This window comes from Sulfurospirillum tamanense (genome assembly GCF_016937535.1).
In the GTDB taxonomy this organism is placed as follows: domain Bacteria; phylum Campylobacterota; class Campylobacteria; order Campylobacterales; family Campylobacteraceae; genus Sulfurospirillum_B; species Sulfurospirillum_B tamanense.
Map to the genome: position 1 here is coordinate 1 of NZ_JAFHKK010000012.1, position 57671 is coordinate 57671.

Here is a 57671-nt window from a genome sequence, read left to right on the forward strand (position 1 = left end):
TATTGATGGGTTTAAAAACATAAACGACAGTTTTGAACACAGTGTTGGAGACAAACTGCTCATCGCTTTTGTCAAAAGGGTGCAATATCTTTTGGGCTATCGCTCCTCAATAGGCAGATTAAGCGCGGATCAATTTGTTGTATTTAAAAAAGTGGACTCTTTTGAAAGCAGCGGACATAAGATTAAAACCATGCTAGATGAGCTACAAAAACCCTTTGAAATAGAAGATAAACAAATCAGTATCACTGTAAGTATTGGGGCGAGTTTGGCGCCAACGGATGGACGCAGTGGGGCATTGTTGATTAAAAATGCGGATACGGCAAGGCACAAAGTAAAGCAAGAGGGCAGGAGTGGCTACACGTTTTTTAAAGACGAAATGACGCGACTCTCTTATGAGCGTGTTTTGATGATAAACGCCCTTCGTGAGGCGATAGAAAAAGAAGATTTTACGCTTTTTTATCAGCCTCTTCAGGAGCTAAATTCGGGCAAGATTGTGGGTGTTGAGGGGTTGTTGCGCTGGGAGAGCGAAGCTTTTGGGTCGGTTGCTCCTGCTAAGTTTATCCCTCTTGTGGAAGAGACAAAACTCATTGTTCCGTTGGGTGCTTGGGTCATTAACGAAGCATGCCGGCAACTTGCATTGTGGAAAGAAAACCCCTTAACCAAGACGCTCACGCTTGCTATTAATATTTCAGGAGTACAACTTTACCACTGTGATCTTTTCAAAATACTCCAACACGCTGTGCATACGTTTAAGATAGACCCGCATCTTTTGAAACTTGAAATCACCGAATCGACCATGATGAACGCTTCCAATGAGACGGTGGGGCTCTTGCAAAAAATCAAAAACATGGGCATAGCGCTTAGTATTGATGATTTTGGGACGGGGTACTCTTCTCTTGCAAGGCTCAAAAAACTCCCCGTGGATGTGCTCAAAGTCGACAGGAGTTTTACGGTGGATATTCCCCAAGACCAAGATGCGTGCATGTTGGCAAAATCCATTTTGTCCATCGCAAAGCAGATGCGACTTGGCGTGATTGTTGAAGGAGTTGAGACCAAAGAGCAACGCGCGTTTTATGAAAAAGAGAAGGGCTGTGTCCTTCAGGGGTACTTCCTTGCTAAACCCATGCCCATAGAGGCGCTAGAAGAGTGGCTAAAAAACCACGTATAATCCCTTACATGTAAAGGAACTTTATGCGGTGTGATACGTTAACCTCGTTTATGGTGATGGATATTGTGCGCGAAGCCTCACAGTACGACGACGCGATTCATTTTGAGATAGGACAACCCGACCTTGCACCCTCGCCAAAGGTGCTAAGTGCTTTGCAAGAGGCAATAGGAAAAACGGCGTACACGGAGAGCTTGGGATTGTTGGCGCTGAGGCAAAAAATCGCACGTTATTATGCTGTGACTCATGGCGTGGACGTGCCCAGTGAACGCATCGTGCTCACTCCTGGCACGAGTGGGGCTTTTGTGATTGCTTATGCGCTAGCGCTTTCTAAGGGAGAGCGGCTTGGCCTGAGCGACCCTTCGTATCCGTGCTATAAAAACGTGGCGCAGGTGCTGGACATAGAGCCTTATTTTATGCCCATTTCCAAAGAAGACAGCTACCAGCTAACGCCTTTACATGTAAAGGGAAAAGGGCTGCATGCCTTGCAAATTTCTTCCCCCGCAAACCCTACAGGCAATCTTTATGACCCGAACACTTTAAGCGCACTAATCGCTACATGTAAAGAAGAAAAAATAGCCTTTATTTCTGATGAACTGTATCATGGATTGACCTATGGAACAAAAGCACATACGGCGTTGGAGTTTGACAAGGACGCGTATGTGATTAATGGATTTTCCAAGTACTACTGTTTGCCGGGATTTCGCTTGGGGTGGGTGATTGTTCCTCAAAACAAGGTTAGAGAGGCGGAGAAGTTGGCGCAAAATCTCTTTATTTGCCCTGCAACATTAAGCCAATATGCTGCCCTTGAAGCGTTTGACGCGGCGCATTTGGAGAACGTACGCAGGGTATTTGAGGAACGACGTGATTATCTCTATGGCGCTCTTTCCCCTCTTTTTTCTATCGACGCAGCACCCGAGGGGGCTTTTTATCTGTGGGCAGATGTCTCCAAATACACAGACGACAGTACTGCTTTTGCCAAAAAAATGTTAGAAGAAATTCACGTGGCAGTAACGCCTGGAGCGGATTTTGGCACAAATCAAACGCATTTATACGTGCGTTTTGCCTACACGCGAGACATTGCACATATGAAAGAAGGGGTGGCACGCATCAAAAAATGGCTTGGGAGGCACCTGCCTCCCAAGCACTAAGTTCTAAACTGAGAAAGTTTGGTGTTGAGGGTTTCACTCATGGTGCTGAGGTGGTTGGCGGCACTGCTCATCTCTTCCACACTGCGCGCATTTTCGCCCGAAAGGGTGTTGATTTGGCCAATGGTTTCGATAACCTCTTTTACCTTCTCGCCACTTTGGACGTAATCATTGACCGTGGATTCGCTCATAGTGATAGCTTTTTTCATCACTTGGGCCATTTGAGAGATTTTTGCCTCTACGGTTTGAGAGACAGAAGCTAACTCTTCCACTTTTTTAGCGTTTGTGTTCATGCCTTCGCTAGATTCGGTGATGGATTGGACGATGACATTGATGGTAGCGTTAATCTCGGTGAGGGATTTTTGAGTGCGTTCTGCCAGTTTCCGTACTTCATCGGCCACAACAGCAAAGCCACGTCCGTGCTCTCCTGCGCGCGCCGCTTCGATGGCAGCATTGAGGGCGAGTAAGTTGGTTTGTTCAGCGATGTCAGAGATGACGGTGAGAATGTCTTTGACTTGACTCGCTTCACTGCTTAAATGTTCAATGCGGCGTGCCATTTCAATTTCATTATGGGCGCTGTGTTGGATTTCGCTATTGAGGTGCAAGATAGACTCATTGGCTTCGCCAACATACCCAAGGGCCTTGGAGAGCTCCTCTTTGTTGGTTTTGGCTTTTTCAATGGAGGTTTGCATCTCGTTGCGAATGTGCTTGGATTGTTCGGTGGTGGTGCTGACAAGGTGGGTTGTCTCTTCGACGCGCTTGCCTGTTTGCATGGTGGTGGAAGAAAATTCATTGGCAATGGAAGAGTTTTCACTAGAGACAGATTTAATTTCTGTAATAGTGGTGCGTACTTTTTCAATGAAATGGTTAATCTGCTCGCTCACAAGGGCCACTTCATCATCTCCTTTGACGGCCATTTTGCGGGTCAAGTCGCCTTCACCCGAAGCGATGTCTTTAACATTGTCGCGCAAAGCATTAAGAGGCTTGGCAATCATGCGTTGGGCCAAAAAGGTGTTAATGGCAACCAGTAAAAGGGTGAGGATAATAATGCCAATGATTAGGGTTTTTTCAATCTCATAAACCACGGCCATAAATTCATCCATATTTGCACTTGCCACAATAACCCAGTTGAGTTTTTCAAAAGCAGAAGTAATATAAAACTTATGAGTCCCTTGGTAGGTGTCTTCAAAGCTCCCTCCAATGTTGGCCATGATTTTGCTATAGGTTTGGAGACTATCGGCAGGTTTTCCCTCAAGAGTTGGGTGAATTTCTACGACATTGGTGCGGGTGTTTAGGATGTAGTAGTAGCCATTTTCGCCAATCTTAATCTCTTTGAGGCTTTGCTTAACGCCTTGAAATGCATCGGTGAAATTGTACCCAATAAACAAGATACCAATAAGCTCTTTTTCAGGATTGTAGATAGGGGAGTAGCGGGTCATGTAGTCTTTGCCAAATAAGCGGGCAATGCCGATGTAGGTTTCTCCTTTTATGATGGGCGCGTAAGCGGGAGAGTTTTTGCCCAGAAACGTTCCCATGGCACGGTCACCGTTTTCTTTGCGCAAAGAAGTGGTGATGCGTAAAAAATCATCCCCTACTTTGGCAAACACTGTTGCTACAGCGCCACTGCCTGCGGTAAAGTCATCTACAACCGTAAAATCGTTGTTTAAAATGGTGGGCCCACTGATCATCGCAGGTACATCGATGCCTGCAACGGGAACATTCATGCTTTGGACTTGGTTGAAAGTGTTATAGCGCCCAAAGGATTGCTCTAAAACAGAGTAAAGGACATTGGTACTGCTAAGGCTTTCGTTGTAAAACACGTCAAGCATTTTATTGGCCATGACAAGATTTTCACTGATGCCATTTTTAGCATCTTCTGCAATTTGGCTCTTAAGGACATAGTCTAGATAAAGTACGTTGCCGCCCATGGCAAGCACAAGAATAAAGGCAAGAAAAGTAGAGATTTTCCCCCCGATAGTTTTAAAATAATTCACAACAACCCTCCTACGGAACAATGATGATAATTTTAAAAAGTATATCCTAAATGACAAGCATATGACAAGAAATTTTACGTGTAAGGCGTATTACCGCGAAAGAGCGAAGCCTATGCTAACCCGATTGGTCAGTTTGTCGTAATCAATTAAGCTTTCACCATAACCATAGTAATACTGAATAAACCCAAAAACACCAGATTCTAGAAGTGGGAAGCTCCACTCTAGGGCTACGCCACTACGGTTGTTGGAGGTGTGGAGGTTGTTGGTGAGTGTGGCTTTAAAGAGATTTTTCCCCTTGGGGTAGAGCAAGGTAAGGTCGCCGTAGCCGAGGTAATCATGAATGTCAGGATTGTCATCTTTGTCTGATTCGCGCAAGCGGTACCATACTCTTGGGGTTACAAAAACGGTACCAATTTGTAAAATCGTGCTGGCATACAAGCGGTCCCAGGAGCGGGATTTTTGGCCATCTTGGCCGTTGGATTGGTGAAGATAACCAAATTTAAAGGCTTTAAAGGTGCTTCCATCGCCCTTGTAAGGAACGGTTACAAAAAACTCAGGCTGGTAGTTGGTTTCCCGAAAAGGGGAGGACTCTTGGAGGATTTGCCACCACGCAGTTTGGGTGTAGCCAAAAGAGTAGCTCTCGTCTAGCCCAAGCCAATCATGCCCTAGCTCTTTTTGAAAACTAAACTGAAATTTTGTCTCGGTTTTCTTACGGCCACTGCTTGCGCGCCCGTCATAGCTAAAGGGGGCAAGGTAATTGGTGTGGTAGGGGATGAGTCCAAATGTTCCAGAGATCATTTGAAGGATGGTCTCTTGGGCGTCCCCGTCTTCAATAGGGTCAAGGTGCGCACTGTAGGCCTTGGCGCGCTCGTATTGGCGCACATAAGGCGGTATGGCTTGAAGCCTCTTTTCAAGGGCTGCAGGAGTTTCCTTGGGTTGAGGCGAGGCTGGATTTGTTGAAGCTAGGGCGGCTTTTTTGTACCACTCCATGGCATTTTGAATGTCGCCTTTGGCTTCGTACTCGCGCGCTATTTCGATCATATCAGACTGGGCAAACGCAACACAAGCTCCCGCAAAGAGTGCTAAAAATAGTATAAGCTTGGGCATTAGTACTCGTAATCTACTACTTTGGTTTGGGTGTTGATGGATTTTAAAAACGTTACGACCTCTACATGTACAGGGTCGACAGCGTAGCGTGCTAAATCCTCTTTGGTGTAAAAATCTGTGATGAGTGCCAAATCAAACGCGCGCTCTTGGTCGCAAAAATTCACGCCTACTTCGATGTGGCTTAAGTAAGGAATCTTGCCCTGCATGCTCATGATGCGCGCTTTTACAGCCTCTTTGTTGGCCTCAGAGTTGTCTTCGAGTTTAAAAAAAACGATGTGTTTAATCATGGGTTACTCCTTTTTTCAAGTAGGATAGCACAAGAAAGGTTAAAGGTCGCATGTAATCTACAGCGCCGCTTCGTATTCGTGCGGGTGGTTGAGGTTGGTAAAGGGCGCGGTTTCATCAAATTCCACATACACCGCGTTGGCGCGTTCTAGTAAGATACCCAGTTTATGGTCTCCTTGGCAGGCCAAAGTGTTGGCAAGAGGAGCAAGGGAGCTGTGGTAGAGGCCACACAAAGGGTGGCGGGTGTGCGGGTCGCGGGGGATGAGTGCGTTGGCGTGGGTGGCTTGGGCGGCCTTCCATAGGGCCTCAATGTGTTTTTTTTCCACAAACGGGGCGTCCACACTCAGGCAAAAAACATAGGTGTCAGTAAAGTGTTCTAACACCGAAGAAAGCGCGACCATGGGTGAAAAGCTCTCTTGTTCGGTGTCTAAAATGAGCGAAAATTCTCCGTTAAATTTGTCGGTTTTGGTGCTTACATGTAAGGAGCTAAACAGCGGCAAAAGGCGGGAGGCTTGGTAGTGGGTGAGGGTGGCGTGTCCGTGAAAAGGGAGCAAGGATTTGTCTTGCCCCATGCGCGAACTTTTTCCCCCGGCGATGATGACACAGGGGAAGGGAAACATTATAAATCCCTTGGGTCGGCGATTTTCCCAGCAATGGCAGAAGCGGCTGCTACTGCGGAGTTGGCCAAATAAATCTCACTGGTGCGGTCTCCCATGCGGCCCACAAAGTTGCGGTTGGTGGTGGCCACACAACGCTCTCCTTTGCCTAAAATCCCCATGTAGCCACCAAGACATGCGCCGCAGGTGGGGTTGGAAAACACGCCGCCTGCTTCGATGAAGATGTCTACGAGCCCTTCTTTTTGGGCTTGTTGGGCGATTTTTTGGGTCGCTGGGGTGATGATGAGGCGGGTTTTGCGCGCCACACGTTTACCCTTTAAAATCTCCGCGGCGATGCGTAGGTCGCTGATGCGTCCGTTGGTGCAACTGCCGATGAAAACTTGGTCGATGGCCAAATCGTCTTTGACTGCTTGGCGCACGCTTTTGCCATTACTGGGCAAGAACGGATACGCGATAACAGGGTCAAGGTTGCTCACGTCCACTTCGAGGGTTTGCACATACGTCGCGTCGGCGTCAGAATAAAAATACTTGGGCTGACGGGGTAAAGTTTTGTCCGCTAAAAAGGCTTTGGTGATCTCATCTGCAGCGATGATGCCGTTTTTGGCACCCGCTTCGATGGCCATGTTGCACAAACTAAAGCGGTCGTCCATCTTTAAATGTGCAATAGCATCGCCCATGAATTCGAGGCTTTTGTACAGGGCGCCGTCCACCCCGATTTGGCGGATGATTTCAAGGATGAGGTCTTTGCCGTAAATGTGCTGACCAGGTTTTCCTGTAAAGACCACGCGGATGGCTTCGGGTACTTTAAACCAGTTGCGCCCTGTAATCATCGCATAGGCCAAATCCGTCGAACCCATGCCCGTAGCAAAGGTGCCAAGGGCGCCGTGGGTACAGGTATGGCTGTCTGCGCCGATGATGACGTCGCCTGGGACGATGAGTCCTTTTTCAGGCAAAAGGGCGTGTTCGATACCCATGTCTTTTTCGTCAAAATAGTGCTTCAAGTCGTGCTTGTAGGCAAACTCACGGCTGATTTTAGCTTGGTTGGCACTAGCGATGTCTTTGGCGGGAATGTAGTGGTCCATGACGATGGAAAAACCGTCGGGATTGGCCAGTGTGGTCGCGCCACTTTCTTCAAAGGCACGGATGGAAATGGGCGTGGTGATGTCGTTGCCGATGACCATGTCGATGGGGCTTTGGACGATTTGGCCAGCTTTTGCTTCAAGGGCACAGTGGTCGGAGAAGATTTTTTCGGTGATGGTTTGTTGCATGGGAACCTCGTTAATGGCGATGCGCGTGCCTAGTGTCTCTCATTTGGGAAAGTTGCGTTTTTTCCTGCGGAGCGCTAAAGCGGTCTCTTTGGATGGCAAAACTCGGCTACGCCTCAAACAGTTGCCATCCATCCCAAGGGACCAGACACCCCTTTAGCTAAAAACGCAAATCCCTGCTTCGTGCCACTAGGCACACGTTTAAAAATTGGGTCGATTCTAGCAAAGTTTGGTTTAAAAGCGGGTATAATCGCGTTATAAACCCTCAATAATAGTTTAGCGCCTCGCCCAAAAGAAGGATGTATAGAAGTGAAACAGTATCAACTCCAAGAACTTGCCCAGTATTTATCCCACTTTCGTAAAATCCACGTTATCGAACGGGTGGATGATATGGTGCTTAAAATCGTGTTTGACCGACACGAGCCGCTTTTTTTTGACCTGCGCCGTGGGGATGCCCATGTGTTTATGTGTGAAGATTTTAAACGTGCCAAAGTCTATGGTGCGCCTTTTGATGTGTTGCTACGCAAGTATTTTGCCAAGGCGACACTCTTACATGTAGAGGTGCCCGAGGGCAATCGCATTATGCGTTTACATGTAAGTGCTAGCAACCAGTACAAGGCGAGCGAATACGTGTTGCAGTTGGAGTTTACGGGGCGCAATACCAATGTCATTATGTTAGACACCCAAGAGATCGTCCAAGAAGCGTTGCGGCACATTGACGCGAGTGTTTCGTTTCGTTCGGTCAAGGTTGGGGAGCCTTTGTTAGCGCTTCCACCGCGGGAATTTTCAGAAACCAAAGCCCCTTTTGTGTTGCCCGAAGCACTTTTTGAAGCGTATGAAGAGCGCAACAGCGCCAGACTTACCCAGGCGATTTCCCTTAAAAAAGCGCAATTGGCGAAAAAACTGGAGCGTTTTCGTGCACACTTGGGAAAACTTGAAAGCGAAGAAGAGTTAGAAGCAAAAGCCCAAGTGTTGTACTACGAGGGTTCTTTGGTGTTGGCTAATTTACACCGCATTCCGCCGTATGCACCGCAGGTTGAAGTGGAAGATTTTGAGCAAAAGCCGTACACATTGAACCTTCCTCCAAACGCCAGAACGCCCCAAGAAGCGGCCAATCTACTCTTTTCTCAGGCAAAAAAACTGCGCCAAAAAGCCAGTTCGCTGCACATCGAACGGGAAAATCTAGAAGGAAAGATTGCCTTTTGGGAGCGCCTTGATGGGGTGCTTGGGCGCGCTAAGAGTGTAGAAGAGTTGAACATTTTATTGCCCAAGCAAACCCACGCCAAAAAGACCCAGCGGGAAAATCTTTCGTATGAGAGTTTTTACATCGAAGGCCACAAGGTCATGGTGGGAAAAAACGAAAAAGGAAACATTGCCCTGCTTAAGGAGGCGAAAAAAAGTGATGTATGGTTACATGTAAAGGATATGCCCTCTTCTCATGTCATTATCCGTACCGATAAGCAAAGTGTGCCCTCTCAAGTGCTCTCTTTTGCAGCAAAGTTATGCGTAGAATTTAGCCAGACTCAAGGGGGAAATTATTTGGTCGATTATACACCCAGACGAAATGTCAAAATGGTGCAAGGTGCCCTTGTGCATTATGTGGAGTATCAGACGCTAAGCGTCACAAAGGAGTAGTCCATGGCTGTTAGTCCCATCGGTGGAATGGTGTACGCGAACCAAAGCCTTCCTATGGCTGCTTCAAAGCAAATGGATTTTCAAACGCGCATGGAAGCACAAAACCTCGCCGCTGGCGTAGCCGCCAACGAAAAAGACAAAGAAGTGCAAGCGGTGCGTCCCACCGAAGAAACCCATAAAATCGACCCCGAAAGAGAGCACGAGCAAAAGAAAAAAGACCAAGAAGCTGGTGCTGATGAGAGCCAAGTGTTTCGCAAAAAACATGAAGAGGACGAAGAGGATTTGCCTCCTCCGCCCCGTCTTTTAGACATTACCATTTAGCCATGCTTTTAGCAAATCCTCACCTTAGCTTTGGTAAGATGCCGTAAACTTCCCCTCTCCAAAGGACGTCCCATGAATGAAAACACCCTTGAGCGCATTGTGACAGGCGTTGTTATGCTTGTTGTTGCCGTTCTTTTGGCACTTGTAGATAGCTTTTTGGTAACGTGGTTTATGTTGGGACTAATCTACTTGATTGCCTTTCGCGAAGCGTGCAAACTGTTCCAAACAGAAAATACGACGATTTATGTCCTTGCTCTTGGTTTGTGGATTGTGGCAGGTTTTAGTGCCGCCCCAGAATACCTAGGCGTGCTTGTGGTGCTTGGTCTTGTGGCAATGATGGCACACCAAAAAGAGATGGATACGTCCATTTTAAAGCCTTTTTTGTACCCCACAATGTCTATGCTCTTTTTACTCTCATTGTACGTGAGTGCAGGAATGCCAGCACTTATTTGGCTTGTACTTATTGTGGCACTGACCGATACAGGTGCATTTATTGTAGGTAAAAACTTTGGCAAAACCTCTTTTTCGCCCACTTCTCCCAATAAAACATGGGAAGGAGTTGTGGGGGGTATTGCTGTGGCGACATTGGCAGGAGCATTTTTTGGGATGGCTTCGGTAGGTTTTTTAAGTGCTTTGATGATTGCTTTTTTAACCAGTGCTGCTTCTGTATGGGGAGATTTGTTTGAGAGTTACCTCAAGCGTGAAGCGGACGTGAAAGATAGTGGGACGATTTTCCCAGGACATGGGGGGATGCTTGACCGGCTTGATGGTTACCTTTTTGGAGGGATTGTGTTGTTTGTGTTGCTCAAAAGTTTTGCATAACCGATGGTTGTATTAGGCAGCACAGGGTCTATTGGGGTTAATGCCCTGCACATTGCCAAGGCGCACGGTTTACATGTAGAAGGGCTGTGTGCGGGCCGTAATGTCGCGCTGTTAAACGAACAAATCAACGCCTTTAATCCTAAGTTTGTCGTCATTGGCGAGGCCGCGCTAGCCCATCAGGTTGCTCATCCTAATGTTTGGGTGGGGGAAGAGGGCATCATGCGGATGCTTGAAGAGGCTAAAAGCCCCCTCGTGGTCAATGCCTTGGTGGGCTTTTTGGGTTTAAAGCCCACCCTAAAAGCCCAAAGCCTAGGCAAAAAAGTCGCCTTGGCCAACAAAGAGTCCTTAGTGGCCGCGGGGGCATTTTTAGACACAAGCGCCATCGTGCCCATTGACAGCGAACATTTTGGCCTGTGGTATTTGCTCTCGCACCGCCCCATGAAACGCCTGTGTATCACCGCAAGCGGGGGTGCTTTTCGGGACACACCCTTGGACCAACTTCCTCACATGCGCCCCCAAGATGCCCTCAAGCACCCCAACTGGTCCATGGGGCAAAAAATCACCATCGACAGCGCCACCATGGTTAATAAGCTTTTTGAACTCTTAGAAGCGCAGTGGCTCTTTACATGTAAGGCTTACGACGCTTTCATTGAAACCAAATCCATCATCCACGCACTCATCGACTTTGAAGATGGCAGTTCCACAGCCCACATTGCGGGGACAAGCATGCAACTGCCCATCGCCTTTGCCCTCTTGGGTGAAGTGAAAGAAGCAGTATTGCCAAGCGTGGATTTGACCCAAGTGGGAAGCTTGGAGTTTCGCTCCATTGACCCTGCGCGTTATCCTGTGTGGGAGCTTAAAAATGCGCTTTTGGAAAACCCAAAACTGGGTGCGGTGGTGAATGCCGCCAACGAAGCCATGATGACCCATTTTTTAGAAGGACGGTGTGGGGTAGTGCAAATGGCCAGAGGCATTGTGCAAGCCTATGAAGCCTATGAAACACAAGAGCCCCAAGCTTTAGAGGATGTGTTTGCGTTAGACAAAGAAGTGCGTGCATTTTGTAAAAATCCAATTTTTTAAGAGGTGTTGATGAGCAAGATTGCCTACCGTTTTACGCTCAAGGAGAGCATTGTTGGCTTGCAGTTTTTATTTGTTGCCTTTGGGGCCTTGGTGTTGGTGCCACTTCTGACGGGACTTGACCCAAATGTAGCACTGTTTACTGCGGGGATTGGGACACTGATTTTTCAGTTTGTTAACCGCCAAAACGTACCGCCGATTTTCTTGGCTTCCTCTTTTGCGTTTATCGCACCCATTATTTATGGGGTGCAAACATGGGGCATCGCAGGGACAATGTCGGGCCTAATTGCAGCGGGTGTATTTTACATTTTGCTAAGCTTCCTCGTGCGGGTGCGCGGGTCGGAGTTTTTGCACCGCTTGTTGCCAGCGGTGGTCGTGGGGCCAGTGATTATGACCATTGGGCTTATTCTTTCGCCTGTGGCTGTGAACATGGCTCTTGGAAAAACAGGTGATGGTGCTGTTCAGCTTGTGCCCCAAACACCCTCGATGATTATCGCCTTTATCACCTTAGCGGTGACAATCATGGTTACGCTCAAAGGGACAGGGATTTTTCGCTTGCTTCCTATCTTTTTTGGGATCATTACAGGGTATGTGGTGGCGTTGGCGTTGGGTGTTGTGAGTTTTGATTCTTTTTACAATGCACCGTTGTTTGCCATGCCCGCTTTTGTATTTCCTGAGTTTAACCTTGAAGCCATTATCTTCATCTTGCCTATTGCTATTGCCCCTGCGGTGGAGCACGTGGGCGATATGTTGGCCATTAGTAATGTTACCAAGGAAGATTACCTTAAAAAACCAGGCCTTCAAAATACCCTTTTGGGTGATGGTTTAGCCACTTCTGCGGCGTCGCTTTTGGGTGGCCCACCTAATACAACCTATTCCGAAGTCACGGGTGCGGTGACCATCACCAAAGCCTTCAATCCTGCCATCATGACATGGGCGGCGATTTTTGCCATTGTCCTTGCGTTTGTGGGGAAACTTGGTGGTTTGTTGGCGACTATTCCTGTGCCAGTAATGGGCGGCATTTTGCTCTTGTTGTTTGGGATTATCACGGCTGTGGGCATGGAAACGCTCATTAAAGAGAAGGTTGATTTAGCCGATCCGCGTAACATGATTATCGTTTCCATCATTCTTGTGTTTGCCATTGGCGGGATGACCTTTAATTTTGGCGGTGTGGGGTTTAGTGGGATTGGACTTGGGGCAATTGTGGGGATTTTACTTAACCTCGTGTTGCCAAAAACAAAGCATTTTGACGGCTACTAGCACGTAAAAGAGGGGGCATGTGCCCCCTTAGTGTTTTTGTATCACCATCCGAATGAGGTAGCGCTCTTCTTTTAAACCCTTTCCATGAGTGATCAAGGAGAGCTCTTTACCTAATTTAAGAAGACGGCAAGGTAAGCTTTCAAAAAGCGTATACAGAGCAATGAGCCCGTAAGGCTCTATGGCGGGATCTGCATGAGCTGAGGGTTTGCCATCCCCTATGACCTCTCCTATTAAAATACCTTTTGGCGCCAATGAAGAGAGGATTTTTTCAAATAAAAACGTGTGCTTGGAGCTAGAGAGTTCAAGCTCTCCTAAAACAATCGCATCATAAGTGTGGGGAAGTTGCCAGTATTCGATGCGTGTATGGCGAGTGATAATAAACAATCCTTCTTTACTGGCCTCTTCTTGCAGGTGAACAAGCTCTGCATTGTTCGCATCCAAGACCTCTACATGTAAGCCCATTTTTGCAACCAAAAGAGCATTTTTGGTATGGTTTTTCCCCAAAAAAAGAACCCTACTTCCTGCTGGTATAGCGCTGAGGTTTGCCATGGCAAAATTGTACGGTTCGGTACGCCTGTCTAGGGTCATGGTTTAGCCCATCGGATATAAAATAGCTTGCTGCACTTCATGCAAGGCACGCAAGAGCTCTGGGTTAAGGCTTACATGTAAAGCCGCCAAAGTTTCATCCAACTGCCCTGCGTGGGTCGCTCCGATGATGGAAGAAGCTACAAAGGGGTGTTGCATACTCCAAGCGGTTGCCATGGTGGTGAGGTTTAGTCCGTATTCAGTGGCGATGGTTTGGTAGCGCGCCGTGGCTTCGAGGGTTTTAGTGTTGACAAAGCGTCCAGCTTGGGCTTGAAGGCGTGGGTTTTGGTGGTTCACATACTTGGCAAAGCGCGCGGTTGGCGGGAAAAATCCACCATTGTATTTGCCCGTAAGCACCCCGCCAGCCAAGGGCGAATAGGGTAACAAGGAAATGGACTCTTTTTCACACACGGTGCTAAGTTCATCTAAAAAGCGCGGGTTGAGCAGGGAAAAATTGTTTTGAATGGATTCAAAGCGCGTTAAACCTTTGAATCTAGCGGTTTCGTTGGCTTTAGTGAGTCCGTATGCGGAGTCGTTGGAAGTCCCAATGACACGGATTTTCCCTGCTTTGACCAGTTCATCCAATACAGATAAGCTCTCTTCAATGGGCACGGTTTGGTCGGGCCAGTGGATTTGGTAGAGATCGATATAATCGGTTTTTAGGCGTTTTAGGCTTCCCTCAAGGGCGCGGGTGATGTGAAAGCGGTCGATGGCGGTAAGGCCGTGGCGAATGGGCGGAACAAACCACCCGTTCGCAGCACCTGCGACCTTGGTGGCAAGGATGATGGAGTCGCGCGGTTTGGTTTTAAGCCATTCGCCCACAATCTCTTCCGTGCGCCCCGCAAGTTCACCACTTGGAGGTACAGGGTAAAGCTCGGCGGTGTCAAAAAAGTTAATGCCCGCGTCGTAGGCTTTGTCTAAAATTTTAAAGGCTTCTTTTTTATCGCATTGGGTTCCAAAGGTCATGGTGCCCATGCACAGCGGGCTGACTCTTAATCCACTTTTGCCAACATAACGGTAATTCATGGTGCTCCTTAATTCTGGCGGTATAATTGTAACAAAAAACTCAGCATCTGCGTGGTATACTAAGCCTTTTTACTCAAATACCACTACAAATGAGTTTAACCCAATGCACCGACGCACCTTTTTGGGACTGGTAGCCGCTAGCGCTGCCTCCATGGCTTTTGCCCAAGAGTCTTCCCCTGCTTCTGTCTTTTTGCATGTTGATGAGTTGGCTGATTTTGAATCAGCAAGACAACGTTTGGACCGTGTAAGTCGATACGTAGGGTTTGGCAATTTCAATATCATTAGCTTCGACTTAGTGTTGCATTATGCCCGTAATGTGAGCAAAATCGGTGCTTTTACGCCCAGCGAGCTCGTACTTTTTGAAAGACTTTTTTACGATGCAACGGAGCCTTATGGGTTTTTTGGACAGCGTACGTGTGAAGCACTTACTGCTGTTATTTCAGAAAAAGAGGTCTATAAGGTGCCTCGGTCTGGACATTATTTGTTTCAAGGCGAAGCACTGCATGCCTTTGAGCGTTTGCAAAAAGACGTAGGCCCCACGCTGGTGTTGACTTCTGGTGTACGCAGTGTTGCTAAGCAAATGAGCCTCTTTTTGGACAAAATCAGTGCGTGCGAGGGCAATATTTCCCTTGCTGCTAAATCCATCGCTCCTCCAGGACATTCGTACCATAGCATTGGCGATTTTGATGTGGGAAAAAAAGGGTTTGGGTATTTGAACTTTACTGAAGAGTTTGCCAAGACAGATGAGTTTTTGACACTCCAGCAGTTGCCTTACGTGCGCACCCGCTATCTTCCTAGAAACCCTGATGGGGTCTGGTTTGAGCCGTGGCACATTCAGATTATTAAGACGGTGTAGGCGTGATTTTAAGCATTGAAAGCAGTTGTGATGATAGCTCTATTGCGTTAACGCGCCTTGAAGATTGCCAGTTAGTCTTTCACAAAAAAATCTCTCAAGAACTCGACCATGCTAAGTACGGCGGCGTGGTGCCCGAACTTGCCGCAAGGCTTCACGCGGAAGCGCTTCCAAAGATTCTCGAAGAAACCACGCCTTATTTGCAAGAAGTCAAAGCCGTTGCGGTAACGACAGAGCCTGGTCTTTCGGTGACCTTGGTGGAGGGTTTGGTGATGGCAAAGGCACTGTGTATTGCTCTAGATGTGCCGTTGCTTCCCATTAACCACCTGCATGGGCACATTTATTCGCTTTTTTTAGAACAACCTGCTGTGTTTCCCTTGGGGGTATTGCTAGTCTCAGGGGGCCATACGCAGCTCTTACATGTAAAGGCGCATGGGAACATAACCTGTTTGGCCACCACCATGGACGATAGTTTTGGTGAAAGTTTTGATAAGGTTTCTAAAATGCTTGGCCTTGGGTATCCAGGTGGGCCTGTAGTAGAAAAAATGGCAAAACAAGGTGATGCGAAGCGGTTTAATTTTACCGTGCCGTTGTTGCGTACTCCCAAGTTGGCATTTAGCTATTCGGGCCTAAAAAACCAAGTGCGTTTGGCTATTGAGGAGTTGGGAGAAAAAAGAGACGAGCAAGACACCTGTGATGTTTGCGCCAGTTTTCAAGCTACCGCCACAGCCCATTTACTTAACAAACTTGAACGGGCGTTTAAAGCCCACCCTTTTGAGTGTTTTGCAGTAGTGGGAGGGGCAAGTGCCAATCTTTATCTGCGCACTCACTTGGAAAAACTGGTAGAAAAGTACCGCATGCCGCCTTTGATGGTCGCACCGTTGGTCTATTGTTCGGACAATGCCGCAATGATTGGACGGTGTGGGGTGGAGGCGTACAAACGTGGGGAGTTTGTGGGATTGGATGATGTGCGCGTAAACCCTAAAGTGGCTTTTTAAAAGGGTGCAGGGAGATTGATAATTTTGATTTCAAGCTCTAGTAAGATGCCTGTTTCGGCTAAAACCGTCGCTTTGGCCTCTTGGATGAGTGCAATCGCTTCTTCATAAGTACCTCCGCCAAGGTTGACAAGAAAATTGGCGTGTTGTGGGCTAAAAGCCATGCCTCCGCGTTGTTTTCCTCGAAAGCCCACCGCCTCTAAAAGCCTGCCCGCGCTCTCGTTTGGTGGGTTTTTAAAACAACTTCCAGCACTTGGGTCTTTGGGCTGATTGGCACGCATCTGGCGAAACTGTTCTGCTAAATCCCTATCAAACCCCTCTTTACATGTAAAGGTTGCCTCAAAGACATTATCAGGGAGATAGGCGTAGCGGTAGCCGTGTTTAATTGTTGCCTTTTTCACCCATCCTTTGTGGGTGCGCACCGCTACAAGGGGATTGAAAATCTCCCATCCTTTTAATCCCGCATTCATGGCAAGCATCCCGCCAAGAGTGCCAGGGAGTTGTTGCATAAACTCAAACCCGCCAAGGTCATGTTTTTTGGCAAAAGAAAAGAGCTTGCCGCTGGGGGTTGCAGCCCCTACATGTAAAACTCCATTGTCTAGGCGAATAAAATCAAACGTTTTGCTAAGCATTGCAAGGGGAGGGGGCGTGGGGCCAATGAGAAGGTTATTGGCCCCACCAATGATAAAACGCTCTAAAGGGCCAGCTTCTTCCACAACAAGCACGTCAACCTTTGGTCCAATCCGCAGGTTAGAAAAGGTCGAAAAATCGACAGTTTTAACCATCAGTGTACAAAAGTGGGAATCATGTTAAACACCCGAGTGGTAAATTCAATCATCATGTTCATCATCCATGGCATGGCAAAGATGATGACGGTAACCACGAGCAAGATTTTAGGCACAAAGCTTAGGGTCATTTCGTTGATTTGGGTGGTGGCTTGGAAAATACTAATGGCAAGACCCGCTAAAAGCCCCGCCATGAGCATGGGTAGGGCTAACGAGAGGGCGATTTTAAAGGTTTGAACGCCTAGGCCAATGAGTGTAGATTCCACTAGCTAAACCTCGCTGTTTCGTAGTGGGAAGGGATGAGGTAATCGTGCACATCCAAAGGCACGTCGTAAACACCGTGGTCAAAACCCAGTTTAAAAAGATGGTTAATGGCGCTTAGTTGGGTTTCGTTCATGGAAACAGAGGCGTCATTGGCATACATGGAAAGGTAAGTTTCAAGCTTTGAAGCGTCAACTCGAAAAAGCCCCCGTTCTAGTAGCATACGTGAAAGCAGCGGCTTAGAGACATTGCCAAGGCGCACAGCATCTGTTAGGGATTTTTCGTAAGCAATGGCCTTAACCAAAGGAAGTGAGCGGCGCAAGGCCATGCCTCCAAGGGGCAAAGGCATGCCCTCGCCTCCAAGGTCACACCATATGTCCCACAACTCTTTTTCGACTTCCAAACTCTCATCAAAGGTTAAAATACTCTCGTGAATCAACACGCCCGCATCTACTTCACCGCACAAAACGGCGGGCTCTATGTCTAAAAAGTTTTTATACACAACGCGTGCATCAGGATAAGCTAAGCGAAACAAAAGGGCATTGGTGGTGTATTTGCCACTGAGGGCCACTTTGAAATTGCGTTTGAGTTTAGCACCCTTTCGCTTAATGAGTTTTGGCCCATACCCCTCTCCAAAACTCACGGCTGTACGCAAAAGTGCGTAGTCGTTACGGATGTGTGGGTAAAGCCCAAAACTGATGGCAGTAATGTCGTAGGTCCCCTTCAGTGCCTCTTGGTTAAGGGTTTCGATGTCAAGAGCGATATTTTCAAAAGAGACTCCCTCAACACTCACCCAGCCAAGCTTGATGGCATAGTACATAAAAATATCGTCTGCATCGGGAGAATGAGCCACTGTAATCACGAACATCCTTTGAGAAAATTGGACCGATTGTAACACAGGTGGGCTAAAAATTACATTTCAAATTGCCATCTTTTTGAGGGCTATGGCCGTGCATGGGGTATAATCAGAAGTTTTTTAAAGCAAAGATGTTACAATCCCAACTACTCTCATAAAGGAATCTTATGGCTATGGATGAGAACAAACGCAAAGCACTTGAATTAACAATGAAGCAGATTGATAAGGCTTTTGGTAAGGGGGCGATTGTTCGTTTAGGCGACAAAGAAATCGAACCCATTGCCTCTATTGGAACAGGCTCGCTCGGGCTTGATATTGCCCTTGGAATCGGTGGAGTGCCCCGAGGTAGGGTTATTGAAATCTACGGTCCTGAGAGCTCAGGCAAAACAACCCTTGCTCTTCAAATTACGGCACAAGCCCAAAAAGCAGGCGGTATTTGTGCCTTTGTAGACGCAGAGCATGCACTGGATGTAAAGTATGCCCATAACTTAGGAGTCGATACGGAAAACTTGCTTGTTTCACAGCCAGATTTTGGCGAACAAGCCTTGGATATCGTCGAAACCCTTGCTCGCAGTGGCGCGGTGGATGTGATTGTCATTGACTCGGTGGCCGCTCTTACTCCCAAAAGCGAAATTGATGGCGACATGGGCGATGCCCACGTGGGGCTTCAAGCTAGGCTCATGAGCCAAGCTCTGCGTAAGCTCACAGGCGTGGTGCATAAGATGAACGTGACGATTATTTTTATCAACCAAATCCGCATGAAGATTGGGATGATGGGGTACGGCTCACCTGAGACCACCACGGGTGGCAATGCCTTGAAATTTTATGCCTCTGTACGTATCGATGTGCGTAAAATCGCAACCCTTAAACAAGGGGAAGACCAGATTGGTAACCGCGTTAAGGCTAAGGTCATTAAAAACAAAGTTGCCCCTCCTTTTCGCATCGCTGAGTTTGACATCATGTTTGGTGAGGGTATTTCGCGCGAGGGCGAGTTAGTGGATTATGGTGTAAAACTTGACGTGATTGACAAAAGCGGTGCGTGGTTTAGCTACAAAGACAAAAAATTAGGGCAAGGGCGTGAAAATGCCAAAGCACTTTTGAAAGAAAACAAAGAATTAGCAGAAGAGATTGAAGAAGCAGTTAAGCAGGCCATGGGGCTTAATCCTAGTGTCATGGTGGTTGGAGATGATGAACTTACGGAGGATGAGGCATGATTTTTATTGATGAAGTACGCGCAGATGAGGTATTGGATAGTCGAGGCAACCCTACGGTGCGAGCAACGGTGGTCTTGAGTGATGGCACGGTAGCCAATGCCATTGTGCCTAGTGGCGCAAGCACTGGCAAACGTGAGGCGCTAGAGCTTCGCGATCAAGATGAGCGCTACATGGGCAAAGGTGTACGCAAAGCAGTGGAAAATGTGAATGTGCAAATTGCTGATGAGATTACAGGAATGAGCCCTTTTAACCAAGCTGAAATTGATAGCACAATGAAAGCACTTGATGGTACAGAAAACTACTCTAATTTGGGCGCTAATGCGGTGCTGGGTGTCTCTATGGCTGTAGCGCGTGCGGCAGCTTCGAGCCTTGGGATGCCTCTTTACCGTTATTTGGGCGGATCAAATGCGAGGGTAGTGCCCACGCCGATGTTTAATATCATCAACGGTGGAAGCCATGCCGATAACAGCGTGGATTTTCAAGAATACATGATTATGCCTTTAGGATTTGCTTGTTTTGAAGAGGCACTGCGCGCCGCAGCTGAGGTGTACCAACATCTCAAAAAAGCGTTACATGGTAAGGGACACAGCACAGCTTTGGGTGACGAGGGTGGTTTTGCGCCCAATCTTGCCAACAACGAAGAGCCTATTGGGGTGATTTTGGAAGCTATTAAAGCAGCAGGATACACTCCTGGTGTGGAGATTGCCATCGCACTCGATGTGGCTAGTAGTGAACTTGTGTGTGAAGGCGGGTACCGTTTGGCATCCGAAAACCGCACCCTAAGCAGTAAAGAACTTGTCGAATACTACGCCTCGATGTGTGAAAAATACCCTATTGTTTCTATCGAAGATGGACTAAGTGAAGACGATTGGGAGGGATGGCAGTATTTGACCCAGCGCCTTGGTGAAAAAGTGCAATTGGTAGGCGATGATTTGTTTGTCACTAACGCAACTATCTTGCGTGAGGGCATTGAGAAAAAAATCGCTAATTCGATTTTAATCAAGCCCAATCAAATCGGTTCTGTAAGCGAAACCATGGAAACCGTTAGGCTTGCCCAACGCAACAACTATACGTGTGTTATGAGCCATCGAAGTGGCGAGAGCGAAGATGCATTTATTGCCGATTTTGCCGTAGCGCTTAACACAGGACAAATTAAAACAGGCGCAACCGCAAGAGGGGAGCGCAATGCTAAATACAACCGTTTGCTAGAGATTGATAAAGAACTTGGTGGCGGCGAGTATTTGGGTGGCGAATTGTTTTAGTAATGCGTGAAATTTTAGAGGAGTATAAGACAAGCGAGATACGGCAGTTTTACCGTAGCCGTTTTGCACTCAAACTCCTCTTTGCTTCTTTGGTGGTCGTTGGATTTGGAATTTATATGGGCGATCTTTTTTTTGGAAGAAGCTCTCTTGATGTGCTTTTAGGGCTTCAGTCAGGCAAAGAACAATTGCAAAAAAGGGTCATTGAGTTAAAGCATGAAAATGCCGCACTTCAAAAAGAGTATTTTGAGTTGCGTCAACTTGATCCGGATATGCGCTAATGCAAGGAGTGACATGAGAGCCATCATTATCTTAGGAATAGGCCTTGTTGCCAGTTGTTTTGCAAGAGAAAACCCTTTTTTACCCACCTCTGAAACAGTCACTACACCCACCAATATTCAAGAGCAACGGGGAGATTTTGAACAACAAGCCACGACGTTGCCTAGCCGTGCGCGGGTGCTTCAGTATGTTGTTTTTGGGTATCAAGGCGTTGATGGCGGAACAGAAGAGTTGCGCATGGAGGTGGATAAGAACGTTGATTGGCACGATCCTTTAGTAGTAACCACAGAAAGTCTTTTGCTTCGTCCAGCTCCTGTTAGTGTGCCTTCCGAGCCAGTACCTGAACCTCTTAGGCAAGAAACTGTTGAGCTTAAACAACCTCTTGTAAAAGAGGTGGGCTTTGGAGGATTTATTGTTTTTGAAGCAACCCAAATGCGACTAAAGGTCTTGACGAATGATGTGCTTGTGCGGCATTTTATGGTCGCAGACCCCTATAAGGTTGTTTTGGATTTTGAGCGCGATACTGCTTTTTATACTAAAGTCCTTGAAGTTAAAAATGGGGCGTTTAAGACAATTACTATGGGAAACCACAACGGACGCTACCGCGCGGCCATTTTGCTTGACGGACACTACCTGTATGAGCTCAAAAAGATCGAAGATGGCTACGAGGTTTTGCTAAAGTAGTATTGGCCCCCTCGGCAGGGAGCCAACAAGGGCTTAGTGCTTGGGGGTAATGTCGACTGGCCCAAGGTAAAGCTGACGTGGGCGAGCGATTTTGATTGTAGGCTGTTCTTTGAGTTCTATCCACTGAGAAATCCATCCAGGCGTGCGACCAATCACAAAAATAACGGCAAACATCTCTTTTGGGATTTTTAGTGCTTGCAGAATGAGGCCTGAGTAGAAATCAATGTTAGGGTACAGCTTGCGGCTGATAAAATAATCATCTGTAAGAGCAATTTCTTCGATTCTGTTTGCTACCTCTACTAGCTTGCTATCAATTTCAATCTCTTTCATGAGTTCGGTGCGAATTTTTTTCAAAATGTTGGCACGCGGGTCAAAGTTTTTGTACACGCGGTGGCCAAAGCCCATGAGTCTAAAAGGATCATCCTTATCTTTGGCGCGCTTGATGAATTCATCCACGCGGTCCACAGAGCCAATCATTTCTAATTGACGAATCACCGATTCATTAGCTCCGCCATGGGCTCTTCCCCATAACGCACCAATACCTGCACTAATGGCAGCATAAGGGTGGGCGTGCGTGGAAGCTACGTTACGCACAGTGGTGGTTGATGCGTTTTGTTCATGGTCGGCATGAAGGGTAAAGATGGTGTCGAGAGCTTTGATTTCGATAGGTTTTAAGTCGATGTGTTTGTGGGGATAGCCACGCAACATATACAAAAAGTTTTCCGTAAAACCACGGTCAAGGTCAGGATAGATGATGGGTAGACCCAAGCTACTGCGGTAAGAAAAAGCAGCAATGGTAGGGATTTTTGCCACAATACGTTTGGCCATTTCCATGTATTCATCAGGATTGTCAATGTCAATATGCTCAAAATAAAAGGTTGAAAGGGCCGAAACACCTGCAGAAAGAATAGCCATAGGGTGGGCGTTGTCAGGGAAAGCATCAAAGAGTTTTTTCATTCCTTCATGAATAAAAGAGCGTTTTTTCATCTCAAGACAAAAATCTACGCGTTGTTCAATAGTAGGAAGCTCTTTATTTAAAAGCAAGTAAGCAACATCTAGAAAAGTACGCTCTTGGGCCAAATAAGAGATGTCGTACCCACGGTACATGAGCTGTCCTTTGTCGCCATCGATGAACGTGATGCGTGAGCGGCAAGAGGCAGTAGACGTGTATCCGCGGTCAAAGGTAAACATGCCTGTGTCTTGGTAAAACGTAGAAATGTCAACCACCGAGGGCCCCATGGTGCCATCAAGAATGGGAAATTCGAAGCTCTCTCCTGTGCGGTTATTGGTAAACGTAACAGTGTCTTTACTCATAGGCATCCTTTTTATAATTTTTCACAGATTATACCACAGTGGGGGTATCTTAACAGAAATTTTGTTAAGCCTACGAAAGCCAAAAAAAGGTACTCCTATTTTTTTATTTTCCCAACAACATGCAGTAACTTAATGCCTAACATTGCAATAATAACTTCGGCAAGGCTTGTTAAAATAAGCGCATAGTAGAGTGTCTCAGAAATAGTGCGAGATTTAAAAGCAATGGTGGCCACTGCAATTAAAAGGGTAAGGGGCATGGAGTGGGAAAGGGCCAGCAAGCAGGACTTTTTTGCCCCCAAGTGCTTCCAAAAAGCGATGCTTGAAAGTTGCCGAACCACCAACATGGCAAGGGTGATTGTTGCCGCAGTTGTTACTACACCTTCCATTTGGAGAGCATTTAACGGAAAGGTGGAACCAATGTAAATAAAAAAAGTGGGCACCAAAAAACCAAACCCAAAGGAAGAAAGCTTATGGGGAAGCTCTTTTTTGTGTTCAAAAAAGGTGGCGATAAATGCTCCCGCGATAAACGCTCCAAAGGCAATCTCTAAGCGCAAAAAAATCATAATGGCAATCATAACGATAAACACAGACATGGAAAGGCGAATATCTTTTTCATCTTTGTCATAATGGGGCATAAGGAATATTTTAAGTTGAGGAAACCACCAAAATAAAACTTGCAATCCTTGAAAAAGAATAATAATAAGTGCAAGAAATCCCACTAAATAAACCAAAGACATATACAGTTGTGCGCCTATTCCAAACTCTAAAATAGCGCCGGTAAAGGTTAGTAAGGCAATGCTCACAAGTTCGCCCATAATACCCACAAACATAGCAAGGTTAAGCCAAGGTTGGTCTTTGCCGTACTCTTTGTAAAGGGTTAAAATAAGCCCAATGGAGAGCAAGGGCAAAATGACCATCATGAGCATGCTATAGCCCATGTAGAGAGTAAAACAAAAGGAGAAAAAGTAAAGCAAACACACGTAAACCAACCCCTTTTTAATCAGGGCTTTGTCGGTGCGCACAAAGACGCGCAGGTTTACTTCCACGCCGGCGAGAAACATAAGGTAAAAAAAGCCAATCTCTGCCACAAGCTCAAATAGATAATAATCACTTATAAACCCATAATACCCAGCTAGCATTCCAAGGATGATTTCCACAGAAGGAATGGGCATTTTAAACATTTTTGAAAGATACGGCGAAGTGAAAATAATCACGGCAACGGTGATGAGAATGGAGAGTTCGTTCATGAACTAAAGGCCCAGTACTCTTTTTTCCAGACCCGCTTGTCGGGTTTACATGTAAAGCGTGTTACGTCCCATCGCGGAGTGTTTACATGTAAAAGAGCGCATTCGCACGCCTCTTTTTTTCTAGCACACACTTCCCCAGGGTTGAGAAAAAATGTGCCATTGTTTAGCGAGGCTTCAAAAAAATGCGTATGCCCATACACGACCAAATCTGCCCCCTCTGGTGTGAGGTAAAAAGGGTGGTGCATAAGCTTTACATGTAAGCCTTTGTGGGTGAAACTGTGGGGCTCTTGCACGAGGGCGTAAGTGTCTGCAAGATTGTATAAATGCATGTCGTTGTTACCCAGAACTGCCTTGTAGGGAACGCCGCATTTTTCCAAGAGTTTCAACGTTTTCTCCTCTACGATGTCGCCCGCGTGCAACAAAAACTCCGCTCCATTTTCAATGAGTGTGTCGATGCAAAACTTCGCTAAATCACTTCGGCGGTGCGAATCAGATAAAACCCCTAGCGTCACTCTGGAATTACCTTATGTTTGCACTTAATACATTCAAGCAAGGCTTTGCCCCGAAGGGTTTTGGCTGCCATGAGGTACCCGCACTCAGGGCACGGTGTAGCGGTGGGTTCATAGGTGGAGATGAAGGTGCACTTGGGGTAGTTGGCGCACCCGTAAAATTTCCCACGTCTGGAGCTTCGTTGTAAGATGTCGCCGCCGCATTCTGGGCAAGGGACGTCTAGCTTGGCGGGTGCGGCTTTGGGCGAAGCGGCGAGGTTTTTGGAGTATTTGCATTTAGGAAAAGCGCTGCACGCGATGAACTCGCCATAGCGCCCTTTGCGTTGCAATAAAGGCGCACCGCACTCTGGGCAGTCTTCGCCAGTAGGAATGGCGACTTTTTGGCTAGCGATATTTTTCTTTCCTTCTTCAATTTGAGCAATGAAAGGCCCGTAGAATTCGCTGAGCACGTGTTGCCAATCGCGGCTGTTTTCTGCAATCTCATCGAGCTTTTCTTCCATGGACGAGGTAAAGTTGCTATCGACAATCTCAGCAAAGTTTTTTTCCAAAAGTTCAATCACCACAAAGGCAGTGTCGGTGGGGACGAGTTGTTTTTTTTCTACATTAATGTAATCGCGTGCCGTGAGCAAGGAGACCGTGGGTGCGTAAGTAGAAGGTCGCCCGATGCCAAGGCTTTCGAGTTTTTTAATCAAACTCGCTTCTGAGTAACGTGCGGGTGGCTCGGTAAAGTGTTGGTTGGCCACAAGCGAGTCCAAAAAGGCACGGTCTCCTGTGGTGAGCGTGGGCAGGAGCTTGTCTTTGTCGCTGTTGCCGTAGACTTTGTAAAAGCCATCAAAGACCAGTTTGCGTCCGCTGGCTTTGAACACTCCTTTATTACATGTAAAGAAAACTGTTTGAGACTCAAACTGAGCGTCAGTCATCTGGCACGCAAGAAATCGGGTGTAGATGAGGGTGTAGAGTCTGAGTTCGTCTTTGTCTAAAAACTTGGCGGCGACTTCGGGAGTGAAGTCAATGACCGTAGGGCGGATGGCCTCGTGGGCTTCTTGGGCGCCTTTGGATTTGGTGCTGTAAAAAGCGGGCTTGGCAGGCAAATAGGCCGTGCCGTAGGTACTTTTGATGTGTTCTCTGGCTTTGTCTACCGCTTCTTTGGCAAGGCTCAACGAGTCTGTCCGCATGTAGGTGATGACCCCTTGGGTACCTTGGTGGGTCTTGACCCCTTCGTACAAGCTTTGGGCGAGCATCATGGTTTTCTTAGGTGAAAAGCCCAGCATAGACGAAGCGGTTTGTTGTAAGGTGGAGGTCATAAACGGTGGTGGCGAAGAGGTTTTGCGTGCTTTGGTTTCGATGGTACCAACAGTGTAGGTTTCCTCTTTGAGGTTCGTCTCAATGTAGCGCGCGCGGTCTCCTTGAGAGATGGTCATCTTGTCGATTTTTTGGCCCTCAAACTCTACCAATTGCGCTTCGACGTTGCCGTTAAAGAGCGCATCTAAGCTCCAGTACTCTTCAGGTTTAAAGGCGCGGATTTCACGCTCGCGGTCGACGACGATTTTGAGGGCGGAGGATTGCACGCGGCCAGCACTGAGGCCTTTTTGGATCTTGGAAGCTAGAAGTGGGGAGAGTTTGTACCCCACGATGCGGTCGAGCAAGCGTCTGGTTTGTTGGGCGTTGATGCTTTGGATGTCGAGCTTTCTAGGGTTTTCAAGGGCGTGGATGATAGCGGTTTTGGTGATTTCGTGAAAGACAATGCGGGGTAATTCTTCAGGCTCCTTGCCAATGGCCATGGCAATGTGGTAGCCGATGGCTTCTCCTTCGCGGTCCTCATCCGTCGCGATAAAAACGGTGTCGCTTGCTTTGGCTTTGGCTTTGATTTCGCTGACGATTTTGGCATTTTCTTTGGCGACGCGGTATTCGGGCTTGAAAGTGCCCTCTTCGATTTTGATGCCAAAACTGCTTTTGGGAAGGTCACGCACATGACCTTTGGAGGCGATAACTTCGTACTCTTTGCCCAAAAAGTTTTTGATGGTTTTGGCTTTTGTGGGGGATTCGACGATGATTAAGTGTTTCAAAATACTGTCCTGCTTTCCATTTAATGGTGCAATTCTAGCAGAAAAAGGAAAATTTGTAAGGCAGGGGTATAAAGTTTTTTGCTAAGGGAGCGATATGGTTTCTAACAGCAAGGATGCTGAATACACTTAAAAGGATTTAAGATGAGTTTCCGTATTAACACCAACGTATCGGCGATGAACGCCCACACGTCTAGCGTTGCCAACAACCGTAACCTTTCGGGTTCTTTGGCGAAACTTTCCTCAGGTTTGAGAATCAACACTGCCGCTGATGATGCATCAGGTATGGCTATTGCTGACTCTCTTCGTTCACAAGCAAGTGCACTTGGTCAGGCTATCAACAACGCAAATGACGCGATTTCGATGGCACAAACTGCCGACAAGGCGATGGACGAGCAATTAAAAATCCTCGACACCATCAAAGTCAAAGCAACCCAAGCGGCACAAGATGGCCAAAATGCTAACTCACGTAAAGCCCTTCAAGCGGACATCAAACGTCTTACTGAGCAACTTGACAACATTGCAGGTCAAACAACCTTTAACGGCAAAAGCTTGCTTTCAGGTTCGTTTACCAATGCTCAGTTTCAAGTGGGTGCTTACAGCGGCCAAACGGTTAGTATGTCTATTGGTGCAACTAGCTCCGATAAAATCGGCCAAACCCGTTTTGAAACTAGTGATATGGGTGGAACCCTAACGAGTTCTGCTGTTGTAACATTTACCGATGTACGCGGCAACACAACTGACTTTGAAGGTGTTGTTATTTCTACAAGTGCAGGTACAGGTATCGGTGCTTTGGCAGAAGTCATTAACAAAAACTCTGACCTTACAGGTGTAACAGCAAGTTGGAGCTTGACACAAACCAGTTCAGCAGCCGTCACTTCAGGCTCAGTGTCCACCTTGACTATTAACGGCATTATTGTTGCTGAGAGCCTTGATGTCGAGGCCAATGACCGCAGTGGGGTGCTTGTAGATGCGATTAACCAGTATAAGGAAACAACAGGCGTTACAGCAAGCGTAGATGCTCGCGGTAATCTTGAACTAACCTCTACTGATGGTCGCGCTATCGAGGCTTCTGGTTTTGGTGGTGTTGAGGGTGGTGATATTGAAGGTACCTTTACAGGACGTTTAACACTCATGAGCGCAGGTGCGGCGGATATTCAAATGACTATCGCGGGCGCAGCTGACCTTGACACATCAGGCGCGAACGAGAAAAGTGTAAGTCTTCGCGATATGATGAGCGAGATTGACAATGACACTGCCGAAGCAATGGGCGCTTTTGCTAACGACAATGTAATGGGTGCAACTGATGAGCTAGGTGCAGGTGTTACTACCTTTACAGGCGCACAAGCGATGATGAAAGTAGCGCAATCTGCTCAAGAAAAACTTGACAGCATCCGTGCGGACATCGGTTCTGCTCAAAACCAATTGGTAGCAACCGTGAACAACATCTCTGTAACACAAGTAAACGTGAAAGCGGCTGAATCTCAGATTCGCGACGTTGACTTTGCTGCTGAGTCTGCGAGCTTCTCTAAGTTTAACATCCTTGCACAATCAGGAAGTTATGCCATGAGCCAAGCTAACGCGGTACAGCAAAACGTACTCAGACTACTTCAGTAGTCTCGGGTTGATTTTTAAGCCGATGGGAGGAGACTCTCATCGGCTTTTTTGGTTTAAGGGGCATGGTTTTTGCTTTACATGTAAGACCTTAATCTAAAAGGCGGATGATGGAATTTTTTGAAACTAATCTTTCTGTGCTTGATACACACAACCCTCCTCTTGCACGTCGCCTTCGTGTTGTAGGGGAATTAAAACATTTTGAGATTTTTATGGACGAGGGCAATGTCGCCTCGCTCAATGCAGTGCACACAACCCATTTTACCCCTCTTTATGAAGGCTCTCCTGCGCAAAGTGTAGAGGAAGATACTGCGCGTTACGTAGCTTTTGATGAACATCCCTTTCTTTACATGTATGGACTAGGCAATGGGATGCTCATCAAAACGCTACTGGCAAACCCAAAACATGAGCGCATCGTAGTGGTGGAGCCTGAAGATGAGCTGGCGTTTGTAGTGCTGCATATGGTGGATTTTTCTGCTGAGCTTCAAAGCGGAAGGTTGGCACTTTTTGGGCAAGAGGAGGTGAATTTCCCTAATGCTTTGGCCCTCTTTGGGCATTTGAAAGAACAGCGCTACGCAAGGGTGTACGACTTACATGTAACGACAGAGTATTATTTAAAGTGCCATGAACTTGCGCTGAGGACGACCAATCAGGTATTTTTAGAAGCTCTGTATCATGGAATCAATGCGGCTGGAAATGACCCAACCGATAGTCTTATTGGGCTTAAACACCATCTTGTCAATCTTCCCAAGGTGCTCAAAACCCCTCCCGCACTAGAGCTTTTTAAGAAGCTTGGCACGACAGAAATCGCCGTGCTTGTCTCTACGGGCCCTTCGCTTACTAAACAACTTCCTCTTTTAAAACGCATTGCGCCTTATGTGCGCATCGTGGCAGCGGATGCTAGCTTTCCTGTGCTTTACCGTGCGGGCATCAAGCCTGATGTGGTGGTTTCCATAGAGCGGGTGGTGGAAAGTGCGAAGTTTTTCACAGAGCTTCCCAAGGAGGCCTTTGAGGGCGTGGTGTTTGCGCTCACTTCTTTGCAACACAAAGAAGTGCTAGAGAGCATCAAGGGGGGTACTTTACAGGTGAGTTTGCGCCCTCTTGGGTACATGATGCTCACAGGACCCGATGAGTGGGGATACATTGGCCTAGGAATGAGCGCCGCGAATATGGCGTACGAGCTTATCTACCACAGCAAATTTAAAACATGTATGTTGATAGGGCAGGATTTGGCCTACGGGGAAGATGGCACTTCACACGCAGAAGGCCATGTGTTTGGAAGCACTAATGTTAAAGAAAAAGAAGCCGACGCATGGGTTGAAGGCTGGGGTGGGGTAGGGCGTGTACGTACCAACCATACGTGGGACATGTTTCGTAAGTTTTTTGAAAAAGACATAGCAGAGACAAAGGCGCGGATGCTCACCATTAATGCAACAGAAGGCGGAGCGAGCATTTACGGGGCGGTTGAAATCCCTTTTGCTGAGGCTGTGGCTTTACATGTAAAGCAAGAGAAAGTAAAAATACCGCTTGAGTTGCGCTACGCAAGCCAAAAGGATGCAGTGCGCATTGGCGCTGAGGTGGAGCGCAAAGTGGAAGAGATGGCTACGTACACCCAAGCGCTTTTAGAAGAAACCAAGGCGCTTTTTTTGGATGTGGCGGCTGCGAGTGAAGATGAGGCAACAAGTGCGACTGTTTTTGAAGAGTTGATGGTGCGCATAGAAAAAGTCAAAGAGCGCTTTGAAGAGCCGCTTTTTGAAAAAGTGGTGTGGCACATAGCTCAGTCGATGATGCTTTCTCAGGAAATTTCTCTTGCATCCCTTGAAGTGCAAAAGGTCGAAACGGCAGCACAACAAGAGGAGAAAACCCGCGCGCTTGTGGAGGCGTACAAGTCGTGGTTGTTCGCTTTTGCGGGGATTATGGATGCGATTTTAAAGACCATTACCTTTGCTAAAACACGAAGGCTCATCGATGAGGTGGAGCGCATTGACGTCGAAGTGGAAGGCAAGGTGATAGATAGCTTTACATGTAAAGAACTCAAACCCACGTTTGGGCGGGTGTTTGACGTGGATATGCGCGGGATTTTGTACGACATGCCAGACATGCATGTGGGCAAAGCCGCGGTTTTTAAAGACGCCAAAACGGGCAAGGTGCTGCCAGAAGCGTTCGTGAGCGTCATCACACGAGAGGATGAGAAATACAATGAACTCAGCTTCATGAAAAGCCTCGAAGAGCCCATCGACGAAGAGAAGATAAAAGACCTCTACTGTCCCAACGCCATCGGGTTCTTGGCCACGGAAGAAAATCTGGCGGATGAGGAGTTTGTGGGGTATATTAAAGAGTTGATGGAGCGATTTCCTGATGTGGAGTTTAAGGGGTTTTGTTTTGGTGGAAATATAAAAGAGTTTTACGAAATTTTTGTCGACACTAAAAAATGCAAGGCTTTAGTTGTTGGCCACATAGAGAGTATTGCAACAACAATAGGTTTTTGGATTCACAATAGTAAAGATGTGAAAACCAATGCTATCATAAAAGTTTTGCCTGATAATTATGGTGTTTTATTTTGTTACTTTGATGGTAATTTTGAAAAAACAATCATCGACTTAGAAAATACATACCATCAAAGCAATCAGCTTGCTTTAAAAAAATACAGGTTACTTTTTGGGGATACAAAACCATGGATTACGAATTTTTATATAGAAACGCTCTATAATGGCCTTTTTGAGGAGTTTGGCTACAAGGAGTGCAAAATAGACATACATTCAACTTTTAAAGAGTTTAATATATTAAGAATCTCTTTATGTCTCTCAAATTTTCAGTTTTATAAACAACTTGTTAAATTGAGAAAATTACTCAAATAAAAACGAGAAAGGCAGCTTAGCTTGAATTTAAATAAACTTATTATTAAGCCAACATTACAGTGCACGGCCGATTGTTTTGGGTGTGTTTCTAGACGTTCTTTGCATAAAGAAAAGCGAAAACTAGAACAAGTAACCCTATGGCGGTGGAAAGAAATTTTAGAAGAAGCGGTTGCTCTGGGTTGCAGGAATCTTGAAATCAGTGGGGGAGAGCCCACTCTATATAAAAATTTATTAGAAATAATTGAGCTAGGAAAAAGGCTTGGTTTACATGTGCATATGAATACAAATGGGAGCATGATTAATGATGCTTATGCTGAAAAATTAATGGAATCAGGACTTGATAGCATTATGCTGTCTCTATATAGCCACGATGCAAATACTCTAGATTCCATGAGGAGAAGCAAGGGTCTGTGGAAAAAAGCTACAGCTACAGCAGCAGCAATAAATAAGGCAAGAATAAGGTTCCCAAACTTTAACTTTTACACTCAAACCATATTGTGTCGAGAAAATTTTAAAGATTTTAATCATCTGATAGCGTTGCATTATAGTATCGGTTCAGACAGAATGGCAATCTCTTATCTGGAGGGGGATTTCCAAAAAAAATTTTTACTTAAAAAGGATGAAATTAAGTATTTTCGAGAAACAGTTATTCCCAAAAGCATTAGTTTAGTTAGTGAGCTTGGGATTTATAATAAAAGAGAGGCTGTTGGTGCTTTAAAAATGTTATATGCTGAAGAGATTAGTACTCTTGATGATTTCTCTCAAGGCATTTACTGGAAAAATAAAAAGTGTTCTGTTCCGTCCAGCTCGGCATTAATTCTTTCAAATGGCGATATTCACCCATGCAATATTGTGGAATACGCCCATAAACCTATTATGGGAAATATCATAAAAAATAACTTAACCGATTTATGGAATTCGGACTTGTGGAATCAGTATCGAATTCATTTGCATGAAAAATGTGAACTTTGTCCAATGAATATTCACACCTCGCTTGGGCTTAATGAATTTAAATTTACTAGAATGACCCAAGAAGAGCTTGATAAATTAAATATTTTGGCAGGTTCTCTCCCTAGCTCAAGTAATATTGTTGAGATTGGTTCTTATTACGGCGCATCATCCTTGGCTATTGCAAAAGGAATTAGCCTAAAAGAAAATGCAATACTTTTTTGTATTGACACGTGGAAAAACACATCAATGTCGGAAAGTGATAAAGATATTTATGAGGAATTTTTAGTAAACATAGATACACATAAGCACTTGATTAGGCCAATTAGGGGGTATAGTCACAATGTGCACAATCAGATAAAACATCTTGCAAAAAGTGGAATCGATATGCTTTTTATTGATGGTGATCACTCGTATGAAGGCGTTAAGAGGGATTGGGACTTGTACTCTCCCATGCTAAAAAGTGGTTCTGTGGTTATTTTTCATGATGTTGGATGGGCCGAAGGGGTAAAAAAAGTTATAAGAGAAAATGTGAAACCCGTTGTATTTAAGGAGTCAAATTTTGAACTACCAAATATGTATTGGGCCTGGATAAAGTGATCTTAAGTGTTATAATACCCACCAAAGACAGATCAAGCCTATTGGCAAAAGCCCTAGGAAGTATTGAAAGACAAACACTTCCTGAAAAATTATTTGAAATACTTGTGATTGATAACGGTTCTGCTGACAATACCAGAGAAATCGTCAAACAATATGAAGCCAAAATTGAAAATTTAAGATATTTTTATGATGCTACTGCTGGCCTGCACACGGGAAGACATGTAGGATTGAGAGAATCTAGAGCCGATCTACTGGTATATCTTGATGATGATGTTGAGTTATTCCCTAATCACTTATGCAGCGTTTTGGAATCATTTGAAGACAAGTGTGTGGCCTTGGTTGGAGGAAAAAACCTGCCTGTTTTTGAAGAAAATCCTCCAGCATGGCTTTTGTCAATGTGGAGAAAGGAAGGCATGGTAGGACAGTTGAGTGTTCTTGATTTGGGTGATAAAATGAAAGAAATAGACTCCTCTTTTGTTTGGGGCTGCAACTTCTCTGTTAGAAAATCAGTGCTATATTTGGCAAACGGCTTCCATCCTGATGCTTTTCCCCAGGAGTTTATTAGGCTTCGAGGGGACGGGGAAAGCCATGTGTCGGACTATGTGAAGGAAAATGGCTATAAAACAATATATAACCCAGGCGCAAGTGTTTATCATTTTGTATCAAAAGAGCGAATGACGGAAGAGTATTTTTGCAAAAGAATGTTTAATCAGGGCATTTCAAATTCGTACTCAAAGCTAAGAAAGTATCAAAAGTTTAGTGATTTGAAAAATAGGTTTGAAAAAAAAATTATCCCCCCAATGACCTTAGAAGATAAAATGAATAATGCCTATCTTGATGGATATATTTTTCATCAAATTGAATGTTTGAAGGATGCTGAATTATTAAAATGGGTTTTGAAGGAAAGGTATTTTGAATAAATATAAAAAAGTTTTATTAAATGGTATGTAGATGGTTTAGGCAACTAATTAACTTGCTAATGCTTAAAGCTCGGTTGATGGTGGTGGTTAAAAGAAAAGGAAATATTCAGATTGAAACACCTCGGACCATAAGTTTGAAATCACTATTTTATTGTGATGGCAAATATATTAAAATTGGAAAAAACACCATCGTTAGGGAATATGCTTATATCCGCCTGTATGGGGGAAGTGTTGAGATAGGGGAAGATTGTTCAATAAATCCATTTTGTGTTATTTATGGACACGGTGGACTTTTTATTGGAAATAATGTCAGAATAGCAGCACATTGTACAATAATACCAGCAAACCATATCTATAAAGATCCCAATAAGCCGATTTCTCAACAAGGAGAGACACGTTTGGGAATTAAAATCCATGATGATGTATGGATTGGCACAGGGGTTAGAATACTGGATGGAGTTGAAATTGGAGAGGGCAGTGTTGTGGCAGCGGGTAGCGTCGTTGTTAAAAGTATCCCGCCATATTCTGTTGTTGCTGGGGTTCCTGCAAAAATAATAAAAAAAAGAAAAATTAATGATATGGCGGGAGAGAGTATTGACAACTATTAAAATAATATGGTTTACTGTGTTTATATAAAATGATTTTTACCATACAAAAAAGTGAGCCGGTTAGTTATTGATGACAGGAAGGGCTATTTATGACCAAAAAAATATATCAATCAGAAGTTGATTTTTCTAAAAATCCACTAGAAAACTATAGTTATTTTACCTCTATGGCGGACGAACTTGAAGCGCGTGGAGCTAACGTTGTTGTTGAAAACATCGACATTGATGACTTTAAGTGTTGGTTATCCATGTTTTCAAATATAGATAACCAGTATAGAGGCTGTGGAGATGTTTATATTGAAAAGTGTTTAGAGCACTATCTAAGCTATAAATTACTTGATTTTTTACCCACTGATGTATTTATGGATGTAGCGGCAAGTGGAAGCCAATACGCAAATGAACTGTATTATGCTAAAAAAGTAAAGCAAACATATTTGCTGGATTTGGCTTATGCAGAAGGAATCAATGGAATTAAAATCGGTGCAAATGCTGGTGATATGAGATTGCCGAAGAATTTTGTGGATAAAATGAGCATGCATTGTGCCTATGAGTGCTTTGAGGGAAATGCTGATATTGGGTTTTTAAAAGAGGCATCAACTGTCCTGAATAAAAATGGTAAATTTGTTATAACTCCTTTATACTTGGATAAAACGTACTACAATTGTACAAGTGAAAAATGTGATCAAAGTGAAATACAGTTTGACAGCAAAGCGTTGAAAGTGTGGAGAGATGATGAGTATAGTGTTCCTTTTTCAAGACATTATTCTCCTGAAAGTTTGTGCCAGCGAGTTATTCATAATATGCCAAGTAACATTCAATACAAGCTTTATTTCTTTGAAAATTTACCGGAGCTAATGAGGGAGTTTGTGGGACAGAGAATTTATTGTTATTTTTTGCTATATGGTGAAAAAAATGATTAAGACAATTATCCACAACACCCAGCAACTTGCAATTATTATAAAGAATAGATATCAAAAAGATGGCGTTGAATTTTTTACCCCAAGTGACTATTCTCAACAATTGGCATATATGTCTCATAAAAAAGGTAAAAAAATTGATGCACATATACACAATAGGGTCTCTCGGGACGTTTATTTAACTCAAGAAGTTCTTGTAATAAGAAAAGGAAAACTTAGAGTAGATTTTTATTCTCAAGAGAAAGCTTATTTGGAAAGTGTAGTTTTGGAAAGCGGAGATGTAATTTTGCTCGCAAGCGGTGGGCATGGGTTTGAGGTGTTGGAGGATTTGGAAATGATTGAAATTAAGCAAGGTCCGTATTTGGGGGATGAAGACAAAACACGATTTGAGCATGTTTCAAGCGACAAATTGGATATAAAACAATGATACCAGTAAATACGCCTTTGCTGAATGGGAATGAAAAGAAATATCTTAATGAGTGCATAGATACAGGCTGGGTAAGTAGTGAAGGCCCCTTTGTGGCGCGTTTTGAAAAGGAGATGGCTAGCTATACAGGAAGAGAGTTTGCAATAGCATGCGCAAATGGGAGTGCAGCGCTGGACATTGCGGTTAAGGCCCTAGGATTTCAGAAAGGAGATGAGGTCATTATGCCTTCCTTCACAATCATATCTTGCGCTCAGGCATTGATAGGCCAGGGGATAACCCCCGTTCTCGTTGATAACGATTTTTATACATTCAATATGAGTGCTGATGCGATTGAGGGTAAAATTACACAAAAAACAAAAGCTATCATGATTGTTCATATTTACGGATTGTCTGTAGACATAGATCCAATTATCGCCTTAGCTAAAAAACATAACTTGAAAATAATTGAAGATGCTGCTCAAATGCATGGTCAAGAGTACAAAGGTAAAAAGTGCGGTAGTTTTGGGGATATAAGCATTTTTAGTTTTTATCCAAATAAGCTTATTACTACCGGCGAAGGTGGTATGATTCTTACAGATAACGAAAACCTTTATGAAAGATCAAAAAGCTTGCGAAATCTCTGTTTTGGAAAAGAGCGATTTATTCATGAAGAGCTTGGATGGAATTATCGTATGACAAATATGCAGGCAGCATTAGGGGTTGCCCAGTTGGAACAAATAAATAAGTTTGTCAAAAAAAAGCGCAATATGGGCAAAAAATATAATGAACTTTTAAATGGGATTAAAGCTATAAATTTACCAATAGCAAAAACTTCATATTGTGAAAATATTTACTGGGTCTATGCTATTACATTAAAAAATAATTATAAAAAAAATGTAAAAGATGTTGTAAATGAACTTGGGGCGCTTGGTGTGGGAACAAGGCCATTTTTTTATCCCATTCACCTCCAGCCTGTGTTGAAAAAAATGGGTTTTTTTGCAAATGAAAAGCTCCCAAATAGTGAAAAACTTTACGCTAGAGGTTTTTATATCCCAAGCGGTTTGGGTTTGACTGAAGAGGAGATTGAAAAAGTGTCTGATGTTCTCCATAAGGTCTTAATATGAGCTCTTTTGGCGATATATATTCAAAATATTACGATTTACTTTACGGCGATAAAGACTATGTTGGTGAAGTAGACTATGTGATTGGATTGTTGAACTCCTTTGGGGCTAAAGAGGCCAAGACAGTTTTAGATTTAGGTTGCGGCACGGGAAAGCATGCTGAATTGTTTTGCGAAAAGGGCTATGTTGTTCACGGCGTAGATTCAAGTAAAGATATGCTTAAAATAGCACAAAGCAGGAGAAGTGGAAGAGAGGATGGACTTAGTTTTAGTTGTTCAAAAATTCAGCACTTAAATCTTAAAAAAAAGTTTGATGTAGTAACCTCCTTGTTTCATGTGATGGGTTATCAAAATTCGAACGAGGATTTGGTTCAGGCGTTTAGGGTGGCGAAAGAGCACTTGCAATGTGGAGGACTCTTTATTTTTGATTTTTGGTACGGACCAGCAGTCTTGACCGACCTGCCTAAGGTTAAAGTAAAAAGATTTGAAAATAAATTCATCAAGATAACACGCATTGCAGAACCAGCTTTAAGGGCTCAAGAAAATGTTGTTGATATAGAGTTTGATGTTTTTATTGAAGATAAATTTTCCAATAATATTACACAAAAAAAAGAGATACACTCAATGCGTTATTTTTTTGACACAGAATTGGAGCTTATTTGTCATTTAGTTGACTTTGAGATTCTTGAAAAATATGCATGGATGAGACAGAAGAGTTTGGGTTTTGATAGTTGGAATGCAGTTTGGATTTTAAAAGCTAAATAAAAGAGGGAAAAATGCCAACATTAGAATGGTTAAAAAAAGAATTCCACTATGGATATACTAGTGGTAATATGGTGAAAAATAGCGATGAGATACGCGAAAGAGAAGAGAGAAAAATAGGTGGAAATTATATTGAAATAGTGCAAAAACTTTTAGTGAGTCATATCCAGCCAAATTTTAGCGTATTGGAGCTTGGCCCAGGAAGGGGCTCGTGGAGTCAAGTGATTTTAAGTCTATTGAATCGAGATGGAAAATTTACAACGCTTGATTTTCAGGATGTTTCAAAATGGATAAATAGTGTAGAAGATGGTCCAAAAGTTGAGCATTTTCAAATTGATTCTTTTGACTATTCTTTTTTAAAAAATGATGAGTTTAATTTTTTCTGGTCTTTTGGTGTATTGTGCCATAATAATATAGACTCTATTTATCAAATATTTCACAATATTTATCCAAAGATGAAAAAAGGTGCCATTTTAATCCACCAGTACGCAGACTGGGAAAAGCTAGAGAATTTTGGATGGGAGAAAGGGGGTGTGCCTCCTGCATTCAAAGAGAAAATGGATAATGAAATTTGGTGGCCAAGGAACAATCAAAAAGCAATGCGAGCAATCTTGGAGGGCAATGGGTATGAAGTTTTAGCCATTGATTGTAATTTGGTTCAACGAGACTCGATTTTCATATGTAAAAAAATATAGCAAGAGCAAAACACAACCAATGAAAAATATTCAAGAGAAGAATATACTAGTTGTCGGATATGAAAAAAAAGACAAGATTCGCTATCCCCATCTTTCATATTTTCTTTTAGAATTAAGAAAATATGCCAATGTCGAATATTGCCATTACAGGGAAAGAGGATATTTTTTAGATTCAGACAATGATAAAGCATTTTTTGACCTACTTGACGAATTTAAAGATGCTGTTGCCGACCATGTTGGTCAAGATGTCTATGTTATAGCAATTGATAATTTGGCTTATGTGTTTTGCTGTTTGCTTTTTGAAAATGTCATATTATTGAGCTTTGATTTTGTAACCGAAAAAGAAAAAAATTTTCATTCTGTAGTCCAGCATCAGATAAGAAAGAATGTTAAAAAATATCTAAATAAAAAAAAGAAAATTATTATTCAGGATACTTTGAGGTATGAGCTTTTTTTAAGAACCCATTCTTTTGAAGTGACGGAACTGGATGTTTTTTATCTTCCTGTGTCTCTACCTGCAGTAAAAGAGCACGATTTTTGCATGCTAAAAAGAAAAAAAACCAAGCCCCTGGTTCTTCAAATAGGAGGAATTAGCGAAGATAGATCAGCCTCTCAGAGTATAATAGATGAATATCAAAAAGGTTTATGCTATACATTGAAACTTCATGGTTTTATCACTGAATCTGTGCGATTGTATAGTGAAAACGTTAGAAAGAAACCAGTATTGTCGGAGTTATTGGATGATGAGCAAAGTGTTCATAGTGTGGTTGAAACATGTGATATAGGGATTGTGTGCTACAATGTTTCAAATGAAAATTTTTATTTAACTGCATTTGCCTCTGGTCAAGCTGTCGAATTTCTGAGATGTGGCAAGCCTCTTATAGTTTACGGCCATACAAATTTAAAGAAACATATAGAAAACCACAGGGCTGGTATCGGTATTGAGTCTTTGGATGATTTGGAAAAGTGTGTTGAAGATATAACTAAAGAGTATGAGAAATTTTCTTCGAACGCCTTGAAATTATTTAAAAAATATTATGATTTAGCATTGTACTCAGATAGTATTTTTCCATGGGTGCTAAAAAAAGAGGAAGCATGAAGTGTAAAATGTGCAAATCGACTCGTATTGTGCGTCTTGAAGTGGTAGAGTCGATACATATAAAAGAAAAATATAAATTTGATGTAGCTAGATTTTTTCAACAAGAAAAATTCGATTTATTAAAATGTTTAGACTGTGATTTGAAATTTTTTAATAAAGTTGTTTCGGGAGACTCGCTTTTTTACGACTTATTGCAAGAAAATGAATTTTATTATGAAAAAGAGAAGGCAGAATTCGATTTTGCATTATCAAAAATCGCTCATCTAAATCCAAAAAAAATATTGGAAATAGGAGCAGGAAAAGGGTGTTTTGTAGAAAAAATTAAAGACTATTACGATGTTAGGGTTAGTGAATTTAGCAAAAAAAGTATTGATTTTTTGGAAAAAAATAATGTGACATTTGATTCAAGTAACGATACATATGATTTTATTTGTGCTTTTCAAGTCTTGGAACATGTGGAAAGACTGGATATTTTTTTAGAATTTATTGACAGTAAGTTGGAAGACAATGGTTACTTATTGCTTTCTGTCCCAAATAATGATTCGGAATATTTTAAAAACGTATTTGATGCGCTGGATTATCCTCCGCATCATATGTATCAGTTTAGCCGCAAAGCACTTCATAGCATAGGTGTTAAGTTGCATTATTCGGTGGAGGACTATTGGACTGAACCTCTGAGGATAGAGCATTATTTTTCTATTATTAAATCAAAAAGGCTTAAACTTATGAAAGCACATCCAATAAAGAGAAATTTTTTTTCATTATTTGACTATCTTTTGGCCCCATACTTTTACGATAAAAGTCAAATTGGACACACCCACGCGATTTTATTTCAAAAAATTACTAAAAAATGAAAATGGCAAACCTAGGCTGTGGGGGCCGCTATCATAAAGATTGGGTAAATCTAGATTTTAAATCGAACAACAAAGATGTTATTGAGCACGATTTAAATACCCCTTTACCATTTGCAAATGAAGGTTTTGATGTGGTTTACAGCTCTCATGTGTTGGAGCATTTATCAAAAACATTTGCTCCAAAATTTCTAAAAGAATGTTACAGGGTGTTAAAGCCCAGTGGAATTATTCGAGTTGTTGTGCCTGATTTGGAGCAGCTTGCTAGAAATTATTTACTTTTTTTAGAAGAAGCCAAAAGGGGAAATAGGGATGCTCAGGAAAAATATGAATGGACAATGATCGAGCTTTTTGACCAGATGGTCCGAAACTTTAGTGGCGGAGAGATGCTTGAGTATTGGCGACAAAATCCCATGCCACAAGAAGGTTTTATTGCAGAAAGAGTGGGCTCAGAACTTAAAAATGCAATTGACAAACTACGTCAAAGCCCGATCGGAAAACAAGTTGGTGAACGTGCCAAAAAGTCTGCGGAAGAAATAGGAAAATTTAGACTTTCAGGAGAAGTGCATCAGTGGATGTATGACGAGTATTCTCTTGGAAGGCTTTTGCAAGGGGCCGGTTTTGGAAATATTAGAAGATGCAAAGCCAGCGAGTCACTTATTCCTAACTTTAACAAATATATGCTTGACATTGAGGATAATGGAGACACAAGAAAGCCTGACTCTTTGTTTATGGAGGCTATTAAATAGAGATGAGAGTTCTGACGGTAAGCTCTTTTGACATACATGGTGGGGCTGCGAAGGCTGCATATAGGCTGCATGAGGGTTTGCAAAAATTTGGCGTTGAATCAAAGATGGTGGTGCAAAAAAAAAGTAGTAAAGATTCTAGCGTGTTTGAATTTTCAAATAGGGAGAGTGCGCTTTATGACAAATCTTTTTTGGAAGCGTATTCAAAAAAAACGCAAACACTTTTTTCAACATCTGCTATCAATCACCAAAGATTAATTGAGTATATTAACAATAGTAATGCGGATATTGTTCATCTGCACTGGATAGCTAATGGTTTTATTTCCATAGAAAATCTACTGGAGATTAAAAAACCTCTTGTTTGGACTTTGCATGACATGTGGGCATTTACGGGTGGTTGCCACTATAGTGAAACATGCCACAAATACTTTCTAGAATGTGATTCTTGTGAGGTCCTTAAGAGTTACTCATCAAAAGACTTAAGCTCAATTAACTTCCAAAGAAAACAAGATGTGTATGCTAATTTGAATAATCTAAACATCATAGGTCTAAGTCATTGGATTAGTAGTTGTGCACAGCAAAGCGCGCTGTTGAGAAAGAAGAATATCGTTACATTGCCAAACCCTATAGACACGACAGTGTATAAAATGCTTGATAAAAGACAAGCAAGAGATGAACTAGGATTTTCTTCGAATAAAAAAATTGTTTTATATGGGGCTATGAATGCCACAGAAGACCCTCGCAAGGGATATCGATTTTTGGAAGAAGCGTCAAAAAAACTAGATTGCGACAAATATCTTTTTTTAATCTTTGGCACTGTTGGTAATGCGCAAAAGCCCAATACGGTATATTGTGGCAATATTCAAGACAGTGCTTATTTAAATAAGCTGTACAGTTGTGCAGATGTTATGGTGGTGCCTAGTGTGCAGGAAAATTTATCTAATGCAATTATGGAGTCATTGAGCTCCGGCACTCCTGTGGTGGCGTTTGACATTGGCGGTAATTCGGATATGGTGGAGCATAAAAAAAATGGATATCTTGCAAAGCCTTTTGATGCAAACGATTTAATTTGTGGAATCGAATGGGTAACTAAGAATATTAATATTTTATCTCTTTCTGGCAATTCAAGAGATAAGACAATGAAAAATTTTAGTCATGAGATTGTTATTCCTAAATACATACAGTTCTATAAAGATATCTTGAGGAAAAACAATATTCATGGTCAAACCCTTGGTCTTTCGGTCGACTTAAAAATGACGAATATGCTAGTAGAGTCCTTAGCTGTCAATTGTTTTGCCACAACCAACTTTTCTATTAAATTTAATAGTTTTTTTAACCAAATAATAAATTTACGCTCAAAGGCCATTATCTACGGCCACGGGACTGTAGGTAAAACTATTCAGGCGCTTATTCCTGACTCCATTATTGCTTTTGTGGATCAAAAAAGCACCCTTATTTCTCAAGACATTCAAAAGGGCGAAGTGTATAGCCCTGCCAATATTCCCAACATGTCCTTTGATAAAATCATCATTTCCGTGCTTGGACGAGAGGAAGAAATAGAGTGCTATCTCACACAAACCTTACATGTAAACAAAGAAAAGATTATAAGGCTTTCCTTGTGACTTTTTTTCCTAAAATCACCATCGTCACCGTAACCTATAATGCAGAAGCCTATTTGGAACAAACCATCCAAAGCGTTTTAGGCCAAAACTATCCCAATCTTGAATACATTATCATCGATGGCGCCAGCACGGACGGCACTGTTGATATTATAAAAAAATACGAAAAACAGATAGCGTATTGGGTGAGTGAGCCTGATGATGGAATCTACTATGCCATGAACAAGGGCATTGATGCGGCAACAGGAGAATGGATTAATTTTATGAATGCGGGAGATAGTTTCTACTGTTCGTCAACATTGCTTGATGTTGCACGCTTTATGAAGGAAGCTATAGAGGTGGTTTATGGTGGAGCTTCCCTTCTTGGTCAAGATGGAGTTGTTGGGGGATATCATGCACCAAGACCCATGGAGTCAGCATGGGAGGGTTCGTATTGCAACCATCAAGCGCTATTTGTAAGGCTTGAAAAAATGCGACTGCTAAAATTTGATACGTTTTATAAGATTGCTGCCGAGAAAAAGCTTTTTTTACAACTTTTTTTACAACAATGTCGCTACAAAAAGCTTGACACTCCTCTTGTTAATTTTCAAATATCTGAAGATTCTGTGAGCAAGAAGCAGAAAATTAAAGACTCTGTGGAAATGTTGCATATTCTTGCCTCTTTAGCCCCATCCGCGCAAATGCTTTTTTCCCATGAGCACTATGCTAGGCTGCAATCATATGCTTCCGAAAATTCCTGTCTAGCTTCCGCTGGGCGGCTTGCGTTGTCTAGGGAATTGAGCATTCTTTATGCTAAGGCCAGCAGCGTTGCAAAATGCTGTCAAAGAATAGTTTTTTATGGCTATGGTTCAGTTGCAAAAATGATAGAACATCTTTTTGTTGACAATACAATTTTAATTGTTGATAGCTGCCTAGAAAATAGCGGTACAAATCACCCTGTTTATTCCCCTGATGCTATCAAGGACCTAATTTATGACGGGATTTTGATTACAGCTCTTGGGCGCGAGGAAGAGATTTCTAATGCGCTTATGCTGTCCCATGGGGTTCCTTCTGAAAAGATTTTCACTCTTTAGTAATTACCATTTTTTTCTTGAGATGATTATCAATATAGTGGCTAAAGTCGATTGAAGCAAAGTGGCAGCTTTTACAAGGAGGAAAGGTTTTTGGTCCAAAAGACCATAAACGCTCTCGCCACGATAAAAAATTTTTAGAAAAATACATATCAAAAATGGTTTCATACTCCTGAATGTTTCCAAGTACGTAAGCGCGTTGTTTCGGATCATCTGAACGTATATTGCAGCACGGTACTGCGTCGCCAGTGTGGTCAATGTATAAATCAGAAAAAGGGAGAAAGCAGGGAGAGGACCTATTGGACAAAGAGGGACTAGGTATGATATCGCCTCTTGGGTTTCCATTTTTTCTAAAATCACGAGCATACATGCGAATATGCATGGTCTTAAATGTGCAAGCAAACTCTATCCAGTCATCTGTTTTTTGCGATAAGGTCGCCTTGAGCGAAGGGGTTTTTTTTAGGGTTTTTTCAGCAAGGCCTTGGACGTAGGTGTATTCGAAGGGCTGATGTTGTGGAAGATAAAGTTGAATATTTAAGCTATTTAACCCACTTTCATAGGCTTTTGAGAGTGTGGCATCAGTGAGGAAATCACCGTTTGTGTTCGCGTGTAGCGTTGCCTGGGGGAGAGATGAGCGAATCTTTTTCAGGGTCGAGTAAAACACATCATTGCCAAAGGGTTCACTGTAGCGTGTGAAAGAGATGGTTTGGTCATAGTTAATTTCTGCAAGGCCATGTATGAGTTTTTGTAAAATACTCTCATCCATAAACTTAGTATTGCTGCGACGATCTAGGTAGCTGTTGGGGCAAAACCAACAAGTACGATTGCAGTAGGAGTGGGGCTCTAGTTCTACAAGACGCACCATTTTTTTAAAAAGATGCATTTTTTGTTGAAGATTGTTGTTGGGAGAAAGATAGTGTTGACTAAGAGCAAAGAGGGGGCTCTTGGTCAACTCTTGGTGAATAAGAATTTCGTTGGCGAGACCAAGGCTTTCTATCTTGGCCAAAATATTTTCCAAATGTCCGCCCCAAAGTACGATAGGGTCTGGCCATTGGTGTAGCTGCGCTGGGGAAATAATGGGGATATTTTGAAAAAATGTCCCTGTGAGTTTGGGGTTGTTGTCGACAATGGCGCGAATAGGCAGTGTGTTCCAGTGTGTTTTGGTGGTTTTTGATAAGCCCCAAGCGAGTAAAGAGGTATCGTTGCGTTGTTGTAGTTCTTGGTGTGTCACGGAGGTGATTGCATTCATGGTGCTATTCTTTGTGAGAGGGAGTCTATTTCTTGTTTTAGTGTATTTCCTCCAGACAGCCAAAAAGCCTCTTTGTCTATATACCTAAATTCGCTTACAAATCTAGCATAGCCCCACCATGCATTGTGCAGTTGCCGTAGCATATTTGGCTGAAGCAGGGGGAGTTTTTTGAGCTTTGGTTTTGGCGCTGAAGGGGTTAGTAGGTTGTGCCAAAAGATAGGTTGCATTATTGTTTGGGCGTGAAGCTGTATGTAGCGGTTTTTTCCAGAGAGAGGGCAGATGGGGCCATGCAAGAATGTCCCCTTTTTCCCAAAATAAGGGGCTTCTTGCAGGACGCTCGATGATATAGCAATAAATTCCAAAGAGCCAGAAAAGCACAAAAGATTGTAGATATTTTCATCTAAAAAACTGATACGCTTGCATAGGGTTTTTAATGTTTCAAACTCTTTTTTGGCATGGTCTTTGGCATAAGGATGCGGAAGGTAATAGATGTTTTGATCGTGAAAACTTTGCTTGGTGTCTATGTGCTCGATGGAGATAAAGGCTCCTTTGGCGTCTACAAGTGAAGCATCTTTGGCGGTTTGACCAACGTAAATAAGTGCATTATCTTCCAAGGAAGGTTGTGGTTTGTATCTTCCGTAGGCCGTCATAAGTGAGGCCTCAAGAAGAAATTCTTCTTGTAAGACCTCTTTTTTTTGAAACTTTTTCATAAAGTTGACATTGTTGGATTTTAGGCAAATATATAAATCTCTTGCAAAGCGGAGGGGACTGATGCGTATATCTATAAAATCAATATTTTCTGCTACGCAAAATTTTTCGAGCCAAGGAGGCATTTCATAGCTTACAATAAGTGTTTTTGGGCGCAGGTTTTCAAGAAGGTAGGCTTGGGCGCGAGGGGGTATTTCATGGTAGTTGGCAGGCCAAGGGCTATTGAAAAAGCTCAAAAATCTTTCGAGAGAAAAAGTGGGCTTAAGATTGTGTTCATAGTGCCTAAAAGTGGGGCAGGAACCGATATTTAAGCCAGTTGCTTGTCTGATTGGTTCTCTAAGAAGATTATAAAAAAACTCTTTTGCAAGGCCGTATTCTTGGCGCAATACGTCGTCAAAACACACAATATACTCATATTTCATTTTTCCACCCTTGTTGCTGTTTGCAAAGCTTTCTCCACCACATCGTCCATGTCGTAGTACTTATATTCAGCCAATCTTCCTAGGAGGAGGAGGTTGGGGTATTGTTTTGCGTGGTTGGCATAGCACGCGTAAAGCGCTTGTGCGTTCTGGGTGAAAAACGGATAGTAAGGTTCAGTTTTGTTCTTTACATGTAAACATGGAAACTCTTTTAAAATCACCGTTTTTTGGCTTTTGGCGGCATGGATGTGTTTAAACTCCGTGATGCGTGTAAAATCATAATCGTTTGGGTAGTTTACAGTGGCAGCATCTTGAAACCATATTTTGTTGATTGTTTCAAACTCCAGATGGATGCTTCGATAAGGAAGTTCCCCATAACAATAATCAAACAACCTGTCAAGCATTCCTGTGTAAATCACTCGCATGGAAGATGCGGGGTCAAATACAAAAGGGGTTGCAAGTTTGAGGGTAATGTTGGGGTGATTCAAAAGATTTTCAAATAGTTTTGCATAGCCCTCTTTGGGGACGGCTTGGAAGGTGTCATTGAAGTATCTGTCGTCTTCCCCCACAAAAACAGGCACGCGCGCCGTAACAGCGCCATCAAGCTCTTCGGGCCTGATTCCCCATTGTTTGGCCGTGTAGCCCACAAATACCTTTTCATACACAAAATCAGCCAGTTTTTGCAGCAGTGGATTGGGGTGTTGTTTAAGTTCCAAAATAGCCACTTTGGTGTTGGGCGCATAGTGGCCCAAAAGGGCATCAATAAACTTTTGCGCCTCTTGGGGCGGAAAAAGCACGCGCAAGCTGTTGAAATTAAACGGCAAGGGAGCATTAACGCCGTTGATGTGGGCTTTGACTTTGTGCTCGTAAGGCGTCCATTGGGTAAAGCGCGAAAGAAAGTCCCAAACGTCTTCATTGGAAGTGTGAAACAAATGGGGCCCGTACTGGTGCACACGAATGCCCTCAGGGGAAAGCACATCGTAACAGTTTCCGCCGATGTGCGACCGTTCTTCTAGCACAAGGACATGTGCTCCTTTTTCGGCCAACACCCGCGCACTAACACTCCCCGCAAGTCCAGCGCCTGCGATAATCACATCAGCCATGCAAAAGCCTTTTGGCTTTGGTGTTGTCAAAGCGGCCTAGGAGCCCATCAGCCACAGAGTGCGTCGCAAACTTTAAGCGGAGCCATTTGTGGTCATCGTAAAGAAGGATATCTTTGACAAGTTCTCCATAAAGCCGTGCAATCTCCCAGTACACCCAAGGGCTTTTACTGTACGTCTTGGCAAGCCAGATGGCGTTGCGCAAACCAAAAAACTTCAACCACAGGCGCTCGAAGCGCACCCGTTTTTTGTGCCATCCCAGTAGCTTGCGCTCTATCTTTTCCTCTTGGCGCTCTTCTTTGTGGTAAATTTTGGCTTCATTGATGAGTAAAATCTTTCCCAGTGTTGCAAGACGCAAGCTGTATTCTGTGTCATCATGGTGGATAAAAAACTCTTTTTTGGGCAATCCAATGGCTTCAAAGGAGGAGCGCGGCACCAAAATACCCACGAAAGAAGCCATGTCTATTTCGTACGTATCGCACTCAAATGCCTCCAGAGGGAGGCGCTGTTGAAAGGCAGGCAGGGTGCGTTGGTAGTCAAACGCACCTCGGTGGCCAAAAGTGGAAAGGTGGTGGTTTTCTAGGGTCCCAATGCGCACCTGTGGAGCATATGCCGCGTAATGGGGCGCTTTTTCAATGGCAGCAACAAGTAGCGCAAGTGCGTTTGTTTCGGGCTCGGCGTCATCGTCCATGAGCCACACATACTGAGCTCCTTGCGCTTGCGCATGCCGCATTCCTTCAAAGAAGCCCCCCGCTCCGCCTAGGTTTTCTTTGAGGCAAAGGGAGGTAAAAAGCGGGTTGTTTTCATAGGTTTCAACAATGGCTTGCGTGTTGTCTGTTGAAGCATTGTCCACTACAACCACATGGGTGGGGTAGGTTTGCGCAAGCAGCGCATCGATGCATTCTTTAAGTAGAGCACTGCGGTTGTAGGTTACAACGACTGTATAAATGGGCCAAAGCGTCTCTTTCACACCCTTCCTTCTTGTAGATTTAGCAACGCATCCAACGTCTCAATCCTTCGCTCTGCCTCGTACGCCGCTTCTTTTTCAACCTCTGCAAACATCCCGCGCATGATGCGCACGGTCCCAAACCCTAAGGGTTTGATGCCTACAAAGTCTTTATGGGGATTATCTCCCACATAGAGCACCTCGTAGGGAGCAACCCCCTCGCGTGCGCAGATTTTTTCGAAACAGTAAGGCGAAGGTTTGGCGTGCATTGTACCATAGCGGTGGGTGATAAACACATGCTCCATCCACCGCGCAAGCCCCAATGCGTTGGCTTTGTTAGCCTGGACTATCTTGTGCCCGTCGGTTACCACATACAGCTTTACATGTAACGCTTTTAAGTGTTCCAGACACGCCGTTGCATCGGGCAAGAGTGTGATGGCGGGAGTGTGATGGCGGTATGCGTGCAAACAGCGGCGCACCAAGGTTTTGGAGTAGAGTCCAAACGCATCTAGCACCCTATCAAAGACTTTTCCGCGCCCATGCTGTGCCAGTATCTCTTCACACGCTTTGGCTACCGCACCCTCTGGCGTGCCGTAGTGCGCGCACAAAAACCCATCCACGGCCAAAAAACCGCTTGAAACATAACTGTGCTCATGGTATAAAGTGTCATCCATGTCAAACACCACAACCTTTACCATCGCACATCCTGTTCGACGCGCAGTTGATGGGTCACTGAGGTGTCCAAAACAAACACGTAAGATTCCCCTAAAAGCTCTTTAAAAAACCACTCGAAACTGCGCAAGCCCATGGCGTAGGAGAGGGTGCTAGCCCCACCAAAACGCACGTTGCATTCGATGAGGTGGATACCTCGGTCGTTTTGCAAAAATTGGGCGACCAAATGGCCCTTTACATGTAAGGTCTGGGCAAGGGTTTTGGTAGCCTCCAAAAGTGCGGGAGCGTCCACGTAGGCGGTGAGTTTGGCTTCGCCGTGCTTTACATGTAAGCGCGCTCTAGCCACGCCGCCGACCCACCCTTCTTTGCCATTGACGTACCCATCTACACTAAACTCTTCACCTTCGATAAAGGGTTGAAACAGGGGGGAGGAGAGGGTTTTGCCAAAATCTAAAGCTTCTGTTTTGGTGGCATTTAGCAGCATAGCGCGACCGCCTGCGCCAAAGCGCTCTTTAACCACAAAACGGGAAGCATCTAGGGTGGTGATGTCAGTACTTGCAGGGATGGCTAAAGGATGTGTACTGGCAAAAAAAAGCTTGTCTTGGCATGCCTCCACCGCTTGAAGCGGCGCACAAAAAAGGGCAATATTAGCCCCCTCGAAGGCCGCTTTATGGCGGGCAAAAAAATGCACGTCTTCGTCGCGAGTAGGGATGATGGCGCCGATGCCTTGGTCTTTGCAGTAGGAAATAAACGTCTGGGCAGTACACGATGCCAGTGGCGGCATGGCCCAAAACGCATCCACCCCGTAGCGCCCAAGGCACGCAGGGTTGGCATCGGCTCCAAAAAGTTTCGCCTTTTCTCCAAGCACATACAGAGCGCTTTTTAATGCACTAAGCAGGGGAAATTTTGCTCCAATGCTCGTGACAAGGACGTTATACATGTAAATCCTCTAGGCGCAATCGTTCCCCTTTTTGCAAGTCTCTTGCTGCTTTTTTGCCAAGGACTTGGGGCAGGTGGCGCGGGTGCAGTCCGTAGCCTGGGCGTACGCTTTTGATGTTGGCTGTCGTGAGGCGCTCACCCGCTTTAATGGGGGCGCTCACGTACAGGCTGCGTGCAAAACGGCGGTTTTTTTCTTTGTACGCATCCATGGCAAAGCTGGGTTTTCCTAGCAGCGCTTCGCACTGGCGCACGGAAGCAACCATGGCACCAAAGGCGTGTTCGTCTAGGGAAAAGGCGTGGTCGGGACTGGGAATGGTGCCATCTAAGATGAAATGTTTTTCGATGACGCGCGCTCCTAAGGCCACCGCAGCAACGGGCGCGGTGATACCAAGGGTGTGGTCAGAAAAGCCCGCCAGGACACCAAAGCGTTCGGGGATTTTGGCAAGGGTGGTGAGGTTGGCCCGTTCAAGGGGCGCGGGGTAGGCGGAGACGCAATGCAAGAAAATAAGCTGTTCGTTGCCAGTTTTTCGCGCCAAGGCGACCACTTCGTCTAACTCCTCTTCGGTGGCGATGCCCGTGGAAAGGATGAGCGGTTTGCCCGTGCGCAAACATAGTTCTATTAAAGCGTGGTCAGTTGCTTCAAAACTGGCGATTTTGTACGCGGGTGGGTCAAATTGCTCCAAAAACTCTACCGCGCTACTGTCAAATGGGCTGGAAAAGCAGAGCAGCCCTGCTTCTTTGGCCGCAGCAAAAAGCTTGGCGTGCCATTCCCAGGGTGTGTAGGCTTTTTGGTACAAGGCGTGCAAGCTTTGCCCATCCCAAAGCGTACCTCCGTCGATGCGAAAATCAGGCGTGTCGGCGTCTAGGGTGATGGTGTCGGCGGTGTAGGTTTGGAGTTTGATGGCGTCTGCTCCTGCGCGCGCGGCGGCACGAATGGTCTGGATGGCCAAATCAAGAGAGCCGTTGTGGTTGGCGGAAAGTTCGGCGATGATGAAGGTTTTTTGGGTTGCAAAATCAAAGGTGCCAATGCGCAAAACTACTCCTTAAAGTGTGCTCAAACAATGCCTCGTCCCATCTGTCTATGGTGCGATAGCCTTGTGCTTGGAGGTATGCTACCATATCGGCCTGATTGTCCGCGGTTTTAATGGCCAAAAACGGCACGTCCATGAAGAGCACTTCGTGGGCAAGGGTGCTGGCAGAGATGATGGCAAAACGGCTTTGGTGGAGGAGTTTTGCCACCTCCTTTGTGTTGACATGTAAGGATACGTTGGGTTTGGTCTTGACATATGTTTTGAGTGCTTCAAGGTTGGCATTGGCGTTAGTGCTCAGGACGTTTACATGTAAGGTTTTAGGTAAAGCTTTGAGGATGGGAGTGGTAAGATTAGCACTATCTGTCCCGCCCATGGCCAGAAAAATATCACTGATTTTTTCTCGTTTTATTTTTTTTTCACGGTAAAATTCTTCGCGGATGAGAGGTATGCCACACTGAAGTTCGCAGTAGCTTGGCACCAAGCCCTTGTAACGCGAAGCATCAGCACACAGGTTGGGATTGCGCAAAGTATCGCAACAATGTTTTTCATAGGTGTCATCAAATGCGAGGATTTTCACCCCTGTTTTTTCTTTTATTTTTCTCTCAGCTTCATAGTTAATACCGTAATGGTCGATGATTAACATCTTTACATGTAACGCCGAAATAAGTTTTATAATTTCTTCAGGTTCATTGGAAGGCACTACATGTAACGGATAAGGAATCTGACTATTGATGTTGCCCTCAAGGTTGCGACACGCAAAATGCACCGCCTTCTTCGGGTACTCCTTAGACAACACTAAACAACGCATCACATGCCCAAGGCCAAGGACGCTTGAACTATCGCACCGAAAGAGAATGCTCACGCCACGCCTTATACATCAGCTCCGCCCGTGTCCAATCTTCCATGGTGTCGATGTCTTGCACCAAGTGGCGAGGTAGCTCTACCATGACGCTTTGGGGTGAAAAAACCGCTTTTTGCGCAAGCCACGTTTGGGGCCTCGCCCAGTAAAACTGTCCTGCGTCGTGGTAGGCTTCTTCTAAATCTTGACTTCGCGTGGGAGCAAATTGGGGGTAAAACATCGCTACTCCATCGCCACTGCGCTTCAGGGCACGCTGGATGGGATAGGCAAAGGTGGTAGCACTAAAAGCAAAATCCGCCTTACATGTAAGGAGTTTTTCGAGTCCCGCTTGCAAATAGTGGGTTTGTAAAAAAGGCGCCGTGGCGTAGATACAACACGCCGCTTCTACCGCGTCCAAATCCATACATGTAAGGGCGTGGGCGACCACGGGTGTGGTGCCAGTGAAATCATCGGCTAGCGCATAGGGACGCATCAAAACCTCGGCGCCACGTGCCTTTGCCACTTGGGCAATTTCTGCATCATCGGTGCTGACAATAATACGCCCAAACAACCCACTTTCTCGCGCCACATCAATGCTATAAGCGATGAGCGGTTTCCCGCAAAAAGCTTTAATGTTTTTACGCGGAATGCGCTTGCTCCCCCCCCGCGCGGGGATGATGGCGATGTTCACAGTCTGCATCCTTGTGCGTCGTTGATGAGCTCCAAAAAGGTCTTTGCCACCAAAGCCGCCTCTTCCATGTCCATCCCCTGATGGCAAGGCAAGGAAAGCTCGGCACGGTAAAAATCCTCCGTATTGGGCAAGCGTTGTTCGCCAAAAAGAGCCTTGTAGTGGCTAAATTGGTAGGTCGGTTTGTAGTGTACTTGCACGCCGATGCCCTTTACATGTAAGGCTTTAAAAATATCCTCTTTGGCGCACCACAAAGAGCGCTCTAAAAGAACAGGATACAAATGCCTCGCACTCTTTACATGTAAAGGTGGCGTGATGGGAAAAACATTAGGGTGTCCCGCAAATATTTCGTCATAAAACGCGGCAATTTGCGCGCGCTTGGCGATAAAACTCTCCAGTTTTTTTAGCTGACTTAAGCCCATGGCACACGCCACATCGCTCAGGCGGTAGTTATACCCAAGCTCTTCCATGTCCGAATTCCACAACGCCTTTTTCACAATCCCGTGGCTTCGAAGTTTTTTGGCTTTTTCGTACAAGGCGGTGTCGTTGGTGGCGATGGCTCCGCCCTCGCCGCAAGTAGTGATGGGTTTAATGGCATGAAACGAAAAGATGCTCATGTCTGCCACGCCACCTACTTTTTCGCCGTTGATTTGGCTACCTAAGGCGTGGGAAGCATCTTCGATGAGAAAGAGTCCGTGGGCGTCGCACAAGGCTTTGATGGCGTGAATTTCCACAGGATTACCGCCAAAATCCACAGGAACGATGGCTTTGGTCTGGGGGGTGATAAGGCTTTCGAGTTTGCGCTCGTTCATGTTCCCATCGTATTTTACATCGCAAAAAACAGGCGTTGCCCCGCACATGAGCGCGGCGTTAGCAGTCGCGGCAAAGGTGATGGGCGTGGTAATGAGTGCATCTCCTTCGCTCAAACCAATGCACCGATAGGCTACATGTAAGGCCGAAGTCGCGGAGTTTAGTGCCACCACATGCTTTACATGTAAGTAGTCTGCTAAGGCGTTTTCAAAGGCTTCCACCGTGGTTCCACCCGTGAGAAAATCCCCCCTTAGGGCCTCCACAACGGCGGCGATGTCGTCTTCATCCACATGTTGGCAGGAGTAAGGAATCATAGCGCCTCAATCATTGCAAGTAGTTCTTGGGCACTGAGCCAGTGGGTATTGGCGTGGGAATTGTACTCAAATCCAAGGGCCACTTCCTCACCTTTTTCTCCAAGGGCGTTGCGTGCAAAGTCAACAGCTTTGGCAAACCGAATGGTAGGCTTAATAATGAAATGATCGTGAAACTCCAAACTCAAATGGCTATCATCGCTTGGAATCATCACTTCGTGCAGTTTTTCTCCAGGGCGAATCCCGATGGTGTGGGTAGGCAAGTGGGGCGCGATGGCATAGGCTAAGTCGGTGATTTTCATGGAAGGGATTTTAGGCACGAAAATCTCCCCACCGTGCATACGCGCAAAGCTTTTAAAGACAAACTCCACCCCTTGGGGTAGGGTAATCCAAAAGCGCGTCATACGCCCATCGGTGATGGGCAAACTTGTGGCGCCCTCAGCAATGAGTTGCTTAAAAAAGGGCACCACAGACCCGCGCGAACCGATGACATTGCCATAGCGCACGACGGAAAACTGGGTATTTTGGCTTCCTTTGATGTTATTGGCCGCCACAAAGAGCTTGTCGCTGGCCAGTTTGGTAGCGCCGTAGAGGTTGATGGGGCTGGCGGCTTTGTCGGTGGAGAGGGCGATGACTTTTTGCACCCCATTGTCCAGTGCCGCATCGATGACATTTTGCGCGCCGTAGATGTTGGTTTTGATGCACTCCATGGGGTTGTATTCGGCGATGGGAACGTGTTTGAGCGCGGCGGCGTGGATGACAATATCCACGCCATTCATGGCTTTTTGGAGGCGCTTTTCATCCCGTACATCCCCGATGAAATAGCGCATGCAAGAGGCGCTAAAGCGTTGGGCCATCTCGTATTGTTTGAGTTCGTCGCGGGAGTAGATGATGATTTTGTTGGGTTTGTAAGAGGCAAGAAGCATGCGGGTGGCCATGTTGCCAAAACTGCCTGTTCCGCCGGTGATGAGGATGTTTTTTCCGTTAAACACTGATGCAATCCTTGCGCGAAGATGCGCAATGATACCAAAACCTAGGTTTGGTTTGACTTTCGTGCCACAAAAGAGGTAAAATGTACCTTAAGATGCATTAAGGAGGTTCTTATGCAAATCGGATCACTTACTAACACGTTCACCTCCACGGTGATGAATCAGCACAAAACCAACACAGAAGACACCCTAGCAAAAATCGCGGCAACGCGAGAACTAAGCGGCAAAGACGGGGCCAATCTCATTAACGCCAACATGCTCAACTCCCAGCTTGCCACCATGACCCAACAAGTCCAAAACGAAAACGCGACTATCGGGATGCTTCAAGTGGCCGATGGTGCGCTCAAAGGGGTGCAAGCAGGGGCAGAGCGCCTCAACGAACTCTCCGTCGCGTACAATAACGCCGCTTTGGGAAGTGACCAAAGAGCGATGCTAGAGCAAGAATTCAACACCACGCGCGATGCCATGAGTGACATGATGAATCAAACCACCTTTAACGGACAAGCTCTTTTTGGAAACGCGTCTGCTTTGGGGCTTGGCGAGGTCAGCATGGGAGAGGTTGCCATTGACAACCAAGAAAGCATCGAAGGGTTGCGAGAGCAAGTGAGCGGATTGTTCTCAGATGTGGGCAGTGCGAGCCAAGGGGCACAAGTAGCGGTGAATAATTTACTTGCAGGCATCAGCAGCACCGCATCAAGCTACGCGCAAGTTTCTGAGACACCCCTAAGCCAAAAGCTCAATGAGCTTAGCCAAAGTCAAACGGGACTTACCGCTTCGGCGATGGCCCAATCCCACAACATGGCCATTTTGCAACAGCAAATGACCATGTTGCTAGGGTAAAAATTACCTCAAAATACGAGGCAGGGTGATGCCAGTTTGTCCTTGGTACTTGCCCGCCTTGTCCTTATACGTCGTTTCACACGGTTCGTCCCCTTCCAAAAAGAGCACTTGCGCGATGCCTTCGTTAGCATAAATCTTCGCAGGTAACGGTGTAGTATTAGAAATCTCGATGGTAATATGCCCTTCAAAATCAGGCTCAAAAGGCGTGACATTAACGATGATGCCACATCTGGCGTAGGTGCTTTTTCCTAGACAAATGGCGAGCACATTGCGGGGAATGCGAAAGTACTCCACTGTGCGTGCAAGAGCAAAGGAGTTGGGAGGCACGATGCACACATCCCCTTCAAAATCCACCACGTTTTGGGCATCAAAGTGCTTGGGGTCTACCACTGTAGAGTTGACATTGGTAAAGATTTTGAACTCGCGCCCGACGCGGATGTCGTATCCGTAACTGCTCACACCGTAGCTAACGACGTTTTTTCCTACCTGTTCTTCGCAAAACGGTTCTATCATTTTTTCCTCAAGTGACTTCTTTCGAATCCAGCTGTCGGCTTTCAAACCCATGGGTATCCTTAAGTGCAAGTTAGTTGAATATGTGGTATTATAACACAAAATTGTGCCGCCAAAAATCCTTCAAAGCGGTTCAAAACCCTCACATTTAGGAGCCTCCTTATGAAGAAACAAGACATCAAAGATTTGATGAAATTTTTTGATAGTACTGGAATTACCCGTTTACATGTAAAAGAAAATGATTTTGAAATCGAAATCGAAAAAAAAGGCGAAATCACCACTGTTGTGTCTGCCGCCCCTGTTTCACAAGTTGCTCCCAAGGAAGTTTCTGTTTCCGCACCACAAGCCGCACCTGTTCCTTGCAGTGAGGGCCCAAGCATCAAATCTCCTATGGTGGGGACTTTCTACCAAGCTCCAGCTCCAGATGCGGCACCTTTTGTTAAAGTAGGGCAAGTGGTCAGAAAAGGACAAGCCATTGGCATCATCGAAGCCATGAAAATCATGAATGAAATCGAAGCAGATTTTGATTGTAAAGTTGTTAGCATTTTAGTGGAAGATGGACAGCCGGTAGAGTTTGATATGCCGTTGTTTAGTGTGGAGAAATTGTAATGAAGATCGAAAAGATCCTTGTTGCCAATCGCGGTGAAATCGCCCTTCGCGCGATTCGCACCATTCAAGAAATGGGCAAACAAGCTATTGCGGTATACTCCACAGCGGACAAAGATGCACTGTATCTAAAGTATGCTGATGCGTCTATTTGCATTGGTGGCCCAAAGTCGGCCCAAAGCTACTTGAGCATTCCCTCCATCATCACGGCTGCTGAAATCAGTGAATGCGATGCGATTTTCCCCGGATACGGCTTTTTGAGTGAAAACCAAAGCTTTGTGGAAATTTGTGAGCACCATAAAATCAAGTTCATCGGCCCGAGTGTGGATGTGATGATGATGATGAGCGACAAGTCCAAAGCTAAAGAGGTGATGAAAAAAGCAGGCGTGCCTGTCATCCCAGGAAGCGAAGGTGCGCTTAAGAGTGTTGAGGAGGCCAGAGCATTAGCCAATGCAATGGGCTACCCTGTCATCATTAAAGCCGCCGCAGGTGGCGGTGGACGTGGTATGCGCGTCGTGCACAAAGAAGAAGACGTAGAAAAACTCTTTTTGGGTGCCGAGAGCGAAGCAGTGAGCGCCTTTGGCGATGGCACCTTGTACATGGAAAAATACATCTTAAAACCCCGCCACATCGAAGTGCAAGTCATGGGAGATAGTCACGGCAACGCCATTCACATCGGTGAGCGCGATTGTTCGTTGCAGCGTCGCCATCAAAAACTCATCGAAGAATCTCCCGCTATTTTGCTTGATGATGAAACCCGTGCTAAGCTTCTTGCTACCGCCGTGAAAGCCACCAAAGCTATCGGTTATGAAAACGCGGGCACTTTTGAGTTTTTGGTCGATGCGGATAAAAACTTTTACTTCATGGAAATGAACACCCGTTTACAAGTGGAACATTGTGTCAGCGAAATGGTCAGTGGTTTAGACATCATTGAACTCATGATTCGTGTGGCTGAGGGTGAAGCTTTGCCTCCTCAAGAAGCCATTACATGTAAAGGCCATTCCATTGAGTGCCGCATTACCGCGGAAGACCCCGTGCGTTTCATCCCAAGTCCTGGAAAAATCACCACGTTCATTGCTCCTGGTGGGCGCAACGTGCGGTTAGATTCCCATGCCTATTCGGGCTATGTGGTGCCTTCGCACTATGATTCGATGATTGGAAAGCTTGTCGTGTGGGCGGAGGACCGACCGCGCGCGATTGCTAAGATGAAACAAGCGTTAAAAGAGTTACATGTAGAAGGGATTAAGACCGTGCGAGATTTCCACCTTGCCATGATGGATAATCCTGATTTTATCAGCAATAATTACGACACCAACTACCTCTCAACTCTTTAAAAAAGGAGCTAGTGCGTGAAGATACACTCGGCGTTTGGGACAAACATTAACCATGTTCAACAACAGCGCGTCAGTACTTCACCCACGCTCTCCCCTGCTAAAGAGGCAGCTTCTCTTGCGTCACACCAAACACCTAAAAGTATCCTAACGCACCAATTATTAAACACCCATTCAAATGAGGGATTTTTACAAGCTTTGCATCAAGGGGTGGGCACTTTAGAAAAA

Annotated in this window: 58 protein-coding genes (1 of these 58 running past the window's edge); 32 read left to right on the top strand and 26 right to left on the bottom strand. The window is 44.8% G+C overall.

Annotated features, from left to right (window positions below; translation table 11 throughout):
* On the top strand, positions 1-1168 hold a 1168-nt coding region (locus JWV37_RS06540), incomplete at its 5' end, for a putative bifunctional diguanylate cyclase/phosphodiesterase (protein ID WP_205458982.1).
* Between the two features lie 23 nt (positions 1169-1191).
* Entirely contained in the window at positions 1192-2316 is a 1125-nt protein-coding gene (locus JWV37_RS06545) for an aminotransferase class I/II-fold pyridoxal phosphate-dependent enzyme (protein ID WP_205458983.1), read from the top strand.
* Here the strand turns inward: JWV37_RS06545 and JWV37_RS06550 are convergent.
* The 5 genes from JWV37_RS06550 to JWV37_RS06570 all read right to left on the bottom strand — a co-directional run bounded on the left by JWV37_RS06550 (position 2313) and on the right by JWV37_RS06570 (position 7584).
* A complete protein-coding gene (locus JWV37_RS06550; protein ID WP_205458984.1) occupies positions 2313-4307 on the bottom strand; it encodes a methyl-accepting chemotaxis protein in 1995 nt (664 codons plus the stop codon). The genes JWV37_RS06545 and JWV37_RS06550 overlap by 4 nt on opposite strands.
* A gap of 90 nt (positions 4308-4397) precedes the next feature.
* Positions 4398-5414 (bottom strand): phospholipase A, encoded by a 1017-nt coding sequence (locus JWV37_RS06555; RefSeq protein WP_205458985.1) that lies wholly within the window; start codon positions 5412-5414, stop codon positions 4398-4400.
* Positions 5414-5701 carry a Dabb family protein gene (locus JWV37_RS06560; RefSeq protein WP_205458986.1) on the bottom strand — a complete coding sequence of 96 codons (288 nt, stop codon included), beginning with the start codon at positions 5699-5701 and terminating at the stop codon, positions 5414-5416. Before JWV37_RS06560 ends, JWV37_RS06555 begins: the two co-directional genes overlap by 1 nt.
* A 57-nt stretch (positions 5702-5758) precedes the next feature.
* Positions 5759-6319, bottom strand: a complete 561-nt coding sequence (locus tag JWV37_RS06565) for an NTP transferase domain-containing protein (RefSeq protein ID WP_205458987.1) — start codon at positions 6317-6319, stop codon at positions 5759-5761.
* Positions 6319-7584, bottom strand: a complete 1266-nt coding sequence (locus tag JWV37_RS06570; protein WP_205458988.1) for a 3-isopropylmalate dehydratase large subunit — start codon at positions 7582-7584, stop codon at positions 6319-6321. The genes JWV37_RS06565 and JWV37_RS06570 overlap by 1 nt, the downstream gene beginning before the upstream one ends.
* 306 nt (positions 7585-7890) lie before the next feature.
* Here JWV37_RS06570 and JWV37_RS12915 point away from each other — a divergent pair, with 306 nt between their 5' ends.
* From JWV37_RS12915 to JWV37_RS06595, 5 genes are all read left to right on the top strand, one after another.
* Positions 7891-9216 (top strand): NFACT RNA binding domain-containing protein, encoded by a 1326-nt coding sequence (locus JWV37_RS12915; RefSeq protein ID WP_205458989.1) that lies wholly within the window; start codon positions 7891-7893, stop codon positions 9214-9216.
* Positions 9217-9219: 3 nt separating this feature from the next.
* The gene (locus JWV37_RS06580; protein WP_205458990.1) at positions 9220-9537 is read left to right on the top strand and encodes a hypothetical protein; all 318 of its coding nucleotides are present in this window, start codon (positions 9220-9222) and stop codon (positions 9535-9537) included.
* Positions 9538-9609: 72 nt separating this feature from the next.
* A complete protein-coding gene (locus JWV37_RS06585) occupies positions 9610-10359 on the top strand; it encodes a phosphatidate cytidylyltransferase (RefSeq protein ID WP_205458991.1) in 750 nt (249 codons plus the stop codon).
* Positions 10360-10362: 3 nt separating this feature from the next.
* Complete coding sequence (gene dxr / locus JWV37_RS06590; RefSeq protein ID WP_205458992.1) at positions 10363-11439, top strand: 1-deoxy-D-xylulose-5-phosphate reductoisomerase; 1077 nt, start codon at positions 10363-10365, stop codon at positions 11437-11439.
* Between the two features lie 9 nt (positions 11440-11448).
* Positions 11449-12696 carry a uracil-xanthine permease family protein gene (locus JWV37_RS06595; protein WP_205458993.1) on the top strand — a complete coding sequence of 416 codons (1248 nt, stop codon included), beginning with the start codon at positions 11449-11451 and terminating at the stop codon, positions 12694-12696.
* Between the two features lie 27 nt (positions 12697-12723).
* On the opposite strand, the gene JWV37_RS06600 is transcribed toward JWV37_RS06595, so the two are convergent.
* Both JWV37_RS06600 and JWV37_RS06605 read right to left on the bottom strand, forming a co-directional pair.
* The gene (locus tag JWV37_RS06600) at positions 12724-13284 is read right to left on the bottom strand and encodes a class I SAM-dependent methyltransferase (protein WP_205458994.1); all 561 of its coding nucleotides are present in this window, start codon (positions 13282-13284) and stop codon (positions 12724-12726) included.
* 3 nt (positions 13285-13287) lie between these two features.
* The gene (locus JWV37_RS06605) at positions 13288-14307 is read right to left on the bottom strand and encodes an aldo/keto reductase (protein ID WP_205458995.1); all 1020 of its coding nucleotides are present in this window, start codon (positions 14305-14307) and stop codon (positions 13288-13290) included.
* Between the two features lie 103 nt (positions 14308-14410).
* Between JWV37_RS06605 and JWV37_RS06610 the strand changes: the two genes are divergently transcribed.
* Both JWV37_RS06610 and tsaD read left to right on the top strand, forming a co-directional pair.
* The gene (locus JWV37_RS06610) at positions 14411-15163 is read left to right on the top strand and encodes a D-alanyl-D-alanine carboxypeptidase family protein (protein WP_205458996.1); all 753 of its coding nucleotides are present in this window, start codon (positions 14411-14413) and stop codon (positions 15161-15163) included.
* Between the two features lie 2 nt (positions 15164-15165).
* Entirely contained in the window at positions 15166-16158 is a 993-nt protein-coding gene (gene tsaD, locus JWV37_RS06615; RefSeq protein WP_205458997.1) for a tRNA (adenosine(37)-N6)-threonylcarbamoyltransferase complex transferase subunit TsaD, read from the top strand.
* Here tsaD and JWV37_RS06620 read toward each other — a convergent pair.
* Genes JWV37_RS06620 through JWV37_RS06630 form a run of 3 tightly spaced genes read right to left on the bottom strand, consistent with a single transcriptional unit; the run spans position 16155 to position 18069 of the window.
* Positions 16155-16940, bottom strand: a complete 786-nt coding sequence (locus tag JWV37_RS06620; RefSeq protein WP_205458998.1) for a UDP-N-acetylmuramate dehydrogenase — start codon at positions 16938-16940, stop codon at positions 16155-16157. The two genes, tsaD and JWV37_RS06620, sit on opposite strands and share 4 nt — an antisense overlap.
* Complete coding sequence (gene fliQ, locus JWV37_RS06625; RefSeq protein WP_205458999.1) at positions 16940-17206, bottom strand: flagellar biosynthesis protein FliQ; 267 nt, start codon at positions 17204-17206, stop codon at positions 16940-16942. Before fliQ ends, JWV37_RS06620 begins: the two co-directional genes overlap by 1 nt.
* Positions 17206-18069 (bottom strand): menaquinone biosynthesis family protein, encoded by an 864-nt coding sequence (locus JWV37_RS06630; protein ID WP_205459000.1) that lies wholly within the window; start codon positions 18067-18069, stop codon positions 17206-17208. The genes fliQ and JWV37_RS06630 overlap by 1 nt, the downstream gene beginning before the upstream one ends.
* Positions 18070-18230: 161 nt before the next feature.
* Between JWV37_RS06630 and recA the strand changes: the two genes are divergently transcribed.
* Genes recA through JWV37_RS06650 form a run of 4 tightly spaced genes read left to right on the top strand, consistent with a single transcriptional unit; the run spans position 18231 to position 21493 of the window.
* Positions 18231-19271: a recombinase RecA gene (gene recA, locus JWV37_RS06635; RefSeq protein WP_205459051.1), complete on the top strand. Its 1041-nt coding sequence runs from the start codon at positions 18231-18233 to the stop codon at positions 19269-19271.
* A complete protein-coding gene (gene eno, locus JWV37_RS06640) occupies positions 19268-20533 on the top strand; it encodes a phosphopyruvate hydratase (protein ID WP_205459001.1) in 1266 nt (421 codons plus the stop codon). The genes recA and eno overlap by 4 nt, the downstream gene beginning before the upstream one ends.
* Positions 20534-20535: 2 nt before the next feature.
* On the top strand, positions 20536-20811 hold the full coding sequence (locus JWV37_RS06645) for a septum formation initiator (protein ID WP_205459002.1): 276 nt from the start codon (positions 20536-20538) through the stop codon (positions 20809-20811).
* 13 nt (positions 20812-20824) lie between these two features.
* Complete coding sequence (locus JWV37_RS06650; protein ID WP_205459003.1) at positions 20825-21493, top strand: AMIN domain-containing protein; 669 nt, start codon at positions 20825-20827, stop codon at positions 21491-21493.
* A 33-nt stretch (positions 21494-21526) separates the two neighbouring features.
* On the opposite strand, the gene JWV37_RS06655 is transcribed toward JWV37_RS06650, so the two are convergent.
* The 4 genes from JWV37_RS06655 to topA form a co-directional block, all read right to left on the bottom strand.
* Positions 21527-22807 (bottom strand): citrate synthase, encoded by a 1281-nt coding sequence (locus JWV37_RS06655; RefSeq protein WP_205459004.1) that lies wholly within the window; start codon positions 22805-22807, stop codon positions 21527-21529.
* Between the two features lie 95 nt (positions 22808-22902).
* Positions 22903-24054: a cation:proton antiporter gene (locus tag JWV37_RS06660; protein WP_205459005.1), complete on the bottom strand. Its 1152-nt coding sequence runs from the start codon at positions 24052-24054 to the stop codon at positions 22903-22905.
* Complete coding sequence (locus tag JWV37_RS06665; RefSeq protein ID WP_205459006.1) at positions 24051-24566, bottom strand: YfcE family phosphodiesterase; 516 nt, start codon at positions 24564-24566, stop codon at positions 24051-24053. Before JWV37_RS06665 ends, JWV37_RS06660 begins: the two co-directional genes overlap by 4 nt.
* Positions 24563-26629 carry a type I DNA topoisomerase gene (gene topA / locus JWV37_RS06670; RefSeq protein ID WP_205459007.1) on the bottom strand — a complete coding sequence of 689 codons (2067 nt, stop codon included), beginning with the start codon at positions 26627-26629 and terminating at the stop codon, positions 24563-24565. Before topA ends, JWV37_RS06665 begins: the two co-directional genes overlap by 4 nt.
* Positions 26630-26770: 141 nt before the next feature.
* On the opposite strand from topA, the gene JWV37_RS06675 reads away from it, so the two are divergent.
* The 15 genes from JWV37_RS06675 (at position 26771) to JWV37_RS06745 (ending at position 43459) form a co-directional block, all read left to right on the top strand.
* Positions 26771-28243 carry a flagellin B gene (locus JWV37_RS06675; protein ID WP_205459008.1) on the top strand — a complete coding sequence of 491 codons (1473 nt, stop codon included), beginning with the start codon at positions 26771-26773 and terminating at the stop codon, positions 28241-28243.
* Positions 28244-28350: 107 nt separating this feature from the next.
* Complete coding sequence (locus tag JWV37_RS06680; RefSeq protein WP_205459009.1) at positions 28351-31098, top strand: motility associated factor glycosyltransferase family protein; 2748 nt, start codon at positions 28351-28353, stop codon at positions 31096-31098.
* Positions 31099-31119: 21 nt separating this feature from the next.
* Positions 31120-32646 carry a class I SAM-dependent methyltransferase gene (locus tag JWV37_RS06685; protein ID WP_205459010.1) on the top strand — a complete coding sequence of 509 codons (1527 nt, stop codon included), beginning with the start codon at positions 31120-31122 and terminating at the stop codon, positions 32644-32646.
* Entirely contained in the window at positions 32643-33566 is a 924-nt protein-coding gene (locus JWV37_RS06690) for a glycosyltransferase family 2 protein (RefSeq protein ID WP_369407663.1), read from the top strand. Before JWV37_RS06685 ends, JWV37_RS06690 begins: the two co-directional genes overlap by 4 nt.
* 77 nt (positions 33567-33643) lie before the next feature.
* Positions 33644-34174, top strand: coding sequence for an acyltransferase (locus JWV37_RS06695; RefSeq protein ID WP_240332076.1), 531 nt, complete (start codon positions 33644-33646; stop codon positions 34172-34174).
* 89 nt (positions 34175-34263) lie between these two features.
* Positions 34264-35091, top strand: a complete 828-nt coding sequence (locus JWV37_RS06700) for a hypothetical protein (protein WP_205459013.1) — start codon at positions 34264-34266, stop codon at positions 35089-35091.
* A complete protein-coding gene (locus JWV37_RS06705) occupies positions 35084-35515 on the top strand; it encodes a cupin domain-containing protein (RefSeq protein WP_205459014.1) in 432 nt (143 codons plus the stop codon). Before JWV37_RS06700 ends, JWV37_RS06705 begins: the two co-directional genes overlap by 8 nt.
* Entirely contained in the window at positions 35512-36618 is a 1107-nt protein-coding gene (locus tag JWV37_RS06710) for a DegT/DnrJ/EryC1/StrS family aminotransferase (protein WP_205459015.1), read from the top strand. Before JWV37_RS06705 ends, JWV37_RS06710 begins: the two co-directional genes overlap by 4 nt.
* Positions 36615-37379: a class I SAM-dependent DNA methyltransferase gene (locus JWV37_RS06715; RefSeq protein WP_205459016.1), complete on the top strand. Its 765-nt coding sequence runs from the start codon at positions 36615-36617 to the stop codon at positions 37377-37379. Before JWV37_RS06710 ends, JWV37_RS06715 begins: the two co-directional genes overlap by 4 nt.
* Positions 37380-37390: 11 nt before the next feature.
* Complete coding sequence (locus tag JWV37_RS06720) at positions 37391-38071, top strand: class I SAM-dependent methyltransferase (protein ID WP_205459017.1); 681 nt, start codon at positions 37391-37393, stop codon at positions 38069-38071.
* Positions 38072-38090: 19 nt separating this feature from the next.
* Positions 38091-39170, top strand: coding sequence for a glycosyltransferase (locus JWV37_RS06725; RefSeq protein ID WP_205459018.1), 1080 nt, complete (start codon positions 38091-38093; stop codon positions 39168-39170).
* Positions 39167-40024 (top strand): class I SAM-dependent methyltransferase, encoded by an 858-nt coding sequence (locus JWV37_RS06730; protein WP_205459019.1) that lies wholly within the window; start codon positions 39167-39169, stop codon positions 40022-40024. The genes JWV37_RS06725 and JWV37_RS06730 overlap by 4 nt, the downstream gene beginning before the upstream one ends.
* A 2-nt stretch (positions 40025-40026) precedes the next feature.
* Positions 40027-40770 carry a class I SAM-dependent methyltransferase gene (locus tag JWV37_RS06735; RefSeq protein WP_205459020.1) on the top strand — a complete coding sequence of 248 codons (744 nt, stop codon included), beginning with the start codon at positions 40027-40029 and terminating at the stop codon, positions 40768-40770.
* A 2-nt stretch (positions 40771-40772) separates the two neighbouring features.
* Entirely contained in the window at positions 40773-42389 is a 1617-nt protein-coding gene (locus JWV37_RS06740; RefSeq protein ID WP_205459021.1) for a glycosyltransferase family 4 protein, read from the top strand.
* On the top strand, positions 42386-43459 hold the full coding sequence (locus tag JWV37_RS06745) for a glycosyltransferase family 2 protein (RefSeq protein WP_205459022.1): 1074 nt from the start codon (positions 42386-42388) through the stop codon (positions 43457-43459). Before JWV37_RS06740 ends, JWV37_RS06745 begins: the two co-directional genes overlap by 4 nt.
* On the opposite strand, the gene JWV37_RS06750 is transcribed toward JWV37_RS06745, so the two are convergent.
* Genes JWV37_RS06750 through pseB form a run of 11 tightly spaced genes read right to left on the bottom strand, consistent with a single transcriptional unit; the run spans position 43449 to position 54159 of the window.
* Entirely contained in the window at positions 43449-44705 is a 1257-nt protein-coding gene (locus JWV37_RS06750; RefSeq protein ID WP_205459023.1) for a radical SAM/SPASM domain-containing protein, read from the bottom strand. The genes JWV37_RS06745 and JWV37_RS06750 overlap by 11 nt on opposite strands.
* Complete coding sequence (locus tag JWV37_RS06755; protein ID WP_205459024.1) at positions 44702-45835, bottom strand: hypothetical protein; 1134 nt, start codon at positions 45833-45835, stop codon at positions 44702-44704. The genes JWV37_RS06750 and JWV37_RS06755 overlap by 4 nt, the downstream gene beginning before the upstream one ends.
* The gene (gene glf / locus JWV37_RS06760; protein ID WP_205459025.1) at positions 45832-46935 is read right to left on the bottom strand and encodes a UDP-galactopyranose mutase; all 1104 of its coding nucleotides are present in this window, start codon (positions 46933-46935) and stop codon (positions 45832-45834) included. The genes JWV37_RS06755 and glf overlap by 4 nt, the downstream gene beginning before the upstream one ends.
* Positions 46928-47902 (bottom strand): glycosyltransferase family 2 protein, encoded by a 975-nt coding sequence (locus JWV37_RS06765; protein WP_205459026.1) that lies wholly within the window; start codon positions 47900-47902, stop codon positions 46928-46930. Before JWV37_RS06765 ends, glf begins: the two co-directional genes overlap by 8 nt.
* A complete protein-coding gene (locus JWV37_RS06770; RefSeq protein WP_205459027.1) occupies positions 47899-48576 on the bottom strand; it encodes an HAD family hydrolase in 678 nt (225 codons plus the stop codon). The genes JWV37_RS06765 and JWV37_RS06770 overlap by 4 nt, the downstream gene beginning before the upstream one ends.
* A complete protein-coding gene (locus JWV37_RS06775) occupies positions 48570-49490 on the bottom strand; it encodes an ATP-grasp domain-containing protein (RefSeq protein ID WP_205459028.1) in 921 nt (306 codons plus the stop codon). The genes JWV37_RS06770 and JWV37_RS06775 overlap by 7 nt, the downstream gene beginning before the upstream one ends.
* Positions 49483-50523, bottom strand: a complete 1041-nt coding sequence (pseI, locus tag JWV37_RS06780) for a pseudaminic acid synthase (RefSeq protein WP_205459029.1) — start codon at positions 50521-50523, stop codon at positions 49483-49485. The genes JWV37_RS06775 and pseI overlap by 8 nt, the downstream gene beginning before the upstream one ends.
* Positions 50504-51382, bottom strand: a complete 879-nt coding sequence (gene pseG / locus JWV37_RS06785; RefSeq protein ID WP_205459030.1) for a UDP-2,4-diacetamido-2,4,6-trideoxy-beta-L-altropyranose hydrolase — start codon at positions 51380-51382, stop codon at positions 50504-50506. Before pseG ends, pseI begins: the two co-directional genes overlap by 20 nt.
* Positions 51357-52049, bottom strand: coding sequence for a pseudaminic acid cytidylyltransferase (pseF, locus tag JWV37_RS06790; protein WP_205459031.1), 693 nt, complete (start codon positions 52047-52049; stop codon positions 51357-51359). The genes pseG and pseF overlap by 26 nt, the downstream gene beginning before the upstream one ends.
* The gene (pseC, locus tag JWV37_RS06795; RefSeq protein ID WP_205459032.1) at positions 52046-53170 is read right to left on the bottom strand and encodes a UDP-4-amino-4,6-dideoxy-N-acetyl-beta-L-altrosamine transaminase; all 1125 of its coding nucleotides are present in this window, start codon (positions 53168-53170) and stop codon (positions 52046-52048) included. The genes pseF and pseC overlap by 4 nt, the downstream gene beginning before the upstream one ends.
* Positions 53167-54159: a UDP-N-acetylglucosamine 4,6-dehydratase (inverting) gene (gene pseB, locus JWV37_RS06800; RefSeq protein WP_205459033.1), complete on the bottom strand. Its 993-nt coding sequence runs from the start codon at positions 54157-54159 to the stop codon at positions 53167-53169. The genes pseC and pseB overlap by 4 nt, the downstream gene beginning before the upstream one ends.
* Positions 54160-54270: 111 nt before the next feature.
* Here pseB and JWV37_RS06805 point away from each other — a divergent pair, with 111 nt between their 5' ends.
* The gene (locus tag JWV37_RS06805) at positions 54271-54996 is read left to right on the top strand and encodes a flagellin (RefSeq protein ID WP_205459034.1); all 726 of its coding nucleotides are present in this window, start codon (positions 54271-54273) and stop codon (positions 54994-54996) included.
* A 3-nt stretch (positions 54997-54999) separates the two neighbouring features.
* Here JWV37_RS06805 and dcd read toward each other — a convergent pair whose 3' ends face one another.
* A complete protein-coding gene (dcd, locus tag JWV37_RS06810) occupies positions 55000-55560 on the bottom strand; it encodes a dCTP deaminase (protein WP_205459035.1) in 561 nt (186 codons plus the stop codon).
* A 108-nt stretch (positions 55561-55668) separates the two neighbouring features.
* Here dcd and accB point away from each other — a divergent pair, with 108 nt between their 5' ends.
* The 3 genes in view from accB to JWV37_RS06825 are tightly spaced (at most 15 nt apart) and all read left to right on the top strand, a layout consistent with a single transcriptional unit that may run on beyond the window.
* Positions 55669-56115, top strand: a complete 447-nt coding sequence (accB, locus tag JWV37_RS06815; protein WP_205459036.1) for an acetyl-CoA carboxylase biotin carboxyl carrier protein — start codon at positions 55669-55671, stop codon at positions 56113-56115.
* The gene (locus JWV37_RS06820; protein ID WP_205459037.1) at positions 56115-57446 is read left to right on the top strand and encodes an acetyl-CoA carboxylase biotin carboxylase subunit; all 1332 of its coding nucleotides are present in this window, start codon (positions 56115-56117) and stop codon (positions 57444-57446) included. Before accB ends, JWV37_RS06820 begins: the two co-directional genes overlap by 1 nt.
* 15 nt (positions 57447-57461) lie before the next feature.
* Positions 57462-57671 carry the beginning of a hypothetical protein gene (locus tag JWV37_RS06825; RefSeq protein WP_205459038.1) on the top strand. 396 nt of this gene lie beyond the right edge of the window, so the window shows 210 of its 606 coding nt (coding positions 1-210); its start codon is at positions 57462-57464; the stop codon falls past the right edge of the window.

Bases quoted from the DNA above. Each gene is read 5' to 3' on its own strand.
- dxr (WP_205458992.1), top strand. From the start codon at position 10,363: ATGGTTGTATTAGGCAGCACAGGGTCTATTGGGGTTAATGCCCTGCAC.
- JWV37_RS06650 (WP_205459003.1), top strand. From the start codon at position 20,825: ATGAGAGCCATCATTATCTTAGGAATAGGCCTTGTTGCCAGTTGTTTT.
- JWV37_RS06700 (WP_205459013.1), top strand. From the start codon at position 34,264: ATGACCAAAAAAATATATCAATCAGAAGTTGATTTTTCTAAAAATCCA.
- JWV37_RS06730 (WP_205459019.1), top strand. From the start codon at position 39,167: ATGAAGTGTAAAATGTGCAAATCGACTCGTATTGTGCGTCTTGAAGTG.
- dcd (WP_205459035.1), bottom strand. From the start codon at position 55,560: ATGGGTTTGAAAGCCGACAGCTGGATTCGAAAGAAGTCACTTGAGGAA.
- recA (WP_205459051.1), top strand. From the start codon at position 18,231: ATGGATGAGAACAAACGCAAAGCACTTGAATTAACAATGAAGCAGATT.
- JWV37_RS06705 (WP_205459014.1), top strand. From the start codon at position 35,084: ATGATTAAGACAATTATCCACAACACCCAGCAACTTGCAATTATTATA.
- JWV37_RS06560 (WP_205458986.1), bottom strand. From the start codon at position 5,701: ATGATTAAACACATCGTTTTTTTTAAACTCGAAGACAACTCTGAGGCC.
- JWV37_RS06545 (WP_205458983.1), top strand. From the start codon at position 1,192: ATGCGGTGTGATACGTTAACCTCGTTTATGGTGATGGATATTGTGCGC.
- glf (WP_205459025.1), bottom strand. From the start codon at position 46,935: ATGGCTGATGTGATTATCGCAGGCGCTGGACTTGCGGGGAGTGTTAGT.
- JWV37_RS06585 (WP_205458991.1), top strand. From the start codon at position 9,610: ATGAATGAAAACACCCTTGAGCGCATTGTGACAGGCGTTGTTATGCTT.
- JWV37_RS06570 (WP_205458988.1), bottom strand. From the start codon at position 7,584: ATGCAACAAACCATCACCGAAAAAATCTTCTCCGACCACTGTGCCCTT.
- JWV37_RS06820 (WP_205459037.1), top strand. From the start codon at position 56,115: ATGAAGATCGAAAAGATCCTTGTTGCCAATCGCGGTGAAATCGCCCTT.
- eno (WP_205459001.1), top strand. From the start codon at position 19,268: ATGATTTTTATTGATGAAGTACGCGCAGATGAGGTATTGGATAGTCGA.
- JWV37_RS06610 (WP_205458996.1), top strand. From the start codon at position 14,411: ATGCACCGACGCACCTTTTTGGGACTGGTAGCCGCTAGCGCTGCCTCC.
- JWV37_RS06715 (WP_205459016.1), top strand. From the start codon at position 36,615: ATGAGCTCTTTTGGCGATATATATTCAAAATATTACGATTTACTTTAC.
- JWV37_RS06695 (WP_240332076.1), top strand. From the start codon at position 33,644: ATGGTGGTGGTTAAAAGAAAAGGAAATATTCAGATTGAAACACCTCGG.
- JWV37_RS06565 (WP_205458987.1), bottom strand. From the start codon at position 6,319: ATGTTTCCCTTCCCCTGTGTCATCATCGCCGGGGGAAAAAGTTCGCGC.
- JWV37_RS06710 (WP_205459015.1), top strand. From the start codon at position 35,512: ATGATACCAGTAAATACGCCTTTGCTGAATGGGAATGAAAAGAAATAT.
- JWV37_RS06680 (WP_205459009.1), top strand. From the start codon at position 28,351: ATGGAATTTTTTGAAACTAATCTTTCTGTGCTTGATACACACAACCCT.
- JWV37_RS06805 (WP_205459034.1), top strand. From the start codon at position 54,271: ATGCAAATCGGATCACTTACTAACACGTTCACCTCCACGGTGATGAAT.
- JWV37_RS06675 (WP_205459008.1), top strand. From the start codon at position 26,771: ATGAGTTTCCGTATTAACACCAACGTATCGGCGATGAACGCCCACACG.
- JWV37_RS06775 (WP_205459028.1), bottom strand. From the start codon at position 49,490: ATGTATAACGTCCTTGTCACGAGCATTGGAGCAAAATTTCCCCTGCTT.
- JWV37_RS06595 (WP_205458993.1), top strand. From the start codon at position 11,449: ATGAGCAAGATTGCCTACCGTTTTACGCTCAAGGAGAGCATTGTTGGC.
- JWV37_RS06620 (WP_205458998.1), bottom strand. From the start codon at position 16,940: ATGGTTAAAACTGTCGATTTTTCGACCTTTTCTAACCTGCGGATTGGA.
- JWV37_RS06770 (WP_205459027.1), bottom strand. From the start codon at position 48,576: ATGGTAAAGGTTGTGGTGTTTGACATGGATGACACTTTATACCATGAG.
- JWV37_RS06725 (WP_205459018.1), top strand. From the start codon at position 38,091: ATGAAAAATATTCAAGAGAAGAATATACTAGTTGTCGGATATGAAAAA.
- accB (WP_205459036.1), top strand. From the start codon at position 55,669: ATGAAGAAACAAGACATCAAAGATTTGATGAAATTTTTTGATAGTACT.
- JWV37_RS06580 (WP_205458990.1), top strand. From the start codon at position 9,220: ATGGCTGTTAGTCCCATCGGTGGAATGGTGTACGCGAACCAAAGCCTT.
- pseC (WP_205459032.1), bottom strand. From the start codon at position 53,170: ATGATTCCTTACTCCTGCCAACATGTGGATGAAGACGACATCGCCGCC.
- JWV37_RS06555 (WP_205458985.1), bottom strand. From the start codon at position 5,414: ATGCCCAAGCTTATACTATTTTTAGCACTCTTTGCGGGAGCTTGTGTT.
- JWV37_RS06750 (WP_205459023.1), bottom strand. From the start codon at position 44,705: ATGAATGCAATCACCTCCGTGACACACCAAGAACTACAACAACGCAAC.
- JWV37_RS06600 (WP_205458994.1), bottom strand. From the start codon at position 13,284: ATGACCCTAGACAGGCGTACCGAACCGTACAATTTTGCCATGGCAAAC.
- JWV37_RS06735 (WP_205459020.1), top strand. From the start codon at position 40,027: ATGGCAAACCTAGGCTGTGGGGGCCGCTATCATAAAGATTGGGTAAAT.
- JWV37_RS06720 (WP_205459017.1), top strand. From the start codon at position 37,391: ATGCCAACATTAGAATGGTTAAAAAAAGAATTCCACTATGGATATACT.
- JWV37_RS06655 (WP_205459004.1), bottom strand. From the start codon at position 22,807: ATGAGTAAAGACACTGTTACGTTTACCAATAACCGCACAGGAGAGAGC.
- JWV37_RS06755 (WP_205459024.1), bottom strand. From the start codon at position 45,835: ATGAAATATGAGTATATTGTGTGTTTTGACGACGTATTGCGCCAAGAA.
- JWV37_RS06645 (WP_205459002.1), top strand. From the start codon at position 20,536: ATGCGTGAAATTTTAGAGGAGTATAAGACAAGCGAGATACGGCAGTTT.
- JWV37_RS06660 (WP_205459005.1), bottom strand. From the start codon at position 24,054: ATGAACGAACTCTCCATTCTCATCACCGTTGCCGTGATTATTTTCACT.
- JWV37_RS06740 (WP_205459021.1), top strand. From the start codon at position 40,773: ATGAGAGTTCTGACGGTAAGCTCTTTTGACATACATGGTGGGGCTGCG.
- JWV37_RS06605 (WP_205458995.1), bottom strand. From the start codon at position 14,307: ATGAATTACCGTTATGTTGGCAAAAGTGGATTAAGAGTCAGCCCGCTG.
- JWV37_RS06630 (WP_205459000.1), bottom strand. From the start codon at position 18,069: ATGTTCGTGATTACAGTGGCTCATTCTCCCGATGCAGACGATATTTTT.